The 55,907-nt window shown below is 68.6% G+C and carries 56 protein-coding genes (1 of these 56 running past the window's edge); 45 read left to right on the top strand and 11 right to left on the bottom strand.

Annotation, left to right across the window (positions count from 1 at the left end; all coding sequences use genetic code 11):
* Positions 1-1,050, bottom strand: the 5' portion of a protein-coding gene (gene moaA, locus QCD75_RS15980) for a GTP 3',8-cyclase MoaA (RefSeq protein WP_301230275.1). 87 nt of this gene lie to the left of the window's left edge; 1,050 of the gene's 1,137 nt are visible here — the first part of the coding sequence; its start codon is at positions 1,048-1,050; the stop codon falls past the left edge of the window.
* Positions 1,051-1,261: 211 nt separating this feature from the next.
* Here moaA and QCD75_RS15975 point away from each other — a divergent pair, with 211 nt between their 5' ends.
* The 7 genes from QCD75_RS15975 (at position 1,262) to QCD75_RS15945 (ending at position 7,036) form a co-directional block, all read left to right on the top strand.
* Entirely contained in the window at positions 1,262-2,881 is a 1,620-nt protein-coding gene (locus tag QCD75_RS15975; protein ID WP_301230285.1) for a molybdopterin-dependent oxidoreductase, read from the top strand.
* Positions 2,882-2,960: 79 nt separating this feature from the next.
* Positions 2,961-4,184: a molybdopterin molybdotransferase MoeA gene (locus tag QCD75_RS15970; RefSeq protein ID WP_301230274.1), complete on the top strand. Its 1,224-nt coding sequence runs from the start codon at positions 2,961-2,963 to the stop codon at positions 4,182-4,184.
* A complete protein-coding gene (gene moaC / locus QCD75_RS15965) occupies positions 4,172-4,675 on the top strand; it encodes a cyclic pyranopterin monophosphate synthase MoaC (protein WP_301230273.1) in 504 nt (167 codons plus the stop codon). The genes QCD75_RS15970 and moaC overlap by 13 nt, the downstream gene beginning before the upstream one ends.
* Complete coding sequence (locus QCD75_RS15960) at positions 4,672-5,184, top strand: MogA/MoaB family molybdenum cofactor biosynthesis protein (RefSeq protein ID WP_226761118.1); 513 nt, start codon at positions 4,672-4,674, stop codon at positions 5,182-5,184. The genes moaC and QCD75_RS15960 overlap by 4 nt, the downstream gene beginning before the upstream one ends.
* Positions 5,174-5,692, top strand: coding sequence for a molybdenum cofactor biosynthesis protein MoaE (locus tag QCD75_RS15955; protein ID WP_301230272.1), 519 nt, complete (start codon positions 5,174-5,176; stop codon positions 5,690-5,692). The genes QCD75_RS15960 and QCD75_RS15955 overlap by 11 nt, the downstream gene beginning before the upstream one ends.
* A gap of 97 nt (positions 5,693-5,789) precedes the next feature.
* Positions 5,790-6,548 (top strand): 4-hydroxy-tetrahydrodipicolinate reductase, encoded by a 759-nt coding sequence (gene dapB / locus QCD75_RS15950; protein WP_301230271.1) that lies wholly within the window; start codon positions 5,790-5,792, stop codon positions 6,546-6,548.
* A gap of 5 nt (positions 6,549-6,553) precedes the next feature.
* On the top strand, positions 6,554-7,036 hold the full coding sequence (locus QCD75_RS15945; protein WP_301230270.1) for a hypothetical protein: 483 nt from the start codon (positions 6,554-6,556) through the stop codon (positions 7,034-7,036).
* A 47-nt stretch (positions 7,037-7,083) separates the two neighbouring features.
* Here the strand turns inward: QCD75_RS15945 and QCD75_RS15940 are convergent, their stop codons facing one another.
* On the bottom strand, positions 7,084-8,319 hold the full coding sequence (locus QCD75_RS15940; RefSeq protein ID WP_301230269.1) for a heparan-alpha-glucosaminide N-acetyltransferase domain-containing protein: 1,236 nt from the start codon (positions 8,317-8,319) through the stop codon (positions 7,084-7,086).
* Between the two features lie 116 nt (positions 8,320-8,435).
* Here QCD75_RS15940 and QCD75_RS15935 point away from each other — a divergent pair, with 116 nt between their 5' ends.
* From QCD75_RS15935 to QCD75_RS15900, 8 genes are all read left to right on the top strand, one after another.
* Positions 8,436-8,777 carry a hypothetical protein gene (locus QCD75_RS15935; RefSeq protein ID WP_301230268.1) on the top strand — a complete coding sequence of 114 codons (342 nt, stop codon included), beginning with the start codon at positions 8,436-8,438 and terminating at the stop codon, positions 8,775-8,777.
* A 20-nt stretch (positions 8,778-8,797) separates the two neighbouring features.
* Positions 8,798-9,601, top strand: coding sequence for a carbon-nitrogen hydrolase family protein (locus QCD75_RS15930; protein ID WP_301230267.1), 804 nt, complete (start codon positions 8,798-8,800; stop codon positions 9,599-9,601).
* A 78-nt stretch (positions 9,602-9,679) separates the two neighbouring features.
* Entirely contained in the window at positions 9,680-10,588 is a 909-nt protein-coding gene (gene dapA, locus QCD75_RS15925; protein ID WP_301230266.1) for a 4-hydroxy-tetrahydrodipicolinate synthase, read from the top strand.
* A gap of 60 nt (positions 10,589-10,648) precedes the next feature.
* The gene (locus QCD75_RS15920) at positions 10,649-12,340 is read left to right on the top strand and encodes a ribonuclease J (RefSeq protein ID WP_024366762.1); all 1,692 of its coding nucleotides are present in this window, start codon (positions 10,649-10,651) and stop codon (positions 12,338-12,340) included.
* A gap of 169 nt (positions 12,341-12,509) precedes the next feature.
* Entirely contained in the window at positions 12,510-15,491 is a 2,982-nt protein-coding gene (locus tag QCD75_RS15915; RefSeq protein WP_301230265.1) for an FtsK/SpoIIIE family DNA translocase, read from the top strand.
* A 9-nt stretch (positions 15,492-15,500) separates the two neighbouring features.
* Positions 15,501-16,142 carry a CDP-diacylglycerol--glycerol-3-phosphate 3-phosphatidyltransferase gene (gene pgsA / locus QCD75_RS15910; protein ID WP_301230264.1) on the top strand — a complete coding sequence of 214 codons (642 nt, stop codon included), beginning with the start codon at positions 15,501-15,503 and terminating at the stop codon, positions 16,140-16,142.
* Complete coding sequence (locus tag QCD75_RS15905) at positions 16,139-16,651, top strand: CinA family protein (RefSeq protein ID WP_301230263.1); 513 nt, start codon at positions 16,139-16,141, stop codon at positions 16,649-16,651. Before pgsA ends, QCD75_RS15905 begins: the two co-directional genes overlap by 4 nt.
* Positions 16,652-16,791: 140 nt before the next feature.
* The gene (locus QCD75_RS15900) at positions 16,792-17,244 is read left to right on the top strand and encodes a helix-turn-helix domain-containing protein (protein WP_024366758.1); all 453 of its coding nucleotides are present in this window, start codon (positions 16,792-16,794) and stop codon (positions 17,242-17,244) included.
* Positions 17,245-17,383: 139 nt separating this feature from the next.
* Here QCD75_RS15900 and QCD75_RS15895 read toward each other — a convergent pair whose 3' ends face one another.
* On the bottom strand, positions 17,384-17,908 hold the full coding sequence (locus tag QCD75_RS15895) for a MarR family winged helix-turn-helix transcriptional regulator (protein WP_301230262.1): 525 nt from the start codon (positions 17,906-17,908) through the stop codon (positions 17,384-17,386).
* A 44-nt stretch (positions 17,909-17,952) separates the two neighbouring features.
* On the opposite strand from QCD75_RS15895, the gene QCD75_RS15890 reads away from it, so the two are divergent.
* From QCD75_RS15890 to dapF, 6 genes are all read left to right on the top strand, one after another.
* Positions 17,953-18,171: a DUF3046 domain-containing protein gene (locus QCD75_RS15890; protein ID WP_301230261.1), complete on the top strand. Its 219-nt coding sequence runs from the start codon at positions 17,953-17,955 to the stop codon at positions 18,169-18,171.
* 331 nt (positions 18,172-18,502) lie between these two features.
* A complete protein-coding gene (recA, locus tag QCD75_RS15885) occupies positions 18,503-19,555 on the top strand; it encodes a recombinase RecA (protein ID WP_069951200.1) in 1,053 nt (350 codons plus the stop codon).
* Between the two features lie 109 nt (positions 19,556-19,664).
* Positions 19,665-20,189 carry a regulatory protein RecX gene (locus QCD75_RS15880; protein ID WP_301230284.1) on the top strand — a complete coding sequence of 175 codons (525 nt, stop codon included), beginning with the start codon at positions 19,665-19,667 and terminating at the stop codon, positions 20,187-20,189.
* 38 nt (positions 20,190-20,227) lie between these two features.
* Positions 20,228-21,802: a tRNA (N6-isopentenyl adenosine(37)-C2)-methylthiotransferase MiaB gene (gene miaB / locus QCD75_RS15875; RefSeq protein ID WP_441005502.1), complete on the top strand. Its 1,575-nt coding sequence runs from the start codon at positions 20,228-20,230 to the stop codon at positions 21,800-21,802.
* Between the two features lie 39 nt (positions 21,803-21,841).
* The gene (gene miaA / locus QCD75_RS15870; RefSeq protein WP_301230282.1) at positions 21,842-22,804 is read left to right on the top strand and encodes a tRNA (adenosine(37)-N6)-dimethylallyltransferase MiaA; all 963 of its coding nucleotides are present in this window, start codon (positions 21,842-21,844) and stop codon (positions 22,802-22,804) included.
* A gap of 31 nt (positions 22,805-22,835) precedes the next feature.
* Positions 22,836-23,792: a diaminopimelate epimerase gene (gene dapF / locus QCD75_RS15865; protein ID WP_301230260.1), complete on the top strand. Its 957-nt coding sequence runs from the start codon at positions 22,836-22,838 to the stop codon at positions 23,790-23,792.
* Here dapF and QCD75_RS15860 read toward each other — a convergent pair.
* Positions 23,773-24,387, bottom strand: coding sequence for a class I SAM-dependent methyltransferase (locus QCD75_RS15860; protein ID WP_301230259.1), 615 nt, complete (start codon positions 24,385-24,387; stop codon positions 23,773-23,775). The genes dapF and QCD75_RS15860 overlap by 20 nt on opposite strands.
* A 458-nt stretch (positions 24,388-24,845) precedes the next feature.
* Between QCD75_RS15860 and hflX the strand changes: the two genes are divergently transcribed.
* Entirely contained in the window at positions 24,846-26,414 is a 1,569-nt protein-coding gene (gene hflX / locus QCD75_RS15855; RefSeq protein ID WP_301230258.1) for a GTPase HflX, read from the top strand.
* Positions 26,407-28,533, top strand: a complete 2,127-nt coding sequence (locus QCD75_RS15850) for an ATP-dependent DNA helicase (protein ID WP_301230257.1) — start codon at positions 26,407-26,409, stop codon at positions 28,531-28,533. Before hflX ends, QCD75_RS15850 begins: the two co-directional genes overlap by 8 nt.
* Before the next feature lie 149 nt (positions 28,534-28,682).
* Here QCD75_RS15850 and lexA read toward each other — a convergent pair whose 3' ends face one another.
* Positions 28,683-29,432 (bottom strand): transcriptional repressor LexA, encoded by a 750-nt coding sequence (lexA, locus tag QCD75_RS15845; RefSeq protein ID WP_301230256.1) that lies wholly within the window; start codon positions 29,430-29,432, stop codon positions 28,683-28,685.
* A gap of 341 nt (positions 29,433-29,773) precedes the next feature.
* Here lexA and QCD75_RS15840 point away from each other — a divergent pair, with 341 nt between their 5' ends.
* The 8 genes from QCD75_RS15840 (at position 29,774) to QCD75_RS15805 (ending at position 36,113) form a co-directional block, all read left to right on the top strand.
* A complete protein-coding gene (locus QCD75_RS15840) occupies positions 29,774-30,220 on the top strand; it encodes a LysM peptidoglycan-binding domain-containing protein (protein WP_301230255.1) in 447 nt (148 codons plus the stop codon).
* Between the two features lie 56 nt (positions 30,221-30,276).
* The gene (locus tag QCD75_RS15835; protein WP_301230254.1) at positions 30,277-31,395 is read left to right on the top strand and encodes a histidinol-phosphate transaminase; all 1,119 of its coding nucleotides are present in this window, start codon (positions 30,277-30,279) and stop codon (positions 31,393-31,395) included.
* Positions 31,396-31,461: 66 nt separating this feature from the next.
* Entirely contained in the window at positions 31,462-32,088 is a 627-nt protein-coding gene (gene hisB / locus QCD75_RS15830) for an imidazoleglycerol-phosphate dehydratase HisB (RefSeq protein WP_301230253.1), read from the top strand.
* Entirely contained in the window at positions 32,085-32,855 is a 771-nt protein-coding gene (hisH, locus tag QCD75_RS15825; RefSeq protein WP_301230252.1) for an imidazole glycerol phosphate synthase subunit HisH, read from the top strand. Before hisB ends, hisH begins: the two co-directional genes overlap by 4 nt.
* A complete protein-coding gene (locus tag QCD75_RS15820) occupies positions 32,856-33,017 on the top strand; it encodes a hypothetical protein (protein WP_226761165.1) in 162 nt (53 codons plus the stop codon).
* Between the two features lie 53 nt (positions 33,018-33,070).
* Positions 33,071-33,817, top strand: a complete 747-nt coding sequence (priA, locus tag QCD75_RS15815) for a bifunctional 1-(5-phosphoribosyl)-5-((5-phosphoribosylamino)methylideneamino)imidazole-4-carboxamide isomerase/phosphoribosylanthranilate isomerase PriA (protein ID WP_301230251.1) — start codon at positions 33,071-33,073, stop codon at positions 33,815-33,817.
* Positions 33,818-33,829: 12 nt separating this feature from the next.
* Positions 33,830-34,729, top strand: coding sequence for an SseB family protein (locus tag QCD75_RS15810; protein WP_301230250.1), 900 nt, complete (start codon positions 33,830-33,832; stop codon positions 34,727-34,729).
* A gap of 61 nt (positions 34,730-34,790) precedes the next feature.
* A complete protein-coding gene (locus QCD75_RS15805; protein WP_301230249.1) occupies positions 34,791-36,113 on the top strand; it encodes an MFS transporter in 1,323 nt (440 codons plus the stop codon).
* A 158-nt stretch (positions 36,114-36,271) separates the two neighbouring features.
* On the opposite strand, the gene QCD75_RS15800 is transcribed toward QCD75_RS15805, so the two are convergent.
* Positions 36,272-36,658, bottom strand: a complete 387-nt coding sequence (locus tag QCD75_RS15800) for a DUF1844 domain-containing protein (protein ID WP_226761144.1) — start codon at positions 36,656-36,658, stop codon at positions 36,272-36,274.
* A 451-nt stretch (positions 36,659-37,109) separates the two neighbouring features.
* On the opposite strand from QCD75_RS15800, the gene infC reads away from it, so the two are divergent.
* The 4 genes from infC to QCD75_RS15780 all read left to right on the top strand — a co-directional run bounded on the left by infC (position 37,110) and on the right by QCD75_RS15780 (position 40,110).
* Positions 37,110-38,225: a translation initiation factor IF-3 gene (gene infC / locus QCD75_RS15795; RefSeq protein WP_441005501.1), complete on the top strand. Its 1,116-nt coding sequence runs from the start codon at positions 37,110-37,112 to the stop codon at positions 38,223-38,225.
* 115 nt (positions 38,226-38,340) lie between these two features.
* Positions 38,341-38,535: a 50S ribosomal protein L35 gene (gene rpmI / locus QCD75_RS15790; RefSeq protein ID WP_009358635.1), complete on the top strand. Its 195-nt coding sequence runs from the start codon at positions 38,341-38,343 to the stop codon at positions 38,533-38,535.
* A 118-nt stretch (positions 38,536-38,653) separates the two neighbouring features.
* The gene (rplT, locus tag QCD75_RS15785; RefSeq protein ID WP_301230241.1) at positions 38,654-39,133 is read left to right on the top strand and encodes a 50S ribosomal protein L20; all 480 of its coding nucleotides are present in this window, start codon (positions 38,654-38,656) and stop codon (positions 39,131-39,133) included.
* Positions 39,134-39,198: 65 nt separating this feature from the next.
* Positions 39,199-40,110 (top strand): TrmH family RNA methyltransferase, encoded by a 912-nt coding sequence (locus QCD75_RS15780; RefSeq protein WP_301230240.1) that lies wholly within the window; start codon positions 39,199-39,201, stop codon positions 40,108-40,110.
* Between the two features lie 152 nt (positions 40,111-40,262).
* On the opposite strand, the gene QCD75_RS15775 is transcribed toward QCD75_RS15780, so the two are convergent.
* Positions 40,263-40,529, bottom strand: a complete 267-nt coding sequence (locus tag QCD75_RS15775; RefSeq protein ID WP_301230239.1) for a GlsB/YeaQ/YmgE family stress response membrane protein — start codon at positions 40,527-40,529, stop codon at positions 40,263-40,265.
* A gap of 305 nt (positions 40,530-40,834) precedes the next feature.
* Between QCD75_RS15775 and QCD75_RS15770 the strand changes: the two genes are divergently transcribed.
* A complete protein-coding gene (locus QCD75_RS15770) occupies positions 40,835-41,755 on the top strand; it encodes a cation diffusion facilitator family transporter (RefSeq protein WP_301230238.1) in 921 nt (306 codons plus the stop codon).
* Between the two features lie 78 nt (positions 41,756-41,833).
* Here the strand turns inward: QCD75_RS15770 and QCD75_RS15765 are convergent, their stop codons facing one another.
* Positions 41,834-43,042 carry an MFS transporter gene (locus QCD75_RS15765; RefSeq protein WP_301230236.1) on the bottom strand — a complete coding sequence of 403 codons (1,209 nt, stop codon included), beginning with the start codon at positions 43,040-43,042 and terminating at the stop codon, positions 41,834-41,836.
* Positions 43,043-43,736: 694 nt separating this feature from the next.
* Between QCD75_RS15765 and QCD75_RS15760 the strand changes: the two genes are divergently transcribed.
* The 5 genes from QCD75_RS15760 (at position 43,737) to QCD75_RS15740 (ending at position 47,754) form a co-directional block, all read left to right on the top strand.
* Positions 43,737-44,285 (top strand): SRPBCC family protein, encoded by a 549-nt coding sequence (locus tag QCD75_RS15760; RefSeq protein ID WP_301230234.1) that lies wholly within the window; start codon positions 43,737-43,739, stop codon positions 44,283-44,285.
* Positions 44,286-44,365: 80 nt separating this feature from the next.
* Positions 44,366-44,821 (top strand): (deoxy)nucleoside triphosphate pyrophosphohydrolase, encoded by a 456-nt coding sequence (locus QCD75_RS15755; protein ID WP_301230232.1) that lies wholly within the window; start codon positions 44,366-44,368, stop codon positions 44,819-44,821.
* A gap of 88 nt (positions 44,822-44,909) precedes the next feature.
* Positions 44,910-46,067: a Re/Si-specific NAD(P)(+) transhydrogenase subunit alpha gene (locus QCD75_RS15750; protein WP_301230230.1), complete on the top strand. Its 1,158-nt coding sequence runs from the start codon at positions 44,910-44,912 to the stop codon at positions 46,065-46,067.
* On the top strand, positions 46,067-46,384 hold the full coding sequence (locus tag QCD75_RS15745; protein ID WP_301230280.1) for an NAD(P) transhydrogenase subunit alpha: 318 nt from the start codon (positions 46,067-46,069) through the stop codon (positions 46,382-46,384). The genes QCD75_RS15750 and QCD75_RS15745 overlap by 1 nt, the downstream gene beginning before the upstream one ends.
* Positions 46,381-47,754: an NAD(P)(+) transhydrogenase (Re/Si-specific) subunit beta gene (locus QCD75_RS15740; RefSeq protein WP_301230228.1), complete on the top strand. Its 1,374-nt coding sequence runs from the start codon at positions 46,381-46,383 to the stop codon at positions 47,752-47,754. The genes QCD75_RS15745 and QCD75_RS15740 overlap by 4 nt, the downstream gene beginning before the upstream one ends.
* Positions 47,755-47,817: 63 nt before the next feature.
* Here the strand turns inward: QCD75_RS15740 and QCD75_RS15735 are convergent, their stop codons facing one another.
* Positions 47,818-49,002 (bottom strand): Rv2578c family radical SAM protein, encoded by a 1,185-nt coding sequence (locus QCD75_RS15735; protein WP_301230226.1) that lies wholly within the window; start codon positions 49,000-49,002, stop codon positions 47,818-47,820.
* A gap of 99 nt (positions 49,003-49,101) precedes the next feature.
* Here QCD75_RS15735 and pcp point away from each other — a divergent pair, with 99 nt between their 5' ends.
* Complete coding sequence (gene pcp, locus QCD75_RS15730; protein WP_301230224.1) at positions 49,102-49,743, top strand: pyroglutamyl-peptidase I; 642 nt, start codon at positions 49,102-49,104, stop codon at positions 49,741-49,743.
* A gap of 16 nt (positions 49,744-49,759) precedes the next feature.
* Here pcp and QCD75_RS15725 read toward each other — a convergent pair whose 3' ends face one another.
* Both QCD75_RS15725 and QCD75_RS15720 read right to left on the bottom strand, forming a co-directional pair.
* On the bottom strand, positions 49,760-50,398 hold the full coding sequence (locus QCD75_RS15725) for an SIMPL domain-containing protein (protein ID WP_301230222.1): 639 nt from the start codon (positions 50,396-50,398) through the stop codon (positions 49,760-49,762).
* A 1-nt stretch (position 50,399) separates the two neighbouring features.
* Positions 50,400-50,963 (bottom strand): hypothetical protein, encoded by a 564-nt coding sequence (locus tag QCD75_RS15720; protein ID WP_441005500.1) that lies wholly within the window; start codon positions 50,961-50,963, stop codon positions 50,400-50,402.
* A gap of 259 nt (positions 50,964-51,222) precedes the next feature.
* Here QCD75_RS15720 and pheS point away from each other — a divergent pair, with 259 nt between their 5' ends.
* From pheS to QCD75_RS15705, 3 genes are all read left to right on the top strand, one after another.
* Positions 51,223-52,284, top strand: a complete 1,062-nt coding sequence (pheS, locus tag QCD75_RS15715) for a phenylalanine--tRNA ligase subunit alpha (RefSeq protein WP_301230220.1) — start codon at positions 51,223-51,225, stop codon at positions 52,282-52,284.
* A gap of 2 nt (positions 52,285-52,286) precedes the next feature.
* Entirely contained in the window at positions 52,287-54,830 is a 2,544-nt protein-coding gene (pheT, locus tag QCD75_RS15710) for a phenylalanine--tRNA ligase subunit beta (RefSeq protein WP_301230218.1), read from the top strand.
* A gap of 218 nt (positions 54,831-55,048) precedes the next feature.
* Positions 55,049-55,567, top strand: coding sequence for a 4'-phosphopantetheinyl transferase family protein (locus QCD75_RS15705; RefSeq protein WP_301230216.1), 519 nt, complete (start codon positions 55,049-55,051; stop codon positions 55,565-55,567).
* Positions 55,568-55,907: the final 340 nt, after the last annotated feature.

The following is a 55,907-nucleotide window of genomic DNA, read 5'->3' as shown; positions in this document are numbered from 1 at the left end:
CTTGATCCACATGGCGTCCTGCCAGCGCTCGGCGAGCTGTTCGTCGCTGGCGCCCTCGCGGAGCAGCCCCAGCAGGTCAACTTCCTCACGGGAGAACAGGCAGCTCATAATCTTGCCCTCGGCGGTAATGCGGGTGCGGCGGCAGTCGGAGCAGAACGGCTCGGTCACGGATGCGATGATCCCCACGGTTCCCAGCACCGGGCCGGTTGCCTCGGCGGTGCCGGGCACCCGGGCCCGGACCTCGAAGCGTTCCGCCGGGGCGCCGTCGCGGTCCCGCGGATCAGCGCTGAGGACATAGTTGACGGAGAGCAGTTCGCGGATTTCCGCGGCGGTGATCATGTTCCGGCGGGTCCAGCCGTGGTCGGCGTCGAGCGGCATCTGCTCGATGAAGCGCAGCTCGTAGCCGCGGTCCAGCGCCCAGGCCAGCAGCGCCGGGGACTCGACGTCGTTGATGCCGCGCATCAGCACCGCGTTGAGTTTTACAGGCCCCAGTCCGGCGGCCCAGGCGGCGTCCACGCCGGCCAGGACCTTGTTCAGGAACGGGCGGCGGGTCAGCTGGGTGAACGTTTCCTCGTGGAGCGAGTCCAGTGAGACGTTGATCCGGGACAGCCCGGCAGCCTTGAGTCCGGCGGCTTTCTTGTCCAGCCCGACGGCGTTTGTGGTCATGGAGATCGGGAGGTCAGGGTGGGCCTGGCGGAGCGCGGAAATGATGTCCAGCAGGTCGGCCCGGACCAGCGGTTCGCCGCCGGTCAGCCGCAGCTCGCGCACACCGAGCATGTCGACGCCGATCCGCACGATCCGGACAATTTCCGCCGCCGACATAACAGCCTGTTTTGAGAGCCACTCCAGGCCCTCGGCCGGCATGCAGTAGGTGCAGCGCAGATTGCATTTGTCGGTCAGGGACAGCCGCATGTCCGTGGCGCGGCGGCCGTAGCGGTCGACGAGTCCGGCGGGCATTCCGGCGGGACGTCCGGGAAGCTGCGCGCCGGCGGTGCCCGCGCCGGGGCCGTCATCCGCGCGGGGCTGGGGCATACCAAGCTGAACACTCATAATGTCAGGCTACGCCACCTCGGCACCGGCATCACAGCTGGTGGGTCCGGTGGATTCCTGCGACTGGTTGCCGGTGGGATCCTGCCGGGGTCCCGACGCGCTTTGGCCTGACGCCGGGCCGGCACGAACCTATGCTGGAGAAGTGAACACCACGCAGCACGGGCAGCCGGGCGCACTCCCCACCCCCGGCCCGCAGATCCCCGGGCCGGGAATGACGGACCGGCAGGCGGCCGGCTGGGCCGCGGTGGCCGGCATCGTCGCCGTCGGAACGGGGGTTGCCCTTGGGGAACTCGCGGCAGGACTCGTGAGCCCCTCGCTCTCTCCGGTGACGGCTGTCGGCGGCGCCGTGATCGATGCGGTCCCGCCGGGCGTCAAGGAGTGGGCCATTGCGCTCTTCGGCACCGCGGACAAGGTTGCCTTGCTCGGTGGCATGGGGCTCCTCATCGCAGCGCTGGCAGCCCTGTCCGGAATTGTGGAGCTGCGGCGCCGCTTCGCCGGGGTCGCCATCATTGCGGTCTTCGGCGCGGTGGGGCTGGTGGCCGTGCTGGGCCGGGCCGAACTGACGGCGAACGCGGTCCCGGTCCCGCTGCTGGCCGCCGCTGTGGGCATGGTGCTGCTGCGGTGGCTGGTCGGCCGGCTGGGGGAGTGGCGCACCGACGCCGGGCTGCCGTCTGCCGAAACGCCGTCCGCCGCGACCACCGACGCCGGGCTGCCGCCCGCCGAAACGCAGCCTGCCGGACCCGGCCCTACGGCGCAGCCTCCCTCCCGCCGCCGCTTCTTCCAGTCGCTCGGCGGAACGGCCGCCGTCGCCGTGGTGGCCGGCCTGCTGGCCACGACGTTCCGGGGAGCCGCCGCCGCCGTCAGTGAACTGCGAAGCAAGCTGGCGCTCCCCGCGCCGGAGTCACCGGCACCCCCGATCCCGGCCGGCGCCGAGGTCCGGCTGGACGGTGTGGGCCCGCTGGTGACCCCGAACAAGGATTTCTACCGGATCGACACCGCATTGCGCGTCCCGGTGGTGGACCCGGCCCAGTGGACCCTGAAAGTCACCGGCCTCGTGGAGAATGAGGTCTCCCTGGACTTCGCCGCACTGCTGGCCAAACCCCTGATCGAACGGCACGTCACCATCGCCTGCGTCTCCAACGAGGTCGGCGGGGACCTGATCGGCAACGCCCGCTGGCTCGGCTGGCCGGTCCGGGAACTGCTCGCCCTCGCCGGCCCGAAGGACGGCGCGGACATGGTCCTGTCCCGCAGCGCGGACGGCTGGACCGCCGGCACCCCGTTGGAGGTCCTGACCGACAACCGGGACGCGCTCCTGGCCATCGGCATGAACGGTGAACCGTTGCCGCTGGAACACGGCTTCCCGGTCCGGCTCATTGTTCCCGGACTCTACGGCTACGTTTCGGCGACCAAGTGGGTTACCGAGCTTAAGGTGACGCGTTTCGCCGATGACGTCGGGTACTGGACGCCCCGCGGCTGGAGCGAGCGCGGTCCGGTCAAGACCTCCTCCCGGATCGATGTGCCGCGGGACGGCCGCTCCGTCAGCGCCGGGACCGTGGCCTTCGGCGGGGTCGCCTGGGCCCAGCACACCGGGATCGGGCGGGTGGAGCTCAGGATCAACCGCGGGGCGTGGCAGCCGGCGGAGCTCGCCCCCGGGATCTCAAAAGACACCTGGTACCAGTGGAAGCTGGCCGTACCGCTGTCCTCCGGCCAGTACGAGGTCCAGGTCCGTGCCACGGACCTCGACGGCGTCGCGCAGGTGGAGGACCGCGCGCCGGTGGCGCCCAGCGGGGCCACCGGCTTTCACACGGTTAGAGTTGACGTGAAGTCCTAACGGTTCCGGCGCGCACGCCGGACCCGGGAGCCGGGCCGGCGAGGCAAGTCAAAGGCCCAAGACGAGGGGTCACCAACATATGCACCGCACCCAGACACGGCACGTCACCGTGGAAGAGCACCGCGAATCCGTCCGCCGGCTCCTGGCGCCGCTCCGCACCCCGGACCGGATCGAACGGCTCCCGCTCCTCGCAGCGCTGGGCCGCGGGCTCGCGGCGGACATCGCGGCTCCGCTGGATCTCCCACCCTTCGCGAATTCGCAGATGGACGGCTTCGCCATCCGCAGCGCCGACGTGCCCGACGGCGGCACCGACCTGCGCGTCGTTGACCCGGTTGCGGCCGGGGCCGCCCCGGCCGAACTGGCCCCCGGGACGGCCGCCCCGATCATGACCGGCGCCATGATCCCGCCCGGCGCTGACGCTGTGGTGCCGATCGAACAGGCCATCCCCGCAGTCTTCCCCGCGCCCGGGGTGCCGGCCACGGTCCGGCTGCCCGCCGTCCCGGCGCGGAACTTTGTCCGTGACGTGGGCAGCGACATTCGGACCGGCGAGTTGGCACTCGCCGCCGGAACCTTCCTCGGCCCCGGCCAGTTGGGGCTCCTGGCCGGGCTGGGATTCACCGAGGTGCCCGTCTACCGTGCGCTGCGGATCCTGCTGGTCACCACCGGGGACGAGGTCGTGGAGCCGGGCAGCCCGCTGGGCCCCGGCAAAATCTTCGACTCCAACGCCACGTTGCTCGAATCCTCCATGCGCCAGGCCGGACTCCACGTCACCCGGACCGGGATCTCCACGGACCGTCCGGAGGAACTCGCTGGACTGCTGCGCCGGCATGCAGCGGACGTGGACCTGATCGTCACCACCGGCGGGGTCAGCAAAGGCGCGTACGAGGTGGTCCGGCAGGCGATGGAGGGCCACGACGTCGACTTCTTCGGCGTCGCCATGCAGCCCGGCGGCCCGCAGGGCATCGGCACCTTCGACGGCGTCCCCGTCCTCGGCTTCCCGGGGAACCCGGTGAGCTGCCTCGTCTCCTTCGAAATGTTCCTCCGGCCCGCGCTCGGGGACCTCTTCGGCTCGCCCGCACCCCGTCCCGCGGTCAGGGCACGGCTGGCCGCGGCACTGACATCCCCGGTAGGCAAGCACCAGGTCCGGCGCGGCACCGTCCTTCCCGACGGCACCGTCCGGCTCGAAGGCGGCGCCGGCTCGCACCTCGTCAGTGCCCTGGCGCACTCCAACGCCCTGATCCAGGTGCCGGAAGGAATTGCGGCGCTCGCCGAGGGTGCCGAGGTGGAAGTATGGATGTTGTGAATGAAGCAGACCCCGCAACGGGGAACCCAGGCCTGACCCACCTCCGCCAGGACGGCACGGCCCAGATGGTCGACGTGTCCAACAAGGCGGCGAGCACCCGCGAGGCCACAGCCACCGCCACCGTCCGCAGCACCCCCGAGGTCCTGGCCCTGCTGGGTGCGGGAGACCTGCCCAAGGGTGATGCCCTCGCCGTCGCCCGGGTCGCCGGCATCATGGCCGCGAAGAAGACCTCGGACCTGATCCCGCTGTGCCACCCGCTGCCGATCGCCAAGGTCACCGTGGACTTCGAACTCGACGCCGACTCGGTCACCGTGTTCGCCACGGTCAAGACCCTCGGGGTCACCGGCGTCGAAATGGAAGCGCTGACTGCCGCCTCCGTGGCCGCGCTCAGCGTGTACGACATGATCAAGGCCGTGGACAAACACGCGGTGCTGACCGATATCAAGGTGCTGGCCAAAAGCGGCGGCAAGAGCGGGGACTGGACACGATGAGCATGCCCGAACCACACCGGCACGGTGAAGCCACCGGCCGGAAGGCCGGCGTCGTGATCGCCTCCACCCGTGCCGCGGCCGGCATCTATGAGGACCTGACCGGCCCGGTCATTATCGACTGGCTCACCGAACACGGCTTCGAGGCCTACCCGGCCCTGGTGGTCCCGGACGGCGAGGCCGTGGGCGCCGCCCTGCGTGCGCTCCTGACCCAGGCGCCGGCTGTCATCATCACCAGCGGCGGCACCGGCCTGAGTCCCACGGACGCCACCCCGGAGCAGACGCTGCCCCTGCTGGACCGCGAAATCCCGGGCATCATGGAGGGCATCCGCTCCGCCGGGATGGCCAAGACCCCGACTGCGATGCTCAGCCGGGGCCACGCCGGCGCCGCCGGCCAGACCTTCATCGTCAATCTCCCCGGATCCCCGAAGGGTGTCATGGATGGGCTCAGCGTGTTGGACCCGATCCTCGGACACCTGTGCGACCAGCTGGAAGGCAGCCATGGCCACTGAATCAACTTTTGATGTGGTGTCCGCGGTGCTCAGCGCCGAACCCATCTCCGTGGACCAGGCCATCGCCGCCGTCGAATCGGACACCGCCGGCGCGGTGGTCAGCTTCAGCGGTGTGGTCCGCAACCACGACGGCGGCAAACCCGTCCGCCGGCTCAGCTACAGCGCGCACCCGACGGCCCACCAGGTGATGGCCGACGTCGTCGCGCAGCTCGTCGCCGAACAGCCGGCCGCCAGGAAATCCGCCGGACAGGCGGCGGGAGACGCCGGCGGGACAGTCGTCGGCGCCGCCACCCTGCCGGCCCAGCCGGTGCGGATCTGGGTGGCGCACCGGATCGGGATGCTGGAGATCGGCGACCCCGCGCTGGTCTGCGCCGTCTCTGCCGCGCACCGGGGCCAGGCCTTCGCCGTGTGCTCGGAACTGGTGGACCGGATCAAGGCGCAGGTTCCGATCTGGAAGGAACAGTTCTTCACCGACGGCACGGTCGAATGGGTCGGCGCGGGGGCGTAGTCCCGTCACGAGGCGGCAGCGGGGCCCGCGCGGCAGGGCCCGTCATGCAGGGCCGCCGGTTCAGGCGGGCACCAGACCCGGCGGTAGGGTTGATGGCATGATCGAACAACTCGCAGTCGCCGTGCTGGGCGCGAACGGGCGCATGGGCGCCGAGGCGGTGAAGGCTGTCGAAGCCGCCGCGGACTTGAAGCTTGTCGCCGCCCTAGGCCGGAAGGATTCCCTGGATGCCCTCGTCGACGCCGGTGCCCGGATCGTGGTGGACCTGACGGTCCCCGGGAGCACCGAAGCGAACGTCCGGTTCGCCGTCGAACACGGCATGCACGCCGTGGTGGGCACCACCGGCTGGGATGCCGGGAGGTTGGGCCGGCTCGAGGAGCTCCTCGCCGGCCAGTCCGGCGTCGGTGTCCTGATCGCCCCGAACTTCGCGCTCGGATCCGTCCTCGCCTCCGCGTTCGCCGCCAAGGCCTCGCGCTACTTCGAATCGGTCGAAATCATCGAACTGCACCACCCGGAGAAGGTGGACGCCCCGTCCGGTACCGCCGTGCGCACCGCACAGCTGATCTCCGCTGAGCGCCAAGCCGCCGGCCTCCCCGCCAGCCCCGACGCCACCACAAGCGGGCGCCCCGGCGCGCGCGGCTGCGACGTCGACGGCGTCCGCGTCCACAGCGTCCGGCTCCGCGGCCTCGTGGCGCACCAGGAGGTCCTGCTGGGCGGCCCGGGGGAGCAGCTGACCCTCCGGCACGACTCCTTCGACCGGGCCTCGTTTATGCCCGGCGTGCTGCTGGGGGTGCGCAACATTGCGTCCCACCCGGGCCTCACCGTGGGCCTGGACGGCTACCTGGACCTGGGGCTCTGAACGCCGTGGCAAACGCCCTGACCGCTTTCAAAGCCAACCGCACCAAGATCTGGGTCGGCGCGGTCACCCTGCTGCTGGTGTTCTACCTCGTGGTGTCTTTCCAGCGCGCGGTCCTGCTGATGACGGACGCCAACCCGGTGGCCAAAGCCCTCGGTGTGGCGTATCTGCTGCTGCCGCTGATCGGCGCCTGGGCCCTCGTCCGCGAACTGCTCTTCGGCGCCCGGACCGAGCGGCTGGCAAAGATCCTGGAAGCCGAAGGCGGCCTGCCGGAGGATAATCTGCCGCGCACGCCCGCCGGGCGGATCATCCGTGAGGCCGCGGACCGCGAATTCGAGAAATACCGTGTTGAGACGGAAGCTGCGCCGGAGGACTGGCGTTCCTGGTTCCGGCTCAGCTGCGCCTACGACGCCGCGGGTGACCGCAAGCGGGCGCGCGCCTCGATGCGCGACGCCGTCCGGCTGTACCGGACGGGATCCCGCCAGGCCTGAGCCGCGGTCGTCGGACCTGAGGCGCGGCCAACGGGTGTGAGCCGCGGTCAGCGGATGCGGGCCGGCTGGTACCGGCCGAGCTGGTTCGCGGCATGCGCCACCCACTCCAGCGGCCCGCGCCACACCAGGGCCGCGAACACGGCGCCAAGGGCCAGGATCGCCCCGGCCTGCGCCCAGTAGATTCCCTCGAGCGTCCACCCGGACGGCAGCGGCTGGCCGTACAGCGCGGCCATCACGCACAAGTGGGCCGTGTAGAAGCTCAGGGTCATGGCACCGGCGCCCCGCAGCGGCAGCAGGAAGTCCCACCCGCCGCCCTGGACCAGCCGGCCCAGCAGCAGGCAGGCCCCGACGACGGCGGCCGCCACCCCCGAGGTGTGCAGCAGATCCAGGGTGGTGCCCGAATGCGGGGCGCTGGAGGCGAGCCACCAGGCTGAGCCGGTCTGGTCCACTCCGGCCAGGTTGACCTGCAGGAGGCTCTCCAGCGGATACGAGGGATCGAGCAGGGACGCCTGCAGCGCCGCCCGGCCGCCCCAGTCCTCCATCATCACCACACCCAGCCACTTGGCCAGCACCGCGACGACCGTTCCCGCCGCCAGCAGCAGCGCCGGGACGGCCGCCGACGTGAGGGCCAGCCGGCCGATCGCGAGGCCGATCAGCAGGTAGGCAATCCACTGCAGGACAGGGTAGTAGCCGGTCAGGAAAAGATCGCCGAGCAGCACCGCGGGCGTGGAGAGGTCCCCCCACTGGGGGTTGTGCCCCAGCTGCAGGGTCGGCACGGCGGCGAGGAGCCAGGGCCGCAGCAGGAAGGCGAGCGCCGGGGCCGCCAGCACCCAGCCGAGGGCAAGTACCAGCAGGCGTTTGACGTCCAACCCGAGGAACGGCAGCACGCAAAGGAACAGCACGGCGTAGTGGACCAGGATGATGGCGATGTTCACTTCCAGCCCCCCGATGGCGAGCCCGACGGCGCCCACCACGAGGGCGCGGAGGGCGATTCCCCGGCGGGCCGCCCACAGCTGCGGCCCCTGGAGCGGCTGCTGTTTGCCGGTTGAAAGCGCCAGCCCGATTCCGGCGAGCACGGCGAACAGCGCCGAGGCGCGGCCGGAAAACACCAGCCCCACCCAGGTGGGTGTGAGCTGGGCGTTGGACTCGAAGGTGGGGAACACATGGGTGGCCATCATGCCCAGCAGGGCCAGTCCGCGGGCGGCATCGATGCCTGAGAGCCGCGTCCCGGCCGCCTTGCGTACGGCGGGCCGGGAAGTGGAGGCTGTTCCGCGCGGCGTCATCTTTTGATCGTCTCATGACCGGCACGGGTGATCCCGGGCAACGGGGCGGATCCGGAGGTGTTCACAGGAGCCGCACAGGCCTTGTATTCGAATATATGTTCGAATACGATGTCGTTATGAACAATCCATCAGAACCCGTTCAGCCGGACGCAACGCCCGGCGTCTTGAAGGCCATGAGTCCCGGCGTCGTGGACTTCCTGTTCCGCCAGCTCGTTGCCGGCGAACCCGCGGAGGACGTCCAGTGGCAGCAGGAGGGCGCTGCCCTGTCGGTGCAGCCGCCCGGCGCCGAGCTGGCCCGCCGGCTCGCCGAAACCGACCTTGAAGCGCTCACGCCCGGTGAACTGTTCCACTATGTCCGGGCGGCGCAGCGGCTCGCGGCGTGGGCCGAAGGGCTTCGGGAGGATGCCGTGGGCCGCTACTGCGCTACACCTTCCGGCAGGACTGCCCCGGCCGCGTGAGCGGTGCCTAGGATGGCAGGGTGACTACAGCGCTGACGCTTGCCGCCATCCAGTACACGGCCCTCGAGGGAGGCCTTGCCGCCAATGTCCCGGAACATATCCGGCTGATCGAGGACGCCGACGACCACGGTGCCCGGCTGGTGGTCTTTCCCGAGCTTTCCCTCACCGGTTACCGGCTGGACGGGCTGGCGGATCCGGACTGGTGGGTGACCGCCGGGGACGCCCGGCTGGACGGCCTGCGCGAAATTTGCCGGCGGACCGGGATTACCGCGGTTGTCGGCGCCCCGTTCAAGGAAGCGGACGGCACGCCCAGACTCGCCTCGCTGGCCCTGCACCCCGGCGGCCAGCTGGAAACCGGTTTCAAGGTCCGGCTCCACGGCCCGGAGCAACAGTCCTTCAGCGCCGGGGACCGGACGGCCGTCCTGGACCTCGACGGCTGGAAGGTCGCCCTGGCCATCTGCCTGGACGCCGGCCACCCGGCCCATGGCCGCGGGGCGGCGGCGGCCGGCGCGGACATCTACGCCGTCTCGGCCCTTTATACCGCCGGCGAGGCCAGCCGGCTGGCCCGGCACCTCGTCGCGCGGGCCAGGGACAACGGGATGTTCAGCCTGCTGGCCAACCTCGGCGGTACTACCGGGCTCGGGGCCTCGGCCGGCGGGAGCGGCTTCTGGGGCCCGGACGGAGGCGTGATCCGGCAGGCCGCGGGAACGGGGACAGAAGTGCTGACCGCCACCCTGCAGCACACCGTCCTGGACCACCACGTCCGGGAACGCGATGGCCTCCACCGCCGGGCTCCCGCATCCCCCCGGCAGGCCTCCGGGTGAGGCCCGCAGGCCGGGTTTGATCTTCATCACGTCGCCCCCATTGTCACATCACGCCGGGGACAGGGTAACGTTTTTCATATGGCTGACTCTGATACTCGCTCGTACACGTTCGGAACCCTCGTGACCGCCATGGTCACACCTTTCACTTCCGACGGTGAGGTCGACTACCAGCAGAACGCCGAACTGGCCAACAAGCTCGTCGACGACGGCAACGATGCCCTCGTTATTTCCGGCACCACGGGGGAGACCTCCACCCTGGAAGACGACGAGAAGGAAAAGCTTTTCCGGGTCATCGTGGAGGCCGTGGGGGACCGGGCCAAGGTCATCGCGGGGACCGGCACGAACCACACCTCGCACTCGATCGAAATGGCCAAGCGCGCCGCGAAAGCCGGAGCGCACGGCCAGCTGATTGTCACCCCGTATTACAACAAGCCGAGCCAGGCCGGCATCCAGGCCCACATTGAAGCCGTCGCCGACGCCGCCGATCTGCCCGTCATGGTCTACGACATCCCCGGCCGTTCCTGCGTGCCGATCCTGCCCGAAACCATGATCCGGCTCGCGGACCACCGGAACATTGTGGCGCTCAAGGATGCCAAGGCCGATTTTGCCGCCGTCACCCGTGTCCTTGCAAACACCGACCTTGACGTCTACTCCGGCGACGACGGGCTGACCCTGCCGTGGATGTCAGCCGGCGCTGTCGGGCTCGTCAGCGTCTCCGCGCACGTCGCGACGCGGCAGTTCCGCGCCATGATCGACGCCGCACTTGCGGGCGACTTCGCCACCGCCCGCACCATACATTTCGAACTGGACCCTCTGGTCCGTGCAGTGATGACCCATATCCAGGGTGCTGTTGCTGCGAAGCAAGTTCTTAAGTGGCAGGGAGTCCTGCCCAACTCGGTTGTCCGTTTGCCCCTCGTGGAGCCGGACGAAGCTGAGATCGAAACCATCCGCGAGGATTTGGCGGAAGCCGGAATGGTCTTTTCCTGATCAGGTGTTCATTCTGATGAGTAGAGACCAGGCCGGTACCCGCCTGGAAAGTAGTGCATTATGACCCAAACCGCCCTTCCCGGCCTTGTCACGCCGCCGAAACTGCTCAAGGACACCCTGCGGATTGTTCCGCTCGGTGGCCTGGGGGAGATCGGCCGCAACATGACCGTCTTCGAAATCGACGGCAAGCTGCTCATCGTCGACTGCGGCGTCCTCTTCCCGGAGGAAACCCAGCCCGGCGTCGACCTGATCCTGCCCGATTTCTCATACATCAAGGACCGCCTCCAGGACATCGTCGCCGTCGTCCTGACCCACGGCCACGAGGACCACATCGGCGCCATCCCGTACCTGCTGCGCCTGCGGGCCGACATTCCCCTGGTGGGCTCCCGGCTGACGCTGGCCCTCATCGAGGCGAAGCTGCTGGAACACCGGATCAAGCCGGTCACGCAGACCGTCACCGAGGGCCAGGTGCAGAAGTTCGGCCCGTTCGAATGCGAATTCGTCGCCGTCAACCACTCCATCCCTGACGCCCTGGCCGTGTTCCTGCGAACCTCCGGCGGTACCGTGCTGCACACCGGCGACTTCAAGATGGACCAGCTGCCGCTGGACGGCCGGATCACCGACCTCCGCCACTTCGCCAAACTGGGCGAAGAAGGCGTGGACCTGTTCATGTCGGACTCCACCAACGCCGACGTGCCGGGCTTCACCACCGCCGAGAAGGAAATCGGCCCCACCCTGGACCGGCTCTTCGGCCAGGCATCCAAGCGCCTGATCGTCGCGTCCTTCTCCTCGCACGTGCACCGCGTCCAGCAGGTCCTGGACGCCGCCGCCAACCACAACCGCAAGGTGGCCTTCGTCGGCCGCTCGATGGTCCGCAACATGGCGATCGCCGAGAAGCTCGGCTACCTCGACGTGCCCCCGGGCATCCTGGTCGACATCAAGAACATCGACAACCTGCCGGACAACCGCGTGGTGCTGATGTCCACCGGTTCCCAGGGCGAGCCGATGGCGGCCCTGTCCCGCATGGCCAACGGTGACCACCGCGTCGTCGTCGGCCAGGGCGACACCGTCATCCTCGCCTCCAGCCTGATCCCGGGCAACGAGAACGCCGTATTCCGCATCATCAACGGCCTGCTCAAGCTCGGCGCCGACGTCATCCACAAGGGCAACGCCAAGGTGCACGTCTCCGGCCACGCCGCTGCCGGCGAGCTGCTGTACTGCTACAACATCCTGGAGCCGCTCAACGCGATGCCGGTGCACGGTGAAACCCGCCACCTGATCGCCAACGGCAAGATCGCCCTGGACTCCGGTGTCCCCGAGGAAAGCATCCTCCTCGCGGACAACGGCACCGTCATCGACCTCCGCGACCACCAGGCGGACATCGTCGGCCAGGTCGAGGTCGGTTTCGTCTACGTCGACGGTTCCAGCGTTGGCGAAGTCACGGAAGCGGACCTGAAGGACCGCCAGACGCTCGGCGATGAAGGCTTCATCTCCATCATCACGGTGATCCACCGCGCCACCGGCAAGGTGGTCTCCGGCCCCGAGATCCATGCCCGCGGCGTGGCCGAGGACGACTCCGTGTTCGACGAGATCATCCCGAAGATCAACGCCGCCCTGGAAGAAGCCGTGCTCAACCGCTCGGACCACACCACGCACCAGCTGCAGCAGGTTGTCCGCCGGGTTGTCGGCACCTGGGTCAACCGAAAGCTTCGCCGCAAGCCCCTGATCATCCCGGTGGTCCTGGAGGCGTAAGCCCCGGCGGCGCCAGCGCCCCGCAGCTCAACGGCCGTCCCGGCCTGCCGCAGGCTCCAGCTTGCGGCGGACCGGGAGGGCCGTTCTTGCGTGCCCGGCCCGCAACATGATCCCCGCGGAAGCCCGGAAATCCGCGGTTTTCGGCCCGGCGTCAGGTACCGTAGCGGGTATGGCGACACGTACTTCCTCCGCGCCTAGAGGAAACCCCAGCGGTAAATCAGGCAGCCCTTCGGCCCGGGGCTCCGGCCCGGCTGCGTCAAAAACCAGCAAGCCCTCCGGAACCACGGCCGCCGCGCGCACTCGCCAGCTGGCCGCCGTCGAACCCAAACAGCCCTGGCCGGTCCGGGTTGTGGCCGGCGCCTGGCTGGGCGTTGCCCACGTCGTCGGGGCGGGAATCCGCCGGATCGGCTACGACGTCAGCGACCTCGCCCCCGGGGACCGCCGCGACGGCGCAGCCCTGTTCAACCTAGCGCTCGGGGTCTTTGTCGCCACCTTCGCCTGGTGGGGCTTCCAGGGCTGGTTCCCGGACACGGTCTACGCCGTCATCAACGGCACCTTCGGCTGGATGTCGCTGCTGCTGCCGCTGATGCTGATTGTCTGCGCCTTCCGGCTGTTCCGCCAGCCCGCCGACGGCCGCGGCAACAACCGGATCGGGATCGGCTTCCTGATCATGACCTTCGCCGGCTCCGGCCTGGCCCACATCATCGGCGGGAAACCCACCGTCGCGGAGGGGTTCGACGGACTGCGCCACGCCGGCGGCATGCTCGGCTACCTCGCCGCGGCCCCGCTGGCCGCCATCCACCCCGCAGTCCCGGTGGCCGTTTACAGCCTGCTCGCCTTCACGTCGCTGCTGATCGTCACCGCCACGCCGTTCGGTGCCATCCCCGGCCGGCTGCGCGCCGCCTACGAGCACCTCATGGGCATCGACCTGCAGGACGACGACGGCGAGGGCACGGGCCAGGGCCACGACCGCAGCTACCTCTACGAAAACGACACCCCCGCCCCGGCGAAGAAGAAACGCCGCCGCCTCTTCGGCAAGGACCACGACGAGGAGGCCGGACTCGAAGGCTACGTCGGCGACGAGGCCTTCGAACGGGCCCTCATCGCCGATGAGGAAGCCGAAGCCGCCCGATCCGCCGGTGGCGGTAAAACCGGCTCCAAGTCCGTTGCACCGGGGGTGCGCCGCCCCACCCAGGCCGAGATCGCCGTCGAGAAAATCAAGGCAGCCCAGGGGCTGGGAACCGCCGCCGGAGCGGCGGGGGAGAACGCCACCGAGGCGATCCCGCTCGTCACCCCGGGCATGATCGCTGCAGGCTCACTGAACCCGGCCGCGCCCGCACCCGGCTCGGCCGCCGTGGCAGCCGCCGCGAAGGTCCCCTCCAAACCGGTCGTGCCGGCACCCCTGCCCACCCCGATTCCGCAGCGCACCGAACAGCTCTCGCTGGCCGGCGACGTGACGTACACGCTGCCGCCGTCAGACGTCCTGACCCCGGGCTCCATCCCCAAGGAACGCACCGAAGCCAACGATGCGATTGTCGCCTCGCTGACCGAAACCCTGAACCAGTTCAACGTCGAGGCCCAGGTCACCGGGTTTAGCCGCGGCCCCACCGTGACCCGCTACGAGATCGAGCTCTCCCCGGGCACCAAGGTGGAACGCGTCACCGCCCTGTCCAAGAACATCTCCTATGCCGTCGCCAGCTCGGACGTCCGCATCCTGAGCCCGATCCCGGGCCGGTCCGCGATCGGCATCGAGATCCCCAACACCGACCGCGAGACCGTGTCCCTCGGCGATGTGCTCCGCAGCCAGAACGCTCGCCGGACCGAGCACCCCATGGTGATCGGCGTCGGCAAGGACGTCGAGGGCGGCTACGTCGTCGCGAACCTCGCCAAGATGCCCCACCTTCTCGTGGCGGGCGCCACCGGTGCCGGCAAGTCGGCGTTCGTGAACGCCATGATCACCTCCATCCTGATGCGCGCCACCCCCGACGAGGTCCGCATGGTCATGGTGGACCCCAAGCGGGTGGAACTCACCGCCTACGAGGGCGTCCCGCACCTCATCACCCCGATCATCACCAACCCCAAGAAGGCAGCCGAGGCCCTGCAATGGGTGGTCCGCGAGATGGACGCCCGCTACGACGACCTCGCCAACTACGGTTTCAAGCACATCGACGACTTCAACAAGGCCGTCCGCGCGGGCAAGGTCCACCCGCCCGAGGGGTCCAAACGGGTCATCCGGCCGTACCCGTACCTGCTGGTGATCGTCGACGAACTCGCCGACCTGATGATGGTCGCCCCGCGCGACGTCGAGGACTCGATTGTCCGCATCACCCAGCTGGCCCGTGCCGCCGGCATCCACCTCGTGCTCGCCACCCAGCGGCCCTCCGTCGACGTGGTCACCGGCCTGATCAAAGCCAACGTGCCGTCGAGGATGGCGTTCGCGACCTCCTCGGTGACCGACTCCCGCGTGGTCCTGGACCAGCCGGGCGCAGAGAAGCTGATCGGCCAGGGCGACGCGCTGTTCCTGCCCATGGGCGCGTCGAAGGCCATGCGTGTCCAGGGCGCCTGGGTCACCGAATCGGAAATCCACAAGGTGGTCGAGCACGTCAAGGGCCAGCTCAAGGCCGTGTACCGCGACGACGTCGCCCCCGAGGCGCCGAAGAAGCAGATCGACGACGACATCGGGGACGATCTCGAGGTCCTGCTGCAGGCGACCGAGCTCGTCGTCACGACCCAGTTCGGCTCCACCTCGATGCTTCAGCGCAAGCTCCGCGTCGGCTTCGCGAAGGCCGGCCGGCTGATGGACCTGCTCGAATCCCGCGGCGTGGTGGGCCCCTCCGAGGGCTCCAAGGCCCGCGATGTCCTGGTCAAGCCCGATGACCTGGCGACGGTTCTCGCGGCCATGAAGGGCATGGAGGTGCCCGCCATCACCGATTCCCAGACCGCTGCGCTGAGCGAGAACGCCAACGCGAACATTGGCCAGGGCGGCTACGCGGAGGACCTCGTCGCCGCGGACCTGGACCGGCGCGGCCAGAACACCCGGTACTACGACGGCGCAGACGGCGCAGACGGCGCCGGCGGCGCCAACGGGGGCTCCGGCCCGGATGAGGACGACGGGGGCTCCGAGGACGCCTGGTCGCTCACCGGAAGGTAGCCTAGGAAGGTGACTAGCGCCGAAGCAAACAAGGCCGGATCCGCCCCCGGAATCTGGAACCTGCCCAACATCCTGACGATGCTGCGGATTGTGATGGTGCCGTTCTTCGTCTGGTTCCTCCTGCTCGACGCACCCGGGCTGGTCGCGCAGAACGGCGTCTGGCGCTGGGTTGCCGCGGCAACCTTCGCCGTCGCCATCTACACCGACAAGCTCGACGGCGACATCGCCCGCAGCCGCGGCCTCATCACCGACTTCGGCAAGATCGCCGACCCGATCGCGGACAAGCTGTTGATCGGCTCGGCCCTCGTGATGCTCTCGCTGCTGGGGGAGCTGCCCTGGTGGGTCACCATCCTGATCCTGGTCCGTGAATGGGGCGTCACGGCCCTGCGCTTCTTCGTCATCCGCTACGGCGTCATCCCGGCCTCGCGCGGCGGCAAACTCAAGACCGTCATCCAGACCGTGGCCATCTTCCTGTACATCCTCCCGCTGGCCTCAATCGCACCGTGGCTGGGGATCGTGGCCTTTGCGGTCATGATGGTGGCCCTCGCGATCACGGTCTGGACCGGCGGCGAATATGTCATCGAGGCCCTCAAGCTGCGCGCCAGCGGCATCAGGGCACAGCAACAGAAGATCCAGGAGGGCAAGCCATGACCAATCCCCACCACCCGATCAACCTGCATCACCTGGCCGAAGAGGCCGTCACCGGGGCGATCGGCCGCGGCCTGACCGTTGCCACCGCCGAATCCCTTACCGCCGGCATGCTCGCCGCCGTGCTTGCGGACACGCCCGGCGCGTCCGGGATGCTCCAGGGCGGCGTTGTGTCCTACCAGAACACCGTCAAGACAGAGGTGCTGGGAGTGCCCCGGGAACTGCTGGACAGCGTCGGCGCCGTCGACGGCCGGGTCGCCGAGGCCATGGCGGACGGTGCCCGCAGGATCTGCGGGGCCGACATCGGCGTCTCCACGACCGGCGTCGCCGGCCCCGAGCCGCACGGCGGCAAGGATGTCGGCTCCGTCTACATCGGCGTCGCCACCGCGGAAGGCTCGACGTCGTTCGGGTACAGCTTCGAGGGCAACCGCCCGGAGATCCGCGGCCAGGCCTGCGCCGCGGCCCTGGAACGCCTCCTGGAAGCTCTGGCGGCCCCAGGCTACCGGGCGTAAAGTTTCCGGGAACAAAACTTGATTCCTAATAGTTGTTACATTGTGTCGCTTCCGAATAAGGGAGGCGCCTAGGATGAAAGCATCATCAGTGTCCGCTCTGACCGGCGGGCTCGACATAAAGAGGGAGCAAGGCGATACAGATGGTAAAGCAGCCCGTATCCGTTAACGGCGTTGTCCGCTGGAAGGATGTGGGCCTCGCCGATCAGGCTAAGAGCGAACAGAAGGAGCGCAAGATGGTTGTACTTCGTCACGAAATCGGTGATGTACTCCGCGATGTCCGCCAACGCCAAGGCCGTACCCTCCGCGAAGTCTCGCACAGCGCCCGCGTGTCCCTGGGCTACCTGAGTGAAGTGGAACGCGGCCAGAAGGAAGCCTCCTCGGAGCTGCTCTCCTCGATCTGCTCGGCCCTCGATGTTCCGCTCTCCATCATGCTCCGCGAGGTCAGCGACCGCGTCGCCGTCGCGGAGGGTGTTGCGGTTCCGGACACCGTCCCGCAGGAATTTGCACAGCGCTACGGCCGCGACCTGGACCGTGAGCTCAACTCGGACCTCAACGACGAGTTGGCCAAGGGCCTTCTTTCCGGGGCGCGTTAGCCCCCACACCCACCACTCGACAAAAGACCCCGGCCGGTGTGCCGGGGTCTTTTGCGTGTACTCTCCCTGCCTGCCCGGGGTTTGCCCGCGCCCGGCCTGTGCGTCCCCGGCCCGGGGCGGGCGGGGAGGAACAGGCCCGCTAGTGGGGTTCTTCGCGGGGGAAACCGTCCCGCTCGTAGGTGGCGTTGAGTTTGGCGATGTAGCGGGACAGGGTCTGCAGGTCCTCCGGCGGCCACTCGCCAAGCCGTTCGCGGAACACCTCGCGCCGTGCGTCCTGCACCTCATGCATCCGTTCCTCGCCCATGGGCGTCAGGCGGATTATCTGCGCGCGTCCGTCTAACGGATCAGCTTCCTTGGCGACCAGGCCGAGTCGTTCCAGGAAAGCGATCTGCCGGCTCACTGAGGGCTTCCCGACGCCGATGCTGGAGGCCAGCTCGGTCAGCCGGATGGCACCCTGCTTGCGGATCACCGTGAGCAGGCCGTAGGCCGCCGGTTCCATGTCCGGATGAACCTGCCGGGACAGGTGGTGGGAGATGGACCGGGCGCGCCGCCAGAGCAGGCTCAACTGGTGCTCGACGGCGGTCAGTGCCGCTTCGGTGGAATCGTCCGCGCCGCCGGGGACGCCAGGGCCGGTACTGCCGGGGCCTTCGGCGGGGTTGCTCATGGCAACCATTCTAGAGTCCTCCCGCACCGTGAGAGACTCTAGGGGTGCGAATCAGTGACTTTTGGCGCCTCATGGACGACGAATTCGGGGCAGGCTACTCCCGGGTCCTCAGTAGCTCCCTGGTCCTCGCGGGGGTCGGCAGCCGGACCGCCGACCAGGCCCTGAGTGCCGGGGTCCCGCCCCGGCAGGTGTGGCTGGCGCTGTGCGAGGTCCAGGATGTGCCGCCCGAGCGGCGGCTGGGCCGCGACGTCAAACCCCGCTGACCGGCGCCCGGCCAGCCGGCGCGGGCCCGCGGCCCCAAGGGCCCGGCGCCGAATCCCGGCCCGAACGCCCCTCCTCCAATTCCCGGCCCGAAGCCCCGGCTCCAGCGCCACCCGGCGGCAGCGGCTGACACGCCGTGCGATTGTTCGAATATCTGTTCGGGTAGGACTATGCTTTTTTCAGAGTGTTTTCCACATATACGGGGCCGGCAGGCAACTCTGTCGGTGGGTGCCAGTAGCTTCAGTAATGAACTGATCACCAACCTGATCAAGAACACTAAACACAGGGCCGGAACGGCCCCGCCACAGCGAGAAAGTATTAGAGGTGTGAACCATGGCCGCAGCCCCGGATCGCCAGAAGGCGCTCGACGCAGCGCTTGCCCAGATTGACAAGCAGTTCGGCAAAGGCTCGGTCATGCGCCTGGGTGACGAAGTCCGCGCACCCATCGAGGTCATTCCGACCGGCTCCATCGCGCTGGACATTGCCCTGGGAATTGGCGGGCTGCCCCGCGGTCGCGTCGTGGAAATCTATGGACCGGAATCCTCCGGTAAGACCACGGTGGCGCTGCACGCCGTCGCCAGTGCCCAGCGCCTGGGCGGCATCGCTGCCTTCATTGACGCCGAGCACGCCCTGGATCCGGAATACGCCGCCAGGCTCGGCGTCGACACCGACGCCCTCCTGGTCTCCCAGCCGGACACCGGCGAGCAGGCCCTGGAAATCATGGACATGCTGATCGGTTCCGGCTCCCTGGACGTCATTGTCATTGACTCCGTTGCCGCCCTCGTTCCCCGCGCGGAAATCGAAGGCGACATGGGCGACAGCCACGTCGGCCTGCAGGCGCGCCTGATGAGCCAGGCGCTCCGTAAGATCACCGGCCGCCTGAGCCAGACCAAGACCACGGCTATCTTCATCAACCAGCTGCGCGAGAAGATCGGTGTCTTCTTCGGCTCCCCGGAAACCACCACCGGCGGCAAGGCCCTGAAGTTCTACGCCTCCATCCGCATCGACGTCCGCCGGATCCAGACCCTCAAGGAGGGCGCGGACTCCGTCGGCAACCGCACCAAGGCCAAAATCGTCAAGAACAAGATGGCCCCGCCCTTCAAGATCGCCGAGTTCGACATCATTTACGGCCAGGGCATCTCCCGCGAGGGCGGCATCATCGACATGGGTGTGGAGCACGGCATCATCAAGAAGTCCGGGTCCTGGTTCACCTATGACGGTGACCAGCTGGGCCAGGGCATGGAGAACTCCCGCCGCTTCCTGCGCGACAACCCCGAACTGGCTGCCGAGCTGGAGCGGCTCATCAAGGAAAAGCTTGGCGTCGGAGTCAAGGCCCCGGCCGAGACCGCAGCAGAACCGAAGCTGAAGGCCGTTGACGGCTTCTAACGGCCGACGGCGCCAAGGGGCAGGATTCCCATCGCGGAATCCTGCCCCCAGCTTTGCCGACGCAGACCCGCCCGGGGACGGTGCCGGCCGCGCGGATCCCTCCGCCGGCCTGGACCGCGATGCGGACCCGGCGGCCGTCGCGCGCGCCATTGTCCTGCGGCAGCTGACGAACTCGCCCAAGAGCCGTCTGCAGCTGTCCCGCAAACTGGCCGAGCGCAACGTCCCGGACGACGTCGCGGAAGCCGTGCTGGACCGCTTCGAAGAAGTGAAACTCGTTGACGACGCTGACTTCGCCGAGATGTGGGTGCGGTCCCGTTCCCAGAGCCGCAAACTCGCCAAGGGCGCCCTCCGGCGCGAACTCGCCGAGAAGGGCATCGACGCCGAAACGGCGGCCTCCGCCCTGGAACAGCTCAGCGACGAAGACGAGGAAACCGCGGCCCGCGAGCTCCTCCGGCGCAAACTCCGCGGCGCCACCGGCTTCGGTGACCGTGCCGAGCGGGACAAAACCACACGACGGCTGGCCTCCATGCTCGCCCGCAAGGGGTACCAGCCCGCACAGGCCTTCCGGATCGTCGGCGAAGTCCTCGACGCCGCCGTGACCGGTGCCGACGCCGGTGACGAACCGGAATTCTGAGGAACCCGCGGTACCGTGCGACCCGGTACCCTTAACAGGTGAGTTTGACCATTCCCTCCCCAGCAGCCGGCACCACCCCTTCCACGGACACCTTGTCGACACCCGGCGCCGGGTCACCGGCTGCCGCGCCGCAGCCGCGCACCTACCAGGTGCGGACATTCGGCTGCCAGATGAACGTGCACGATTCAGAGCGTATGTCCGGGATGCTTGAAGCCGCCGGCTATGTGCCCGCCGCCGGGGAACTGGCCGACGTTGTGGTCTTCAACACCTGCGCGGTGCGGGAAAACGCCGACAACAAGCTCTACGGCAACCTCGGCATGCTGGCCCCGGTCAAGGCCGCCAACCCGGGAATGCAGATCGCCGTCGGGGGCTGCCTGGCGCAGAAGGACCGCGACACCATCCTGAAGAAGGCACCCTGGGTGGATGCCGTCTTCGGCACCCACAACGTCGGCGCCCTGCCGGCCCTGCTCGAACGCGCCCGCCACAACAACGAGGCGCAACTCGAAATCCTCGAGTCCCTCGACGTCTTCCCCTCCACCCTGCCCACTAAACGGGACTCGGTCTATGCCGGCTGGGTGTCCATCTCCGTCGGCTGCAACAACACGTGCACCTTCTGCATCGTCCCTGCCCTGCGCGGCAAGGAAAAGGACCGCCGCCCCGGCGACATCCTGGCCGAGATCCAGGCCCTCGTCGACGACGGCGCGATCGAAGTAACCCTGCTGGGCCAGAACGTGAACTCCTACGGCGTTGAATTCGGCGACCGGCAGGCCTTCTCCAAACTCCTGCGCGCCTGCGGCGACATCCCCGGCCTGGAACGCGTCCGCTTCACGAGCCCGCACCCCGCCGCCTTCACCGACGACGTCATCGACGCCATGGCCGAGACCCCCAACGTCATGCCGCAGCTGCACATGCCCCTGCAGTCCGGCTCGGACAAGATCCTCAAGGACATGAAGCGGTCCTACCGCTCGACGAAGTTCCTGGGCATCCTGGACAAGGTCCGCGAGAAAATCCCGCACGCCGCGATCTCCACGGACATCATCGTCGGATTCCCCGGCGAAACCGAGGAGGACTTCCAGGCCACCCTCGACGTCGTGGAGAAGTCCCGCTTCGCCACCGCCTTCACCTTCCAGTACTCCAAGCGGCCCGGCACGCCCGCCGCCGAACTCCCGGACCAGCTCCCCAAAGCCGTGGTGCAGGAACGCTTCGAACGCCTCACCGCCCTGCAGGACCGGATCGCCGCCGAGGAGAACGCCCGCCAGCTCGGCCGGCGCGTGGAGGTCATGGTGACGGCCCAGTCCGGGCGCAAGTCCGAGGAAACCCACCGCCTGTCCGGCCGCTCCCGCGACCAGCGACTGGTCCACTTCTCCGTTCCGGCCGGCGCCCGGACGCCCCGCCCCGGCGACCTCGTCACCGTAACCATCACCGAAGCCGCCGCCTTCCACCTCGTCGCCGACCCGGCCTCGGCGGACGACTACAGTCTTCGCCGCTCCCGGGCGGGCGACGCCTGGGACAGGTCGCAGGCGGACTCCTGCGGCGCACCCGTTCCGGGATCCGCACCCGGCACCACGGGCGTGTCCCTGGGCATGCCCACCCTTCCCGTCCGCGGCCGCTAGCCCGTGGCGGACCCGCAGGCCACGCCGGAAGGGGCTGCACTGGCGGAAGGGGCTGCGCCGGCAACGCCGGCAGCGGCCCCACCAGCACCGCCGGTGGTCGCCGTCGTCGGGCCAACCGGCTCCGGCAAGTCCGATCTCGCCGTCTCGCTGGCGCTGGAGCTCGGTGGCGAGGTCATCAACGCCGACTCCATGCAGTTCTACCGGGGCATGGACATCGGTACGGCCAAAATTACCGATGACGAACGCAGGGGAGTGCCGCACCACCTCCTGGACATCCTGGACGTCACCGAGGAAGCGAGCGTCTCGGACTTCCAGCAGCAGGCCCGGGCGCTCATCGCCGACATCCACGCCCGCGGCAAACGCGCCATCCTGGCCGGCGGCTCCGGGCTCTACGTCCGCGCCGCCCTGGACATATTGGAATTCCCCGGCACGGATCCAGCCATCCGGCGCCGGCTTGAGGCGGAACTGGAAACCACCGGAGCGGCGCCGCTGCGGGAGCGGCTGGAAGCAGTGGACCCGGTCTCCGCCGGCCGGCTCGGGGACGCCCGGCGGATCATCCGCGCCCTCGAGGTGTTCGAACTCACCGGCCGGCCCTTCAGCTCCTTCATGCCCACCCGCGAGTACGCCCAGCCCGCCGTGCAGATCGGGCTCGAGGTGGACCGGGAGCAACTCCGGGAGCGGCTCGCCCGCCGGGTGCACACCATGGTGGACAGCGGGCTGCTCGACGAGGTCCGGGAGCTCGACGCCGCCGGACTCCGCCGTGGGCGGACCGCCCCGCGCGCCCTCGGCTACGCCCAGTTCCTCAAGGTCCTCGACGGCGAATCCGTCGCGGCGCAGGCTGCGGAGGAAACCGTCGTCGCGACCCGGCAATTTGCCCGCCGCCAGCTCACCTGGTTCCGCGCCGACCCCCGCATCCACTGGCTCGACTGGCGGGATCCGGAACTCGTGCCCAAGGCCGCCGCGCTCTGCAGCCCCGGCGCTCACGGCCCCGACACGGCGTAGGCCCACCGCACCGGAACGGTAACCTTGGAGCATGGACGCAACCCTGGCCGAGGCCGCTGACCGCAATCCCACCGGCGACACCGCAGCCCTCAGCGGGCTCAAGTTTTCCAAAGGCCACGGCACGGGCAACGACTTCGTGCTCCTTGCCGACCCCAACGGCACCCTGGCGGTGACCCCGGAGCAGGTCGCGGCACTCTGTGACAGGCACCGCGGAATCGGCGGCGACGGGCTGATCCGCGCCGTCCCGTCCCGGCTGATCGCCGAAGGCCAGGAGCTGCTCGTCCGGAACCCGGACGCTGAATGGTTCATGGACTACCGCAACGGCGACGGCTCACTGTCCGAGATGTGCGGCAACGGCGTCCGCGTCTTTGTGCACTTCCTGATCACCGAAGGCCTCGTGGAGCTGCCCGCCGGCGAATCACTGACCATCGGCACCCGGGCCGGCGCGAAGACGATAGTCCGCACCGCCGCCGGGTACGCCGTCGACATGGGCCCCTGGAAGTTCATCTTTCCGGGCGAGGCCACCGCCCGGGCCATGGATTCGGTGGTCAGCGCGGCGGGACTGGAGGTCGCGCGGCCCGCCCTGTCCGTGAGCATGGGCAATCCGCACACGGTCGTGGCGCTGGCGGAACTGGCCGAGCTGGAGGCCACGCAGCTCTTCACCGCACCCCACGTGGATCCCACCCCGGCTCACGGCACCAACGTGGAGTTCGTCGTGCCGTCCGAGCCGCTGGTCCATGACGGCGTCGGCACCATCACGATGCGCGTTCATGAGCGCGGAGTCGGGGAGACGCAGTCCTGCGGCACCGGCGCCTGTGCCGCCGCCGTCGCGATCCGCCACTGGGCCGGCCAGGGGGCCCCGGACGTCTGGAACGTCCACGTCCCGGGCGGCGTCGTCGGGGTGAAGTTCTTCCTCGGTGCAGAGGGCCACGAGCATGTCGAGCTCAGCGGCCCCGCCGTGATCGTCGCTAGTGGGACGCTTTCCTGACCCGAAGGATGCGGAACGACTTTGAGGTGCTCTCGCGCGTGACCGTGAAGCTGCTGTCGAGCTCCGCTGCGAGCCAGCGCTGAAGGGAATCCGAGCCCAGGTTCTTCTGCACCACCAGCCACGCGGAACCGCCCGGCGCCAGCCGCGGCAGCCACAGGAGCAGCAGGGCATGCAGCTCGTCCTTGCCGATCCTGATGGGCGGGTTGGACCAGATGGTGTCGAAGCGGAGCCCCGGGTCGACGGCGTCGGGCGTGCTGGCCGCGACATTGCCCAGCCCCAGGGCGGCAGCGTTTTCGTTGGTCAGGGCCACGCACCGCTCGTTGACGTCCACCGCGTAGACCTTCGCGTGCGGTGCCCGCAGGGCCATTGTCAGGGCGATCGGGCCCCAGCCGCAGCCGATGTCCAGCAGCGTCCCCTGCGGCGCCGGGGCGGGTGCCTCGGCGAGCAGCACGGCCGTGCCCTTGTCGATGCCGTCCGGGCTGAAGATGCCCGAGGACGTCTGCAGGTGCCGGGTCTCACCGGCAAGCTCCACGGTCAGTGGCTTGCGGGTGAACGGCCCGGCAGGCTGGGCGCTGAAATAATGTGCAGACTCCATAACTGCCCAGATTAGTTGGCCCCCGGCCCGTAGGCGAAACCGCGGCCGCGGGCCTGAGCCAGCCATGCAGTCTGCTAGTGTTAAATACATGTTCTTGAACTTCAAGTAGCCGGCACGGGTTAAATCCCGTCCCCGCAGCGACGCAGGTAGTTACCTTCCGCTCAGTGCGCCAACCCCCTCGATGATCCCGCCAGGGACCACCTGTTGGCGCCCGATCCACTTGGGGTTCGGGCAGTGCCCTCCGGGCGCAGCCGAGCGGCAGGCATTCCTCCTCAAGGCCACGCCTGTTCCCTCCCCATTCTCACCGCTCCATCGCGGAGCCCATCCTGCCCCGGCACCGCTGCCGCAGGCACCCCAGGAGACCCGGTTTGACCAATAGTCGTCAGCCCAGCGCGAATACCGCCCCACACAGCACCGATCGGCACTATTCTGAAACTGCCGAACCTCTAAAGGAGACCATGACCAGTCAGCCCAACACCGGACCCGATTCAGCAGCCCAGGACATGAGTCCTGCGGAAATCCAGGCTGTCATCGACCGGATCCTCTCCAAGGACACCCCTGCCCGGAAAGCAGCCCCGGCTGCCGGTGCACCCTCGTCGGTGCTCGGCAAAGCGCAGGCGATCTCCCGGCTGGATGAGGAACACAGCAACTATGACGGCGACCAGCAGGACCTCGCGGAACGGCACGCCCTGCGGCGTACCGCCGGGCTGTCCACCGAGCTCGAAGACGTCACCGAAGTCGAATACCGGCAACTGCGCCTCGAGCGCGTTGTGCTGGCCGGCCTCTGGACCGAAGGCACTCTCGCCGACGCCGAGAACTCGCTCCGCGAACTCGCCGCCCTCGCCGAAACCGCCGGATCGGAGGTCCTCGACGGGATCGTCCAGCGCCGCGCCAAGCCCGACCCCGGAACCTTCCTGGGCTCCGGCAAGGCCCAGGAGCTCAAGGACATCGTGATGTCCACCGGCGCGGACACCGTCGTCGTCGACGCCGAGCTGGCCCCGTCCCAGCGCCGCAGCCTGGAAGACATCGTCAAGGTCAAGGTCATCGACCGCACGGCCCTGATCCTGGACATCTTCGCCCAGCACGCCAAGAGCCGCGAGGGCAAAGCCCAGGTGGAACTGGCCCAGCTCGAGTACCTCCTCCCGCGCCTGCGCGGCTGGGGCGACTCGATGTCCCGCCAGGCCGGCGGCCAGGTCGGCGGCGCCGGTGCCGGCATGGGTTCGCGTGGCCCCGGTGAAACCAAGATCGAACTGGACCGCCGCCGGATCCGCACCCGGATGGCCAAGCTGCGCCGCGAAATCGCCTCAATGAAGCCGGCCCGGGAGACCAAACGCGCCAACCGCCGTCGTAATGCCGTGCCCTCCGTAGCGATCGCCGGGTACACCAACGCCGGCAAGTCCTCGCTGCTGAACCGGCTGACCGACGCCGGCGTCCTGGTGGAGAACGCCCTGTTCGCCACCCTGGACCCGACCGTACGCAAGGCCGAAACCTCGGACGGACTGGGCTACACCCTCGCCGACACCGTGGGCTTTGTCCGTTCGCTGCCCACCCAGCTCGTGGAGGCATTCCGCTCCACCCTGGAAGAGGTTGCCGACGCGGACCTGATCCTGCACGTCGTGGATGTCTCCCACCCCGACCCGGAGGGCCAGATCGCCGCCGTCCGCAAGGTCTTCAGCGAAGTCGACGCACGCAAGGTTCCGGAAATCATTGTCCTGAACAAGGCCGACGCCGCCGACCCCTTCGTGATCGAACGGCTCAAGCAGCGCGAACCGCGCCACGTGGTGGTGTCGGCCCGCACCGGGGAAGGCATCCCGGAACTGCTCAAGGCCATCAGCGAAGGCATCCCGCGGCCCAGCGTGAAGCTGGAACTGATGATCCCATACAACCGCGGGGACCTGCTCAGCAAGCTGCACGAGACCGACGCCGAGATCCTCAGCCTCGACCACGAGGAAGCGGGCACCCGCGCCGTCGTGATGGTGCGCGAGGGATTCGCCGCTGAACTGGATTCGTTCATCAGCAATGACTGAGGCAGCGGTGACCGGGACGGAGGCGAACAGCCCCGCCGGGGACGACCCGGACGCCGGGAAACGCGCCCCGGGAAAAGGCGGCCGGACGGGCGAGGAGTTCGTCATCGAACTCCTCGACCGTGCCGTGTCCGGCATGGGCGGCCAGAGCCGCGACGGCCAGCACGAAATGGCCCGGCAGGTGGCGCACGCGATTGACAGCGGTGACCACCTGCTGGTCCAGGCCGGAACCGGAACCGGCAAATCCCTTGCGTACCTGATCCCGCTGATCGCCCATTCGCTCGTCAGTGACAAGCCCACCCTGGTCTCCACCGCCACCCTCGCCCTGCAGACCCAGATCGTCGGCCGGGACCTGCCCCGGCTGCTGAAGACCATCACTCCGGCGCTTGATCGGCCTGTCAAGATTGCCCTCGTCAAGGGCCGCTCCAACTATGTCTGCCGCCACAAGCTCGACGGCGGCTTCCCGTCGGAAGAACCCTCGGAGGGGCAGCTCTTCTCGCTCGGAGAGGACACCTCCGTGCCGCATTTCGCCGCGGCGATGGGCGGCCCGTCGTCCCAGCTCGGCAAGGAAGTCGTCCGGCTGCGCGAATGGGCCGAGGACACCGTCACGGGGGACCGGGACGAACTCCTGCCCGGAGTGACGGACCGTGCCTGGCGGCAGGTCTCCGTCACCTCCATGGAGTGCCTCGGCGCGCAGAAATGCCCGCTGGCGGCCGAATGCTTCAGCGAACTGGCCCGGCAAAATGCCGCCGACGCCGACGTCGTCGTCACCAACCACGCCATGCTGGCCGTCAGCGCCTTCGAGGGCCTTGCTGTGCTGCCGGAATACGACGTCGTGGTGGTCGATGAAGCCCACGAGCTGCAGGACCGCGTGACCGGCGCCGTGTCCGGCCAGCTCTCCGTCGCGATGGTCCATGCGGCCGCGTCCGGGGCCCGGAAAAACACCGGCATCACCGTGGACGCCCTGAACAACGCCGCGTCCAACCTCGAACTTGCCATTGAAGGGGTCCCCAGCGGACTCATGCCCAACGGACTCAACAGCGAACAGCTGGACTGCGTCGACCAGCTGCGGGACGCCTGCCGCGCGGCACTCTCCGACTCCAAGGGCGACAGCGCCAACACGGTCGACGGCGGCCGGCAGCTCGCGCGCTCACGCCTGATGGTGATCCTGGAACTCTGCGAACGGCTGCTTGCCGCCCGGGAAAACCGCGAAGTGGTCTGGTTCTCCCGCAACAGCACCTTCGACCCGCAGCAGGGCTACTCCCAGCCCGACGAGTCCGCCCCGGCCCTGATCAACATCGCCCCGCTCAGCGTCGCCGGACGGCTCCGCGAGGGCCTGTTCGCGGACCACACCGTCATCCTGACCTCGGCGACGCTGGCGATCGGCTCCGCCTTCGAACCCGCCGCCGGCGGCCTTGGCCTGGTCGGGCCCGGCGCCCCCAGCTGGACCGGAGTCGACGTCGGCTCCCCCTTCGAATACCCCAAGCAGGGCATCCTGTATGTCGCCAAGCACCTGCCCAAGCCCGGCCGCGGCACGTCCCCGGAAGCCCTCGACGAGCTGGAGAAGCTGATCCGGGCCTCCGGCGGCGGAGCCCTGTGCCTGTTCTCCTCCCGGCGCGCCGCCGAGGACGCCGCCGAGGCCATGCGGCCCCGGCTGGACATGAGCATCCTCTGCCAGGGGGATTCGACCATGACCGCGCTCGTGAAACAGTTCGCCGACGAACCGGACACCTGCCTGTTCGGCACCATGTCCCTGTGGCAGGGTGTGGACGTGCCGGGGATCTCGTGCCGCCTCGTTGTGATCGACCGGATACCGTTCCCGCGGCCCGACGATCCCCTCATGACGGCCCGGTCCCGGGCAGTGGCCCAGGCCGGCGGCAACGGCTTCATGAGTGTTTCCGCGACCCACGCCGCCATCCGCCTGGCCCAGGGTGCCGGCCGCCTGATCCGCACCACGACGGACCGGGGGGTGGTTGCAGTGCTGGACTCGAGGCTGTCCACCGAGCGCTACGGGGGATTCCTCCGCGCCGCACTGCCGCCGTTCTGGCCCACCACCGACCCCGCGATCGCCCTGGCGGCCCTGGCGCGTCTCTCGAAGGAATCCGGGCAGCCCGCCCCTTAACTGCGCAGCCGGTAATCCCGCAGCCGGCCGGGAACCCGCACCAGGGGCTGTGCCGTCCCCGGCACCCGGGCAGCAACGCGGAAAGGGCCCCGTCCGATGCCGGCGGGGCCCTTGCGCACAGCTTCGTGGGGTGCTGCCCCCGTTACCCCCTACAGGGAGCGCAGCACCGAGACGACCTTGCCCATGATGACGGCGTGATCGCCGAGGATGGGCTCGTACTGGGTGTTCTGCGGCAGCAGCCAGGTGTGCCCGTCGCGCTGGCGGAACGTCTTGACCGTCGCCTCGTCGTCCAGCAGCGCGGCGACAATGTCGCCGTTGAGGGCGTCGCCCTGCCGGCGGACAACCACCCAGTCACCGTCACAAATGGCGGCGTCGATCATCGAATCGCCCGCAACCCTGAGCATAAAGAGCTCGCCGTGGCCCACCAGCTGGCGTGGCAGGGGCATAACGTCCTCGACGACCTGGTCGGCGAGGATCGGGCCGCCGGCGGCGATGCGGCCCACGAGCGGAACCATGGCCGTATCGGTGGCACTGGCCAGGTCCGACACGGACAGCCCGCCGATTGTGCGCAGGCCGCTGGACTTCTCGACCCCGGAAACCTTTGTGGTTCCCTCATCGAGGGTCAACGGCATCAGCACCTCCATGGCGCGGGGGCGCTTGGGGTCACGCCGCAGATAGCCGAGTTTTTCGAGCTGTGAGAGCTGGTGGGTGACGCTGGAGAGGCTGGCCAGTCCGACCGTGTCGCCGATCTCGCGCATGGACGGCGGGTAGCCGTTGTCCGTCACGGAGCGCTGGATCGTTTCCAGAATCTTCTTCTGCCGGACCGTGAGGCTCTTGGGTGGCCGGGCTGCCTGCGGGCTCCGCTGCGTGGCCCTGCCGCCAGTGGCTTGTGCTGCCATGTTCGCCAACGCCTTTCCGTTCCGCCCGGCCGCCGTGGCTGCAGCTGCCGGGAACTTCCGGCCTGAAATGTCAGACCCTGCTGATCAACTGCAGAAGTGGTTGTTCTTTGACTCAAACGTAGGCCAGCCGCACAGCATTTTCAAACATTTGTTCTAGCGAGTCTCGACAATGTTCGTCAATAAGTGCTAAAACTAAACAGGCAAGGTTCGAATATGTGTTCTAGTCGAACACCACTCGGACACAGCACGGCGTTCGGTTCTTTGTTCGAAGGTTTGGCCGGTTGGCGGCGCGTATGTGGAGTACGCCGGGCGGCACAGTATGGTCCAGGAGGGCTCAGTTCATGTCAGCATCAAGCGCGTTTCACGACACTTTCGGCCGCGACGCATTCGGCAACTACGGCCGGCCCGACGGCGGCGCTGCCGCCAGCGGGCACAGCCCAGCGGGCCGCGGAACTCAGGCACGGCCGGCCAAGGCTGCGCCGCTCAGGCTTACCCGGCGGGGACGCTTCGTCTTCATCGGGGTGCCGCTGATCCTGCTGGCGGCACTTATCCTCTCGTTCAGCGGCTTCTTCAATGCACCCGCCAAGGCTGCCGAGTCCGCCGCCGGACTGTCGCTGACCCCGACGGTCAGCGTTACGGTGCAGCCCGGTGAATCCCTCTGGGCCATCGCCGCGACCGTGGCACCGGAACGGGATCCCCGCGACGTCGTCGCCGACATCATCCAGCTAAACAACCTGGAAGCCGCCCCGGTCGTGCCCGGCCAGGCACTCTTCATCCCGTCCAAGTAAGGCGGTCCAGCCGTCACAGTTTCAGGGCCCGCAGCGATCTCACTTAAACTAGTGAAGTGACTGACCAGTTAGAGCGCCTGAACCGACTTCCCCTCCGGACGAATCTGCGCGGCCTGACGCCGTACGGAGCCCCGCAGCTGGACGTCCCCATCCTGCTCAACGTCAACGAGAACACCCATGGTGTCCCCGCCGACGTGCGCGCCGCCATCACCGAGGCCGTCACGATCGCCGCGGCCGGCCTGAACCGCTATCCGGACCGGGAATTCACGGAGCTGCGCGGGGCCCTGGCGGAATACCTCGGACACGGGCTGGGTGCAGAGAACATCTGGGCCGCGAACGGCTCCAACGAGGTTCTCCAGCAGATCCTCCAGGCTTTCGGCGGCCCCGGCCGGACCGCGCTGGGCTTCCCTCCCACGTACTCCATGTACCCGCTGCTTGCCGCCGGCACGGACACCGGGTACCTTGCCGGCGTCCGCACCGACGACTACGGCCTGAGCGCCGAGTCCGCCGCCCGCCAGGTCCGCGAACTCCAGCCGAACATCGTCTTCCTTTGCTCCCCGAACAACCCCACCGGAACCGGGCTTGGCCTGGACGTCGTGGAGGCCGTCTATGCGGCCGGTGAAGCCAGCCAGACCATCGTGATCGTCGACGAGGCGTACCACGAGTTCGCCCATGACGGCACGCCCAGCGCCCTAACCCTGCTGCCCGGCCGGGAACGGCTGATCGTCTCGCGGACCATGAGCAAGGCCTTCGCCCTGGCCGGAGCACGCATCGGCTACATGGCGGCGGCGCCCGAGGTGACGGACGCGCTGCGCCTGGTCCGGCTCCCGTACCACCTCTCGGCCATCACCCAGGCGACCGCCCTGGCGGCCCTGCACCACCGGGTGGCGCTGATGGCCGACGTTGAGGACATCAAAATCCAGCGGGACAGGATCGTGTCTGAACTGCAGCGGATGGGACTCAAGCCTGCCGCCTCCGACTCCAACTACGTCTTCTTCGGCGGCCTCGACAACCCGCACGAGATCTGGCAGGGCCTGCTCGATGCCGGTGTGCTCATCCGGGACGTTGGCATACCGGGGCACCTGCGCGTGACTGCCGGGACTGAGACGGAAACCACAGCCTTCCTCGAAGCCCTCGAACGGATCCTGGCCGGCCGCGCAGTGCAGCCCGCCTAGACTTAACCCAGGACATCCACCCTGCCCTGTTCGCCGGGCACCGTCGTCATCCAAAAGGACACCCACATGAGCAACACCGGATCAACCGCTGCCGAGGGCCGGACCGCACGCATGGAACGGACCACCAGCGAGTCATCCGTGCTGGTCGAAATCAACCTGGACGGCACCGGCGTCTCGGACATCAGCACCTCGGTCCCGTTCTACGACCACATGCTGACGGCGCTGAGCAAGCACTCCCTGATCGATATGACGGTCAAGGCCACCGGCGACACTTACGTTGACGTGCACCACACGGTCGAGGACGTTGCCATCACCTTCGGCGAGGTCCTGCGCACCGCGCTTGGGAACAAGGCCGGGATCCGCCGCTTCGGTGAGGCCACGGTTCCCCTCGACGAGGCCCTCGCGCACGCCGTCGTCGACGTCTCCGGCCGCCCCTACCTTGTCCACGGGGGAGAGCCTGCAGGCCAGGAGTACCACCTGATCGGCGGACACTTCACCGGTTCCCTGACCCGCCACGTCTTCGAAGCGATCACCCTGCACGCCGGAATCTGCCTGCACATGAACGTCACCGCCGGCAGGGATCCGCACCACATCGTCGAGGCCCAGTTCAAGGCGTTCGCGCGCGCCCTGCGCGCCGCCGTCGAACCGGACCCCCGGGTCAAGGGCATCCCCTCCACCAAGGGTGCCCTGTGACCGGCAAGGTGCTCAGGGACGGCGCGATTGTCAACCCCGACGCCGGCAGGAAGCCTGCGTCTCCGGACGGCAAGCCGACCGTCACGGTCCTCGACTACGGTTCCGGCAACGTCCGGTCCGCTGTCCGCGCCCTCGAACGTGCCGGCGCCGAGGTGATCCTCAGCGCCAGGCCGGAGGACGTGCTCAACGCCGACGGCCTCGTGGTCCCCGGCGTCGGGGCGTTCGAAACGGTGATGCGCGAACTCAAAGCCGTTGACGCCATCCGCATGATCGGCCGCCGTGTCGCCGGCGGCCGTCCCGTTCTCGCCATCTGCGTGGGCCTCCAGGTCCTTTTCGAGGCCGGCGTCGAACATGGAACCGAAGCCGAAGGCATGGGGGAGTGGCCCGGCAAGGTCGAACTCCTCCCCGCCGACGTCGTGCCGCACATGGGCTGGAACACCGTGACCGTGCCGGAGGGCTCCCGGCTCTTCGCCGGGGTCGAGGACGAGCGCTTCTACTTCGTCCACTCCTACGGTGTCCAGCACTGGGACTTCGACGTGATCCAGCCGCGGATGACGGCGCCACTCGTCACCTGGTCCGAGCACGGCGCCCCCTTCATCGCGGCCGTCGAAAACGGTCCGTTGTGCGCCACGCAGTTCCACCCCGAGAAGTCCGGCGACGCCGGGGCCCGCCTGCTGCGCAACTGGGTGGAAAGCCTGCGCGGCGGCTCCCGGACCCCGGAAGCCCTCACCCCGGAAGCCCTCACCCCGGAAGCCGGGACCGCCTAGATGGTGTGGTCCGTAGTGCTGATGGGGCTCGCCGGCCTGCTGGTCGGCGGGGGCCTGTCGTTCCGCCAGCAGAAAAGCCCCCGCTGGGTCCAGATCGTGTTCTACGTCCTGGCCGGGATGGCGCTGCTCGCCGCTTACCTCCTGACGCTGCCTGCCGCCTGACCCGCCACGGCGACCCCAACCCCCTCCCGTCCCTGAAGAGCTGAGGATCCACCATGACCACCGAAACCCCGCTGCCCGTGCTGGAACTGCTGCCCGCCGTCGACGTCGTCAACGGCCAGGCCGTCCGTCTTGTCCAGGGCGAAGCCGGCAGCGAAACGAGCTACGGCACACCCCTGGAAGCCGCCCTTAACTGGCAGCAGCAGGGCGCGGAATGGGTGCACCTCGTCGACCTCGACGCAGCCTTCGGCCGGGGCTCCAACGCTGAACTGCTCCGCGAGGTGGTCGGCCGCCTCGACATCAAGGTGGAGCTCTCCGGCGGCCTGCGCGACGACGAGTCGCTCGAGAACGCCCTTGCCCTCGGCGTCGCCCGCGTCAACCTGGGCACCGCGGCACTGGAGAACCCCGAGTGGACCGCCCGGGTGATCGAGCGCTTCGGCGACAAAATCGCCGTCGGGCTCGACGTCCGCGGCACGACGCTCGCCGGACGCGGCTGGACCAAGGAGGGCGGCGACCTGTGGGACGTCCTCGGACGCCTCGAAGAGGCCGGCTGCGCCCGCTACGTCGTCACCGACGTCACCAAGGACGGCACCCTCCAGGGACCCAACGTGGAACTGCTGCGCCAGATGGTGGAGAAGACCGGCAAGCCCGTGGTCGCCTCCGGCGGGATCTCCAGCCTGGACGACCTCCTGGTGCTGCGCTCCCTCGTGCCGCTCGGCGTCGAGGGCGCCATCGTCGGCAAAGCCCTCTACAACGGCAACTTCACGCTGCCCGAGGCCCTCGACGCCGCCGGCCGCCGCTAGCAGGCCCGCAGCATGGAGCACCAGCCGGCCGGTCACGGCGCCGCTGACGGCCCGGCCCCCGCACGCCACCTGCCCGGCCACATCGCGGCGGCCCTCGCCGGCGCGGGCGGGGCGGCCGACTCGGCCGGCCGGCCCTGGGCCGGGCGCAGCCTCAGCGGCGACGGCGCCAGGATCCACACTTTCGAGGACGACGACGGCGCGGCCGACGCCGGATACCTCGCCGCGCTGGCGGCCCTCGCAGCCGGCGACAGCGACGAGGCCGCGGTGGTGGCCTCGCTGGCCACGGCGCGGGTCTTTGTGCCGATCCTGGCCACACTCGCCGAAGAAGGCGAAGGCGCCGGCGGGCTGCACGCCGACAAACAGGCCGATATGGCCCTCGTGACACTAAAGGCCCCGGACGGCCGGACGGCGATGCCCGTCTTCACCTCCGCCGCGTCGCTCGCGGCCTGGCACCCGGAGGCCCGCCCGGTGGCCGTCTACGCTGCCCGCGCGGCACTCTCCGCGGTCGCTGAGGGCGCGGAACTCCTCGTGCTCGACCCGGGCTCCCCGGTCACCTTCGTCGTGCGCCGGCCCGCGGTTTGGGCCCTCGCGCAGCAGCGGGACTGGACGCCGTCGTACGCTGATCCCGAGCTCGCCCGCAGCCTCGGTGAGGCCGCGGCTGGCTTTCCCGCCGTCCGGCGTGTTGAAATTCATCCAGGGGGTGGCGTTGCCTCGGTTGCCGCCGATGGACGGCAACTCCGGGGCGGGGGCTCCGGCCCGGAACTCCGGGTGCTGCTCTACCTTGAAGACGGGCTCGACGCCGCCGGCGTCCAGTCCCTGGTGTCCGGTCTCAACGATGCCTGGGCACGGAATGAAGTATTTGCTGAGCGCGTCGACTCGATCGAGGTCAAATTGCAGCGCGCAGCACCGTAGCTGACGGCCAGCGGGGGAGATCCTGGTGCTGCCGGTGGCAGGATCAAAAAGGATGTAGTCCGTGAATTTCGCGCTTTACCGGGAGCTGCTGGCCGTGCGGCCGATCAGGCGGCTCCTGCTGGTGGGCATGGTTGCCCGCATACCGCACTCCGCGGCCGGGGTCCTGCTGACCCTGCACATCGTCCTGACCCTCGGCCAGGGCTACGCCGCCGCCGGGGCCGCTGCGGCCGTGATGACAATCGGCATTGCCGTCGGGGCGCCCTGGCGCGGCCGGCGCGTCGATACCGTGGGCCTCCGGCTTGCCCTCATCCCGTCAGTCATTTCAGAGACTGTCATCTGGTCGGTCGTACCGCACGTGTCCTACGAGGTACTGCTGCCGCTCGTCTTTGTCGGCGGGCTGCTGACGCTGCCGATCTTCAGCGTGGTGCGCCAGTCCCTCGGCGTCCTCGCCACGGGGGAGCAGCGCCGCACTGCCTTTGCCCTCGACGCCATCTCCACCGAACTGGTTTTTATGATCGGGCCCGCCGCCGGCGCACTTGTGGCCACCGCCGGATTCTCGGTCCTGGGACTGACCATCGTCGGCATTGCCACCTCCGTGTCCGGGCTCGCCCTGATGTGGTTCAACCCGCCGACCCGCAGCGCCGAGTCCGACGCCGAACCCGACGTTGTGTTCGAGTCCAGCCAGCAGGAAGCCGCCGAGGTCGCCGTCGTCGCTGCTGCCCCGGCCCACTTGAACGAAGCCGCCGCCGAGTTCGCCCCGCTCGCCGCTGCCGGGGAACGGCGCCAGGAACGGGCCGGCCTGCGGCACAAGGTCATTCACAACTTCGCCTGGTGCACCGCCGCCGTGGCCGCCGTCTTCGCCGTGGCAGCCGGTGCGGGCATGGTGCTCAGCGGCACCGACGTCGGAATCGTTGCCGCGCTCGAAACCGGCGGCCACCAGGCCGAGATCGGGCTGGTGTTCCTCTTCTGGTGTGCGGCCTCGGTGGTCGGCGGACTGATCTACGGCGCCATGCACCGGCCAATCTCGCCCGTCCTGCTGCTGCTTGGCATGTCGGCGCTGACCATCCCGATGGCCTTCGCGCAGGACACCTGGACGCTCAGCCTGCTCTCGCTCCTGCCCGGCCTGTTATGCGCGCCGGTGCTGTCGGCAGCCTCGGAGCGGGTCGCCGAACTTGTCGAGGAGCGCCGCCGCGGTGAGGCCATGGGCTGGTACGGCTCGGCCCTCACCGGCGGCGTCGCCCTCGGCGCACCGCTCGCCGGGGTCTTCATCGATGGCATCGGCCCCTCGTCGGGCTTCGTGGCCGTAGGGGTCGGCGGTGTGCTGCTGTGCCTTCTGGGACTCGTGCTGCAGCACCGCCGCCGGCGCCGGCTCGCCGCCGCCTGAGTGGCGTTGGTGTCTGAGGCGGCGTTGCCGTCTGAGGGGGTGCCGCTGCGACGCCGCCGGCACCCGCACGGCTTACGCCGCCGGCACCCGCACGGCTTACGCCGCCGGCACCCGCTCGGCTTACGCCGCCTGCGTTGTGGCTGGTTAGCCGGTGATTCCTAGTTGACCGGACCGGTGTACTTCTCGCCCGGGCCCTTGCCCGGCGCGTCCGGAATGATGGATTCCTCGCGGAAGGCGAGCTGCAGGGACCGCAGGCCGTCGCGCAAGGGTCCGGCGTGCTGGGAACCGATCTCGGGCGCTGCCGCGGTGACCAGGCCGGCGAGGGCCGTGATCAGCTTGCGGGCCTCGTCGAGGTCCTTGAGCTCTTCGGCGTTCTCTTCGGCGGCAAGGCCAAGCTTCACGGCGGCGGCACTCATAAGGTGCACGGCAGCGGTGGTGATGACCTCGATCGCGGGCACCTCGGAGATGTCGCGGATCTGCTGTGAGACGTCGCCCTGGGCGCTGGCTGGCTCGTAAACGTGTGAATTGCTATCTGAAGTGCTCATGCTGGTAAGCTTGTCACAGACCGACTGATAGTCGTTATTTCACAGTTGTTGTCCTGGGAGTTATGTCACCGCAGTTGTCCTGCGGCGATTTGGCTTCCGGAGCCCGTCCGCAATCGGCATGCCCGTCATGCAGGTGCGCCGGACGGGATTTCTTCTGTAGAATCGACTTCAGTTTGCAAGCGGAGTTCTCTCCCACCCGCGTCAGCCGCTCTCCTTCGGGAAGCTTCGCAAGAAGCAAGGTTGCCGGGTACCTGGTCGGGCATTCTGCCCGGGCGTCAGCCCGGCGGGATGCATGCCGCCTCACCTGAGGCAGGCAGTACCGATCTTCGAGGCCTTCGATTGCTCCGGCAATTGGGGGCCTTCTCTTTTTGCCGGTGGAATACCCCCTCACGAACACAGGAGCTTTAACATTAGCGAGCCAAGAATCAATGAGCGTATCCGCGTCCCCGAGGTGCGGCTGGTCGGCCCTGCAGGCGAGCAAGTAGGCGTTGTCCGTATTGAGGATGCCCTGCGTTTGGCTGCCGAGTCCGATCTTGATCTCGTTGAAGTTGCACCGCAGGCCAAGCCTCCGGTGTGCAAGCTGATGGACTTCGGCAAGTACAAGTACGAAGCCGCCGTCAAGGCACGTGAAGCCCGGAAGAACCAGACCAACACGGTCCTGAAGGAAATCCGCTTCCGCCTGAAAATCGACACCCACGACTACGAGACGAAGCGCGGCCACGCGCTCCGTTTCCTCGGCGCCGGTGACAAGGTCAAGGCCATGATCCAGTTCCGCGGCCGTGAGCAGCAGCGCCCCGAGATGGGCATCCGCCTGCTCCAGCGCTTTGCCGACGACGTCTCCGAAGTTGGCGTGGTGGAATCCAGCCCGCGCATCGATGGCCGCAACATGGTCATGGTGGTCGGTCCCCTGAAGAACAAGGCAGAAGCCAAGGCTGAGGCCCGCCGCGCATCGCAGCGTGCGGAAGCCAAGGCTGAGAATGAAGCCAAGGCTACGGGCGGCGGCCGTGTTGACACGTCCGGTCCCGAGGCGCCCCTGACGCAGTCGCTTGCCGATCTGCTGCCGGAGGGCTATCAGGTCCGGACTGAGGCACCCGAGGCTGAGGCTCCGGCAACGGAGGCCCCCGCAGCGGAAGCCCCCGCGGCGGAGGCAGCTGCGGCTGTCGAGGCTCCGGCCGAGACAACTGCGGTCGAAGAAGCCGTGGTTGCGGAGGCCCCGGCCGCCAAGGCCGCGGAAGCACCGGCTGCGAAGGCTCCGGTCCAGGAATCGCCGAAGCAGGAGGCCCCCAGGGCTCCCAAGACCGCCCCGAAGCGTGAGGCCCCGAAGGCTGCTGAGGCTCCGAAGGCCGCCGCCAGGCCGGCAGCAGCCAAGGCGCCCGCCGCGCCCAAGGCCGCCGCTAAGGCTCCGGAATCCGCCAAGGTTCCCGAGGCCGAGACGGCCGCTCCGGCGGCAGCGCCGAAGCCGGTTGCTGCCCCGAAGCCGGTTCCGCGTCCCGCGGCGCCGAAGCCTGCCGCACGGCCGGCTGCCCCGAAGGCCGCCGCCAAGCCGGGCACCAAGAAGACCAACTAGCTCAGGGCTGCCGGACAGCAATGTCCGGCAGCAAGAAACCAGCACGCCGCCCGCAGGGGCGGCTGCACGAAAGACTGCAGACCCTGTCTGCGGATACGTAAGGAGATCGGTTCCCATGCCGAAGATGAAGACCCACAGTGGTGCTAAGAAGCGCTTCAAGCTGACCGGCAGCGGCAAGCTGCGCCGCCAGCAGGCCAACCGCCGCCACTACCTCGAGCACAAGTCCTCCAGGCTGACCCGCCGCCTCGCCGGCGACAAGATCGTCTTCAAGGGCGACGCCAAGGTCATCCGGAAGATGCTCGGCATCTAAGTTCCAAGTTCTCTGATTGTTGCCACCTGGCAGCAGTCAACTACCAAAAAGGCTTCTCAGGCCAGCCGGTTGTTCCGGCAGTAGATGCTTGGGATCAGTAATTCTAAGGAGTACGCACGTGGCACGTGTGAAGAGGGCGGTCAACGCCCACAAGAAGCGCCGGGTTATCCTTGAACGCGCAAAGGGCTACCGTGGACAGCGCTCACGCCTGTACCGCAAGGCCAAAGAGCAGCTGCTGCACTCGTTTGTGTACAGCTACGGCGACCGCAAGAAGAAAAAGGGCGACTTCCGCCGCCTGTGGATCCAGCGCATCAACGCTGCATCCCGCGCCAATGGCCTGACTTACAACCGTCTGATCCAGGGCCTCAAGGCCGCTGAGGTCGAGGTTGACCGCCGGATGCTGGCCGAGCTTGCCGTTTCTGACGCCAACGCCTTCGCCGCGCTGGTCCAGATCGCCAAGGATGCCCTGCCCGCCGACACGTCCGCTCCGGCCGTCCAGGCTGAGGCTGCACCGGCCGAGAAGAGGCCGGCTGCCAAGAAGGCCGCCGCGAAGAAGCCGGCTGCCAAGAAGGCCGCCGCTGCTGAGGCTGCAGAGTAGTACCTGAAGCAGTCCACGGACTGCGTCGTTCAAGAACCGGCTGCAAAAGCTACTAAGGTTCTTGTATGAACGAAACCGGGCGCCCGCAAGATTTTCCACTTTCCAACCCCCGAGCTGATCGGGTGAGGAAGGTGGCACAACTTGCCGGGCGCCCGGCCCGTTTAAAACGCAGCGAGTTCCTGGCGGAGGGCCCGCAGGCTGTCCGTGAGGCGCTGGCCCTGCACCAGAAACGGATTGCCGCGGGGGAGCCGGGCATCGTCTATGAGGTCTACGCGAGCGAGGCCTGCCTCGACCGGCACCCTGACCTGGAAACACTTGCGGAGGGCACCACCGCCTACCTCGCCACCGACGAAGTGCTGGCCGCCATGGCGGACACCGTGACCCCGCAGGGCATTCTCGCGGTCTGCGGGTTTCTGGATGTCAGCCTGGAGCAGGTGCTCGACGCCGGCCCGCGGCTGGTTGCCGTGCTGTGCGAGGTCCGTGACCCCGGCAACGCCGGCACGGTGCTGCGGGCAGCCGACGCGGCCGGCGCGGACGCCGTCATCCTGACCGCATCCAGCGTCGACATCTACAACCCCAAGGCCGTGCGCTCGACGGCGGGATCCCTCTTCCACCTGCCGGTGGTGCTCGGCGCTGACATCAGGGAGCTGGTGGCCCGGTGCAAGGAACGTGGCATCGGTGTCCTCGCGGCGGACGGCCAGGGCCAGCTGGACCTGGACCGGCTGCAGGACCAGAACGCGGCCCGCCGGCTGGGAGCGCCGGCCGGGGACTCCGAGTATGCGCTGGAGAGCCCGACCGCGTGGCTTTTCGGCAACGAGGCCCAGGGCCTGTCCGAGGAAGAACTGGCCCTGGCCGACCACCGTGTGGCCGTGCCGGTCTATGGTGCCGCCGAGAGCCTCAACCTCGGGACCGCGGCGACCGTCTGCCTGTACGCCAGCGCCCGCTCACAGCAGGACCGCGGAAACCCGCCTAGCTAGCTTCGCACCGGCCCGCTAGCTTCTCATCCGGCCCGCAGTGGGTCCCGGCACCAGGGCAAGAAAATACGGCGGGGTCCACCGAAAGGTGGGCCCCGCCGTCGTTGTTGCCACGATCCCTGCACCAGCGGGTGCAGGGCCGGTGGCCGGCGTCGTTACGTGGTCTTGTTGCGTCCTGTGATGGCGCCGTAGACAAGGGCTACCACAAGGCCGCCGACGATGGCCAGGAGCCAGGAACCGAGATTCCAGAATTCCATCTTGCCGCCGCCGAACAGCAGGTCGCCGATCCAGCCGCCGACCACTGCCCCGACTACGCCGAGCACGAGGCTGGTGACCCAGCCGCCGCCGACCCTGCCAGGCATGAGGGCCTTAACGATTGCACCTACTATGAGTCCGAGAATGATCCAGCCAAGAAAGCCCATTACTCCTCCTACATATTCGTCGGCATCCAAATGGTGAATCCCGATTATGGCTTCAAGCTAACATAGGCCGGATGGCTTGTCAGCAGGAGCACCCCCAATCGTTACCTGCACCGTGACCTGCGCCGTGACCTGCAGAGTTTGCGTGCCGGCCCGGCCGCCCCGCCGGTGACAGTACGTTGCCCTGCCCTGGGCGGTACGGGGCTGGTGCGGTGCTTGGACCGGGCCATAACGGGTACGGTATTCCTTGTGGGCGCGGGCACCGGCCGGAGTCCACCACCCGGTCGAACCCCTAAGGAGAAGCTCTCTTGGCTGCAAATGGCGGTACCAAGGCGATTGTTGCGGCGCTGGCTGCCAACTTGACCATCGCCGTCCTGAAGTTCGTCGCGTATTTCCTGACGTTTTCCTCATCAATGCTGGCCGAAGCGATCCACTCGCTCGCGGATTCCGGCAACCAGCTCCTGCTGCTGGTGGGCGGCAAGCGCGCCAATCGGGCGGCAAGCCCGGAGCATCCCTTCGGCTACGGGCGCGAGCGCTACATCTACGCGTTCATCGTCTCCATCGTCCTGTTCAGCGTGGGCGGCCTCTTTGCCCTGTATGAGGCGTGGGGAAAGCTCCAGCACCCGCACGCCATCGAGGGCGCGTTCTGGTGGGTTCCGCTGGCCGTGCTCCTCGGCGCCATCATGGCCGAGTCGTTCTCATTCCGGACCGCGATCATCGAATCCAACCTCATCCGCGGCCAGCAAAGCTGGATCAAGTTCATCCGCAGCGCCAAGCAGCCGGAGCTCCCCGTGATCCTCCTTGAGGACTTCGGCGCCCTCCTGGGCCTGGTCTTCGCGCTCTTCGGCGTGAGCCTGACGCTCCTCACCGGGAACGGCATCTGGGATGCCCTGGGTACCGCGATGATCGGCTTCCTGCTGGTCGCCATCGCCGCCGTCCTGGCCATTGAAACGAAGTCCCTGCTGCTGGGCGAATCCGCCACGAAGGACGATGTCGCCAAGATCCGGGCGGCCATCGAGTCCGACGGCACCTCGATCATCCACCTCAAGACCCTGCACCTCGGCCCGGAGGAACTCCTGGTCGCCGCCAAAATCAGCATCGGCCGGTCCGATACGGGCCAGGAAATCGCCAAGGCGATCGACGGCGCCGAAACGCGGATCCGCGAGGCCGTTCCGATTGCACGGGTCATTTACCTTGAACCGGACGTACAGCGCGTCAGCACGCCGTAACCGGACCCGGGTCTGACCGGCTCGGGGTCAGGCAGGCGAAGGGCTGAGGAGCCGCTGGTCCGGTAACCGCATTGCGGGCTACCGGACCAGCGGCCTCCTGCGTTCCACCAGCCCGCTGATCAGGGCGACGCCGAGGCCCAGGATGGCCAGTACCGCCCCGACGAGGGCGGGTGCGACGTAGCCCCAGCCCCAGGCGATCACGAGTCCGCCGAGGAAGGCCCCCAAAGCGTTGGCGACGTTCAGGGCCGCATGGTTGAGCGAGGACGCCAGCGAGGGGGCATCCGGGGACGCATCCAGCAACCGGGTCTGCAACGCCGGGACCAGCAATGACCCGGCGCCGCCGACGACGAAGACCATCACGTAGGCGGACCACGGCCAGTGCACGGCGACGGCGTAGACCACGAGCGCCACGGCGATGCCGGGCAGCACCCAGTAGATGGTTCCCATCACGGACTTGTCCGCGATGCGGCCGCCGACGATGTTGCCGGCCACCATGCCCAGCCCGTACAGCGCGACAACCAGGGGCAGCCACGCTGCGGGAATGCCGGCCACGGAGGTCATGGTGTGCGCGATGTAGGTATAGGTGGCGAAGAAGCCGCCGAAGCCCACGATGCCGATGAGGATCGCCAGCCAGACCTGCATCCGTTTGAGGGCGCCCAGTTCGCGGCGGAAGCTCGCATCGGCGTGCGGCTTCTGGTATGGCAGGAACTTCCAGAGCATCACCAGGGTGAGAATGCCGATCACGCCCACCAGCAGGAACAGCAGCCGCCAGCCGTACGTCTGGCCCAGCCAGGTGCCGAAGGGGACGCCGATGACGTTGGAGACGGTCAGGCCGGCCATGACCATCGAAATGGCCCAGCCGCGCTTGGTCGGCGCGACCAGTGACGCCGCGATCACGGCGGCAACCCCGAAGAAGGCCCCGTGGGGCAGCCCGGCGGCGAAACGCGACACGAGCATGGTGCCGTAGTCCGGGGCGATGAAGGACGACAGGTTCGCGATGCTGAAGAACAGCATGAGCCCCAGGGCGAGGTACTTCCGCGGCATCTTGGCACCGACGGCGGCCAGCAGCGGGGCTCCTACCACGACGCCGAGCGCATAGGCCGAGATCAGGTGGCCGGCCTCCGGGGTGCTGATGTTGAGCCCGGTCTCCACCTCCTTGAGCAGGCCCATCATGGTGAACTCCGTGGTGCCGATGCCGAATCCGCCCATGGCAAGGGAAACGATGGCAAGGGCGAGGTGGCGGGAACCGGTCCTGGGCGTCGCCGGGGCTTGTGTGGTGGTTGTCATTCGTCTGCTTTTCGGTGACGTTCCCGGCTGGAGCCAGGAGAATGCGGCAAGTTAAATCGGATTTGTAGTCTGATTTGTCTAACGGGGCGGGCACGCTCGGTATTCCGGGTCCTCGCCGAAGGCGGCCACTTCCATTCTCCCCTACGCCGGCGCCGCACTCATCCCGCCCGGAGCGGCAGACGGGCCGTTGGACCCTTACCGGCTTCCTTCGAATCGGGATAAGCATGGAAATACCGCGGCGGTGCAATGATGCCGTTGAAGCCGGGGTAGGCGGCCCTGGCGTGGCGTCTTAGCTTGCCAGGGCCGCCGCATCCGCAGGGCGGGTAACTCGTGCCGGACCGGCCGCGGGCGTCCGGGCGCTGCCGGCACGGGTCACCTTCCCCGGATGATGCCCGGGCCCCCAGTGCGGCCAGACAATGGTCTTACCGCCAGTGGCAGGAATGCCTGCCGCACCCCCTTCGCAAAGGAGCCTCCAATGCCGAGAACACGCCCAATCCTGGCTGCATCGGTCGCCCTCGGGGCAGCCGCCGCAATGCCCGCGGGCCGCGGTCAACTCCCTGCGGGACGAAGCAGCTAGCGTCCAGGCCGCGGTCAGTGACCTCCAGACGGCGGCCAAGTGCCGGGAACCGGAATTTTCCGGTGACGCGCCGTTGCGTTGACATGATCAAAAGCACAGTACTGGCCCGAGGTTGCCGTGAAATCCTTTGAGGCCGAGACCCTGATCCATGCGCGGAACTCCACGGTATGGGAAATCATCACGGACGGGGGTAACTTCACCGTCTGGGACTCCGGCATTACCCGCCTCGACGGCGAACTGCGCCACGGCGGAACCATTAGGGTCCGGACCCGCACCGGCGGGAACCGCACCTTCCGGCTACGCGTCCGGCAGATGCCGGGAGAGGTGATGACCTGGACCGGAGGCCTGCCCCTTGGCCTGTTGAAGGGCGTTCGCACGTTCACACTCACACCCCACGGCGGGATGACGCACCTGCACGTCCGGGAGGAGTTCACCGGCCCGCTGCTGGGCCTGCTTCGGAAGGCCCTCCCCGATGTGGAGCGGGCACTCGCCGAGTACGTTCGAGCCGTCAGGAAACGCGCCGAACTCCTCGGCAGACACGAAGCCAGGCTCCACGCCTTGTCGGGCAGCATCCCCAGGCCAGCAGGCGGCTGCTTTCCGGGCGCCACTGCGTTCGGCGGCAACAGTGCAGCGGGCAGGACAACCGGTTCGAAGGCCGCGGGGTAGATGTGGATTCCGCGCGGTAAATTGCCGGCAGACCGGCACCGCACCGGAATCTGCCCTGGACCCTGTCTAGACTTGGGGGCGTGACTGGACTTATTAGCGTTGCAGGCGGCGCCGTATTGGATTCGCTGGCCGAGCCCGGCCGGCTCCTTGTGGCGCGGCGGACGGCGCCCCCGCAGTTCGCCGGCATGTGGGAGTTCCCCGGCGGCAAGGTCGAGTCCGGCGAGACGGCCGAGCAGGCCCTGCACCGGGAGCTGCTCGAAGAGCTTGGCGTGACGGTCCGGCTGGGCGCCGAACTGGCCGGCGGCTCCGCCGACGGCTGGCCGCTAAACGAACGTGCCGCGATGCGGGTGTGGTTCGCTGAAGTGCTCGACGGGGTTCCCCGCCCCCTGCAGGACCACGATGAGCTGCGCTGGATCAACATCCGGAACCGCGACGAGGTGCTGGCTCTGCCGTGGATCCCCGCTGACCTCCCTATTGTCGAGGCGCTGCTGGACAGGCTTCAGGTGGCCGATTCCACCGCCGTGGCCGCGCACTGAGACTGGGGGTTGGGGCCCGCCGCGGCCCTACCCCTCGCCAAAGCGTGAAGCATGTGACTACGCTGAAGCGAACCGAGAGGAGTAGCCCGTGCAGGTTGGTGTCAGGCGGGAGCAGCGTGCAGGGGAACGGCGGGTTGCCGCCACACCGGAGACGGTGCAGCAACTGACGGCCCTCGGCCTGGAAGTGACGGTGGAGCGCCGTGCCGGCACTGCGGCAGGGTACGCGGACGCCGCCTACACCGCGGCGGGAGCGTCGATCGTTCCGGAACTGGCCGCCCAGTCCCTGGATGTCCTGCTGCACGTCCGGCCGCTCGAACCGGAGACCGCTGCGGGACTCCGGCCCGGCACCGTCACCATAGGGTTCGCCTCGCCCGCGTCGGAATTGCCAACCGTGGCCGCCCTGGCCGCCGCGGGTGTGACCGCCTTCGCCCTGGAGCTGGTTCCGCGCATCTCCCGGGCCCAGTCCATGGACGCGCTCAGTTCGCAATCGCTGGTCTCCGGCTATCGCGCGGTTCTGGAAGCGGCCCTTCGCTACCCGCGGTTCTTCCCGCTCTACATGACGGCCGCCGGTACGATCCCGCCGGCCCGGGTGCTCATCCTGGGGGCCGGCGTCGCCGGCCTGCAAGCGATCGGCACCGCGAAGCGGCTGGGGGCCAGGGTCTCCGCCAACGACATCCGGGCGGCCTCCGCCGACGAAGTCGCCTCGATGGGTGGCACCTTCATCCACCTGGACCTCGACACTCCAACTGCGGACACGGCCGCTGAGGGCAGCGGCGGCTACGCCCGTGAGCTTGGCGAGGACCGGGCCAAGCGCCAGCGCGCCCTGCTGGCCCCGCACGTGGCGGCGGCGGATGTCCTCATCACCACCGCGGCGATTCCCGGCCGGGCGGCCCCCTTGCTGGTGACCACGGAGATGGTGGCCGGCATGCGGGCCGGGTCGGTCGTCGTTGACCTCGCGGCGGAATCCGGCGGAAACGTCGAAGGAGTCATCGCGGGCAGGGACCTCCAGATCCCGGTGGCCGGCGGCTCCGTCACCCTGGTTGGCCTGCAGGACGCCGCCTCGGCGATGCCCTCCGATGCCTCCCGGCTGTTCGCCAAGAACGTCGCGAACCTGCTGGCCCTGATGACCGCCGACGGCAAGGTGGTCCCGGATTTCGACGACGAGGTTGTCGCCGGCGCCTGCCTGACCCACGGCGGCTCCGTCGTGCATGCCGCCACCGCCGAAGCCATGGAGGCCCGCAGATGATTGACCCGATCACCCTGTTGACGGTGGTGGTCCTCGCCGTCTTCGTAGGATTCGAAGTCGTCTCCAAGGTGACGAGCAAGCTGCACACCCCGCTGATGTCCGGTGCCAACGCCATCCACGGCATCATCCTCGTGGGGGCCATCATCGTGGCTGGCCAGGCGGACGATCCCGGGCTGCTCACCATCGCCCTGATCGCAGTGGTGCTGGCGACCGCCAACCTGGTCGGCGGATTCGTCGTCACGGACCGGATGCTGGAGATGTTCGGCAGCCGGAAGCCCGCCCGGCCGGGTGCCGGCGCGGGGGAGGACCGCACATGAGTGTCCTCGGCCCCGGATGGACCTCCCTGTCCTACCTCGTGGCCGCGGTCTGCTTCATCCTCGCACTGAAGGGCCTGAGCTCTCCCCGGACCGCCCGGCGCGGCAATGCCATCGGGGCGTCGGGCGCCCTCGTGGCCGTGGTCACGGTATTCCTTTCCGCGAAGCTGGAGAACATCCCGCTGATCCTCGCCGCGATCGCCGTCGGCTCCGCGGTGGCTGTCCCGGTGGCCCGGCGGGTGCAGATGACCCAGATGCCGCAATTGGTGGCCCTGTTCAACGGGGTGGGAGGCGGGGCCGCCGCGCTGGTCGCCGTGCTGGAACTCGGCCACAGCGAGGACCCCTGGGTGCGGCTCGCCGTGGTCTTTACGATGCTGGTCGGCGCCGTGTCCTTTGCGGGCTCGGCCGTGACGGTGGGCAAGCTCCAGGAGCTGATCAGCACCCGCCCCCTGCTGTTCCCCGGGATGCCGGCGGTGATGGGCGTCGTGGTGCTGGGGGCGGCCGCCGCCGGCGGCCTCGTCGTCGTGACCGGTTCAGGAGGCTGGGCTGTGGCACTGCTGGCGCTGGGCCTGGTGGCAGGCCTGCTGCTGGTGCTTCCCGTCGGCGGGGCCGACGTGCCGATCGTGATCTCATTGCTCAACGCCTTCACCGGCCTCGCGGTCGCCGCCTCCGGCATTGTGCTGGGCAACGTGCTCCTGCTGGTTGCCGGCACGCTGGTCGGCGCCAGCGGCGCCATCCTGACCAAGGTGATGGCCTCTGCCATGGGCCGCGGCGTAACGGGCATCATGTTCGGCGCCTTCCGGGGAGGCTCGACGGCGGGATCAACGGTGCAGAGCGACCGGCCGGTGCGGTCTTCCTCGGCCGAGGACGTCGCAGTCCAGCTGGGCTACGCGCAGCGGGTGGTGATTGTCCCCGGATACGGGCTGGCCGTGGCCCAGGGACAGCACACGATCGCCGAGCTCGCCCTTGCGCTGGCGGCCCGCGGCGTCGAGGTGGTCTTCGCCATCCACCCGGTGGCCGGGCGGATGCCTGGCCACATGAACGTGCTGCTCGCGGAGGCGAACGTACCGTATGAGTCGCTGAAGGAGCTCGAGGAAGCCAACCCGGAGTTCCCGAACACGGACATAGCCCTCATTGTGGGCGCCAATGATGTGGTCAATCCTGCCGCCAAGTCCACACCCGGTGCGCCGATCTACGGAATGCCAATCCTGGAAGTGGCCCTGGCCGGTCAGGTGGTGTTCCTAAAGCGCTCCATGCGGCCGGGATTCGCCGGGATCGAGAACGAGCTGCTGTTCGATCCGAAGACCACCCTCCTGTTTGGCGACGCCAAGGAATCACTCACCCGCGTCCTGGGCGCCGTCAAGGCCCTTTAGCCATGTGGCCCTCTGGAACAGGTGGCTCTCTGGAACAGGTGGCTCTCTTGAAAAGGTGCCCCTCTAGAACAGCGTGGGCTGCGCGGCCGCGGCCGGATCCCGCTGGCCGCCGGGGAAGGCTGACGCCTCGGGGATGCTGCCGGCCGGGTACTGCGCTTCCTCGTCCCGTGGATCACCGCTGCCGGGATCGTCGCCAAGGTCACGGTGGCTGAAGCCCTGGGAGCCGGAGAACCCGTGCCGGGCCTTGAAGTACCGGATGCGCCCGGACAACCAGTCGCGGTATTCCTTGGACGCGTAGGAGCCGGTGCCGTAGAGCCGCCGGTACTTCCCGGCCAGCTGCGGATGTTCCTTGGCAATCCACTGCATGAACCATTCCCGGGTTCCGGGCTTGAGGTAGAGGGCCCCTGCGGTCACGCCGGTGGCCCCCGCCGCGGCAAGGGAACCGAACAGGGAATCCAGGGCTTCGTCGCTGTCGGAAAGCCACGGCAGGATGGGCATGGCCATCACCCCGCAGGGCAGCCCGGCCTCCCGGAGCCGGGTAATTAGCTTCAGGCGTGCCCGGGGACCGGGTGTGCCGGGCTCCACCGCTTCGGAGAGACGCTCGTCAGTCATCGCCAGCGAGATGCCGACGCCGACGGGAACCTGGGCTGCGGCGTGCTTCAGCAGCGGGATGTCCCGGGCCAGCAGGGTGCCCTTGGTCAGGATCGACAGGGGAGTGCCGGAATCTGCCAGCGCCCCGATGATGCCCGGCATCAGCTGGTAGCGGCCCTCGGCCCGCTGGTAGGGATCTGTGTTGGTGCCCAGGGCAACGTGCTGCCGCCCCCACGAGGGCTTGGCCAGTTCCCGGCGCAGGACCTCCGCGGCGTTGATTTTCACCACCACCTGGCTGTCGAAGTCCAGCCCGGCGTCGAAGTCGAGATAGGTATGGCTCTTCCGGGCGAAGCAGTAGACGCAGGCGTGGCTGCAGCCGCGGTAGGGGTTGATGGTCCATTCGAACGGCATCCGCGAACCGGCGGCCACTTTGTTGAGCACCGATTTGGCGGTGACCTCATGGAAAGTGACCCCGGCAAACTCGGGGGTGGTCACGGACCGCACCAGCCCGATCAGGGGCAGCAACGGGTCGGTGGACGTGACGGCCGGGTTCCCGGTGCCTCCGTTCCCTGCTCCGGGGCCTGTGCCGCCAGCTGCGGCAGCTATGCGGGCATTGTCTCCGGGCGCCGGTTCGAGTGCTTGTGCGTCCCATCTCATCGCTCTATTCGAATGTATGTTCGAGTTTAAGTCAAGGACCAGGTCCGCATCCTGACACGGCCCAGGCCTGCAGTCCGGCCGCCTTGCTAGGCTGGGGCGATGATTCTCCTGACAGGGTTCGAGCCTTTCGGCGGCGAAAGCACCAACCCTTCGTGGGCCGCCGCGCGTGCGGCCGCGGCCCTGCTCCGGTCCGAGGGACTCGAGGCGGAGGCTGTGGAGCTGCCCTGTGTCTTTGGCGAGGCGCTCCGCCTGCTCGAAGCGGCGCTGGAGCGTTACCACCCGGAGGTGGTGGTCTCCGCGGGCCAGGCCGGCGGCAGGTCCCGGATCTCGCTGGAACGGGTCGCGATCAACTGCGACGACGCGCGGATCCCGGACAACGCCGGCAACGCACCCGTGGACCAGCCCGTGGTCACCGGCGGCCCGGCGGCCTACTTCAGCACCCTGCCGGTGAAGGCAGCGCTCGCTGCCCTCCTGGCTGCGGGGATCCCCGCCGAGGTATCCCAGGCCGCCGGCACCTACGTCTGCAACCACCTCTTCTACGGGCTGATGCACGCCCTGCGGCTGCGGCCCGGCGTCCGGGGAGGCTTTGTCCACGTTCCTTTCGAGCCGAAGCAGCTGCCCCCGGGGAGCACCGATCCGTCCCTGCCGCTGGAACAGCTGACGGAAGCGCTCGCCGTCGTCGTCCGCAGCACCCTGGCGACGACGGCGGATCTGACGATCTCCGCCGGCGCCACACACTAGCGGGCGCCGGGCCGGCTCAGCCGAGCAGTTCCCAGACGACGTTGACTGCGGCGCTGACGCTCGATTCGCCGGCTTCCACAGTGAGCGACTCCACAGCGACGGCGCGCTGCATCCTGGCCACCGGGATCGGTGCCGGCTGGCCGGACAGCTGGGCGAGCGATACCACCTTGCCGAGGGAGCCGCCGGCGAGCGAGGCGAACTGCCCGGCCGCGGTGAGGGCGTCCTGCCAGGCGGCTTCGCGGGCGCGCGCGGTGACGGGGGCGGGATCAGCGAAGCCGAGCTCCAGCCCGTTGAGCCGGACATCGTTGCCGCCGGCCGCGACCGCGGCGGCGATGACCTCCGAGGATTTTCTGATCTCCCTGAGCCGGACGCTCAGCATGCTCGACGCCAGGTAGCCCGAGACGACCTGGCCCCGGCCCTCCTGCCAGTTCACCTCGGCACGGACGTTGAGCCCGGAGGTCGTGATGTCCGGGTCCGCCACGCCGTATCCGCGAAGCACCGCCGTGATGGCTGCGGAGACACGGCCCGCCTCGCCGTAGGCCGCGCCGACGTCCTCCCGGCGGCACTCGACGCCGATCGAGAGGGTCAGCAGGTCCGGTGCGCCTTCCGCGCTGCCGGATCCGCTGACTGAGATTGTCCTGGGGCTGTCGGTCATGTCATGCCTCGTTCCGCTCGGGGGCCGCCGGGCCCGTCCTGCTGGTGGCTGGATCTGCTGTGGAAATCTGCTGGGTGGATCTGCCGGGTAGATTTGCTGTTGAAATCCGCTGGGTGGATCTGCCGGGTAGATTTGCTGTTGAAATCAGCCGGCTGGAGCCGGTGTTCCGCGCCGGGTAGCCACCCGCCTGCAGCCCGGCGTGCCGTTCGAAGACATTGCCGGAGCCGACGTTGCCGGTCCGGACCAGGGACCAGCCTGCGGCGAGGAAATACAACGGCAGGAAAGGCAGGCCCAGGCACCAGGCGTACTGGCTGCTGTGGCGCTCCTCGTGCCCCAGCAGCGCGGGGTTGGCCAGGGCTTCCTCCGGTCCGGCACGGATCAGCACCACATTGCCGACCGTGAACGCGCCGGCAAAGGGCAGCCGCCAGCTGTACCCGGTGGCAATCAGCAGCCCCCGGGGTCCCCGAAGGACGTGCGTGCGCGCACAGCCGGCCAGCAACAAACCCAGCGGAGTTGTTGCATTCAGTACATTGGCCAGCTGCCGCAGCCGTTGTCCCGGCGTCATACCGCCATGCTAGCCGGGCGCCGGGCTGCGGGAAACGAAACCGGGCGGGAGGCCCCGCCCCGCGGAGCCGCGGCAGACGCCGCCCCGCGGAGCCGGCGCAGCGCCGTCGCGTTCTGGCACCGGAGTGCCTTCAACTAGACTGAAGGGGAGTGCCCGCCGGAGCGTTTTTGGCGAGCCCTGCCCTTTGCCAACGCACCGGTACCGCACCTGAATGTCCGATGCCCGTTGGCATAAACCGACTCGTAGCTAAGAACAGTAGATGACTGAAACTTTGCCGGGCGCCGGCGTCCCGAATCCCTTGGATGAAGCCGCCATCACCGCCGCCGTAGACCAGGCCGTTGCGGCCATTGCCGCCGCCTCCACGCTCGATGAACTCAAGGCCGCGCGCCTCGCGCACACCGGTGAGAAGTCCGCGTTGAGCCTCGCCAACCGTGAGATTGGCGGGCTGCCGAAGGACCAGAAGGCCGCCGCCGGAAAGCTTATGGGCTCCTCCCGCGGACGCGTCAACAAGGCGCTCGCGGACCGGACGGCCGAGCTCGAAGCCGAGAACGACGCCCGCATCCTGGTCGAGGAGACCGTTGACGTCACGGCGGCCCCGCGCCGCCGTCGTGCCGGTGCACGCCACCCGCTGTCCACCCTGCAGGAACGGGTCGCGGACATCTTTGTCGGCATGGGCTGGGAGATCGCCGAAGGCCCCGAGGTCGAGTCCGAGTGGTTCAACTTCGACGCGCTGAACTTCAAGCCCGACCACCCCGCCCGCGAAATGCAGGACACCTTCTTCGTGGAGCCGCCGGAGGCCCACCTGCTGATGCGCACCCACACCTCCCCGGTGCAGGTCCGTTCCATGCTGGAACGCGAAGTGCCCATCTACGTGCTGTGCCCCGGCAAGGTGTTCCGCACCGATGAGCTCGACGCGACGCACACGCCGGTGTTCCACCAGTTCGAGGGCCTGGCCATCGACAAGAAGCTCAGCATGGCGGACCTCCGCGGCACCCTGGAACACTTCGCGCGCCAGATGTTCGGCGACGAGGCCCAGATCCGGCTGCGCCCCAACTACTTCCCCTTCACCGAACCGTCCGCCGAGCTGGACATCTGGCACCCGGGCGCCAAGGGCGGCCCCAGCTGGATCGAATGGGGCGGCTGCGGCATGGTCAACCCCAACGTGCTCCGCGCGGCCGGCATCGACCCGGACATCTATTCAGGTTTTGCCTTCGGCATGGGCATCGAGCGCACGCTCATGTTCCGCAACGAGGTCGGCGACATGCGCGACATGATCGAAGGCGATGTACGTTTCAGCGAGCACTTCGGGATGGAGATCTAACCGTGCGTATCCCACTTTCCTGGCTGCGAGAATTCGCGCAGGTACCGGCCGGAGCCACGGCCGAAGACGTTATGGCCGACCTGGTCAAGGTCGGTTTTGAAGAAGAAGCAGTCCACCGGCCGACGGACGCCCTCCACGGCCCCATCGTGGTGGGCCAGGTCCTGAGCATCGTCAAGGAACCCCAGACCAACGGCAAGACCATCAACTGGTGCCAGGTCCGGGTCGTCCCCGAGGGCCAGCAGCAGAGCCTCACCGGCGAGGGCATCGACCCCTCCGGCGTCCAGGGCATCATCTGCGGCGCCCACAACTTCGTGGAAGGCGACAAGGTGGTGGTCACCCTTCCCGGTGCCGTGCTGCCCGGCGACTTCCACATTTCCGCGCGGAAAACCTACGGACACCTGTCCGCCGGGATGATCGCCTCCGTGCGGGAGCTCGGCATCGGCGAGGACCATGACGGCATCCTGGTGCTGTCCCGGATCGGACTGGACCCGGAAATCGGCGCCGACGCCATGGAGCTCCTGGATCTCTACGACGAGGCCGCCGAAATCAACGTCACCCCGGACCGCGGCTATGCGTTCTCCATCCGCGGGGTGGCCCGCGAATACGCGCACGCGACCGGAACCTCCTTCACCGACCCGGCGTCCAGGGTGCAGGCACCCGCAGCGCTGGCCGGGGGCTACGGCGTGAAGCTTAACGACGACGCGCCGATCTACGGCAAGCCGGGCTGCGACCGCTTCGTAGCCCGGACCGTCCGCGGGGTCGACGCCACGAAGCCGCCGCCGCCGTGGATGACCTCCCGGCTCCGGCTCGCCGGGATCCGCTCGATCTCGCTGCCGGTGGACATCTCCAATTACGTGATGCTCGAACTCGGCCAGCCCACCCACTGCTACGACCTGGACAAGCTGTCCGGCGACATCGTGGTCCGCCGCGCCGTCGCCGGCGAGAAACTCAGGACCCTCGATGAGAAGGAACGCTCGCTCGACGTCGAGGACCTCCTCATCACCGACGGTTCCGGTGCCATCGGCATCGCCGGCGTGATGGGCGGCGCCGCCACAGAGGTGTCCGACACCACGACAAGCGTCCTCGTTGAAGCGGCGCACTTCGACGAAGTGTCCATCGGACGCTCCCGCCGCCGGCACAAGCTGCCGTCCGAGGCCTCCAAGCGCTTTGAACGCGGCGTCGACTGGCAGGTTGCCGGGATCGCCGCCCAGCGGGTCGTTGACCTGCTGGTCGAACTCGCCGGGGGCACCGCCGATGAGGCGGGGACCGACGTCGGCACCGCACCGGACGCCGTGACCGTCGAGCTGCCCGCGGCCTTCGCCGCGGAACGGATCGGCATCGACTTCACCGAGGAACAGATCATCACCTCCCTCGAGGACCTCGGCGCCGTCGTCGCACCCGCCGGGAGCGGCTGGACGGTGACCGCCCCGAGCTGGCGCAACGACCTGGAAACCAAGGAAGACCTCACCGAGGAGATCGCGCGGCTCGTCGGCTACGACAAGATCCCGGCGTCCCTGCCGGTGGCGCCGCCGGGCCGCGGGCTCACCCGCGTCCAGCAGCAGCGCCGGCGCCTGGTCCAGGCTCTCGCGGCTTCCGGCCTCACCGAGGTCCTGGCGTACCCGTTCGTCTCGAAGGCCGCCAACGACACGTTCGGCGTGTCCACGGAAGGGTCGCCGCGCAGGGCCCTCAAGCTCGCCAACCCGATCAGCGAGGAGCAGGGTTACCTGCGCACTTCGATCCTGCCGGGCCTGATCGACGTCGCCAAGCGCAACCACTCGCGCGGTTTCCGCGACCTGGCCCTGTTCGAGGCCGGGCTTGTGTTCCTGCCGGGCGACACCCTCGGCACCGCCTCGATCCCGCCGCTGGGCATCAGGCCCAGCGATGAGGTGCTGGACGGCCTGTACGACGGCGTCCCGGACCAGCCGCTGTACCTCGCCGCCGTGCTGACGGGGCACGATTCTCCGGCCGCCGCCGGCCACACCCCCCGGGCGTGGGACTGGGCGGACGCCCTGGACATCGCCAGGATCGCCGGTGACGTGCTGGGCGTCGAAATTGTGGTCAGCCAGGGCCGGCACCAGGCCTTCCACCCCGGGCGGACCGCGCAACTGGCGCTCCGCACCGGCGAAGTCCTGGGCTATGCCGGCGAGCTTCACCCGAAGCTCCTGGCCGCCCACGACATGCCGGCCCGGTCCGTGGCACTGGAGTTCAACGCGGATGCCCTCTTCGAGGCCGCGGCGGACGTCATCGTCGCCCGGCACATCTCCACCTACCCGGTGGCCAGCCAGGACGTGGCCCTGGTGGTCCCGCAGGAGGTCCCGGCGGAAGACGTGCTTGCCGCCCTGCGCGAGGGCGCCGGGGCGTTGCTTGAGGACGTCGCACTCTTCGACGTGTACGCGGGCAAGGGCATCGAGGAGGGCAAGAAGTCGTTGGCCTTCAGCCTGCGCTTCCGCGCAGATGACCGCACCCTGACCGCCGACGAGGCATCGGCGGCCCGCGAGAGTGCCGTGGCCGTTGCCCACGAGCGCTTCGGAGCAGTCCAACGCTAAAGCCTAAGGGGCACAGAGGAACCCTCACCGTTTCCGGAGTCACCGTCCGGTCCGTTTGTCTTGCCGACATCGGACCGGACGGCGGGGCCTTCCTCGATGCTCCGGAGCGCGCGCGTGCCGCGGGCATCACGGATCCGCTCACCCGGCGGGACTTCCTGGCCGGCCGGACCGCGCTGCGCGGATTCGCTGCGGAGATCCTTGGCGGGCGTCCCGGTGAATTGACCGCCGACTATTCGTGCCCGGACTGCGGGACCGGGCCGGAGCTTGACCACGGGCGGCCCGGCTACCGGCTGGACGGGGCCCCCGCCGGCCTGAGCCTGAGCCTTTCGCGAAGCCGCGGTTGGGCTCTGCTGGCTGCCGGCGGCCCCCAGGGTCCCGGCGCCCTGGGTCCAAGTGCCCCGGGATTCGGGACCCAGGACAACGGTGCGACAGTCGGCATCGACCTGGAGCACAGTTCCGGTGTCGTGTTCCCCGGGTTTGACGACGTCGCCCTTACCCCCGCTGAGCGGCAGCTGCTCGCCGGGCTGGCTCCGGACCGGGCAGCCCCGTGGCGGACAGCCGCCTGGGCGCGCAAGGAAGCCCTGCTGAAGGCCCGCGGCATCGGACTGCGGGTGGACCCCGCCTCGGTTGAGGCCTTCGTGGAGCCCCCGGGCACCATCCTCGTCGATCTGGACACGGCCGCACTGGGCCTGCCCGCGGGCTTTGCCGCCGCACTGGCCCTCGTGGGAACGATCTAGGCGCCGCAACCACTCCGGAGGCCGGCGCTGATAAGGCGCTTTGCCCACCGACCCGGACACCCCGTCTTTTAGGGGCTGGCCAGGCTCCGGTTGTTCATCTGTTCCGGTGTCGGGCTGGCGCGCAGAGCCGATGTCGCTAGATTGTCGGAGGCTCCCTCTAATCTGAAAGTGTGGATAGCCGGACAGTATGGAGTGCGGAGAGCGGGGCGGCTTTTGAGGCCGTCGCGGCGTCGGCTGCTGCGCTTGCTGCCTTCACCGGCACCGGCGCGGACCGTTATTTTGATGCGTTCCGGGGGATCGATCCGTTGCGGGACCTGGCCGATGATTGCCTGGACGCTTT

It is taken from the genome of Arthrobacter sp. PsM3 (assembly GCF_030433895.1).
In the GTDB taxonomy this organism is placed as follows: domain Bacteria; phylum Actinomycetota; class Actinomycetes; order Actinomycetales; family Micrococcaceae; genus Arthrobacter.
This window is presented reverse-complemented; position numbering and strand designations above follow the sequence as displayed.

Coding starts and splice junctions, on each gene's coding strand:
- QCD75_RS15975 (WP_301230285.1), top strand. CDS start 1,262: ATGACGGACCGGCAGGCGGCCGGCTGGGCCGCGGTGGCCGGCATCGTC.
- QCD75_RS15970 (WP_301230274.1), top strand. CDS start 2,961: ATGCACCGCACCCAGACACGGCACGTCACCGTGGAAGAGCACCGCGAA.
- moaC (WP_301230273.1), top strand. CDS start 4,172: ATGGATGTTGTGAATGAAGCAGACCCCGCAACGGGGAACCCAGGCCTG.
- QCD75_RS15960 (WP_226761118.1), top strand. CDS start 4,672: ATGAGCATGCCCGAACCACACCGGCACGGTGAAGCCACCGGCCGGAAG.
- QCD75_RS15955 (WP_301230272.1), top strand. CDS start 5,174: ATGGCCACTGAATCAACTTTTGATGTGGTGTCCGCGGTGCTCAGCGCC.
- dapB (WP_301230271.1), top strand. CDS start 5,790: ATGATCGAACAACTCGCAGTCGCCGTGCTGGGCGCGAACGGGCGCATG.
- QCD75_RS15940 (WP_301230269.1), bottom strand. CDS start 8,319: ATGACGCCGCGCGGAACAGCCTCCACTTCCCGGCCCGCCGTACGCAAG.
- QCD75_RS15935 (WP_301230268.1), top strand. CDS start 8,436: ATGAACAATCCATCAGAACCCGTTCAGCCGGACGCAACGCCCGGCGTC.
- dapA (WP_301230266.1), top strand. CDS start 9,680: ATGGCTGACTCTGATACTCGCTCGTACACGTTCGGAACCCTCGTGACC.
- QCD75_RS15920 (WP_024366762.1), top strand. CDS start 10,649: ATGACCCAAACCGCCCTTCCCGGCCTTGTCACGCCGCCGAAACTGCTC.
- QCD75_RS15915 (WP_301230265.1), top strand. CDS start 12,510: ATGGCGACACGTACTTCCTCCGCGCCTAGAGGAAACCCCAGCGGTAAA.
- QCD75_RS15905 (WP_301230263.1), top strand. CDS start 16,139: ATGACCAATCCCCACCACCCGATCAACCTGCATCACCTGGCCGAAGAG.
- QCD75_RS15900 (WP_024366758.1), top strand. CDS start 16,792: ATGGTAAAGCAGCCCGTATCCGTTAACGGCGTTGTCCGCTGGAAGGAT.
- QCD75_RS15895 (WP_301230262.1), bottom strand. CDS start 17,908: ATGAGCAACCCCGCCGAAGGCCCCGGCAGTACCGGCCCTGGCGTCCCC.
- recA (WP_069951200.1), top strand. CDS start 18,503: ATGGCCGCAGCCCCGGATCGCCAGAAGGCGCTCGACGCAGCGCTTGCC.
- dapF (WP_301230260.1), top strand. CDS start 22,836: ATGGACGCAACCCTGGCCGAGGCCGCTGACCGCAATCCCACCGGCGAC.
- QCD75_RS15860 (WP_301230259.1), bottom strand. CDS start 24,387: ATGGAGTCTGCACATTATTTCAGCGCCCAGCCTGCCGGGCCGTTCACC.
- hflX (WP_301230258.1), top strand. CDS start 24,846: ATGACCAGTCAGCCCAACACCGGACCCGATTCAGCAGCCCAGGACATG.
- QCD75_RS15850 (WP_301230257.1), top strand. CDS start 26,407: ATGACTGAGGCAGCGGTGACCGGGACGGAGGCGAACAGCCCCGCCGGG.
- lexA (WP_301230256.1), bottom strand. CDS start 29,432: ATGGCAGCACAAGCCACTGGCGGCAGGGCCACGCAGCGGAGCCCGCAG.
- QCD75_RS15840 (WP_301230255.1), top strand. CDS start 29,774: ATGTCAGCATCAAGCGCGTTTCACGACACTTTCGGCCGCGACGCATTC.
- hisB (WP_301230253.1), top strand. CDS start 31,462: ATGAGCAACACCGGATCAACCGCTGCCGAGGGCCGGACCGCACGCATG.
- QCD75_RS15820 (WP_226761165.1), top strand. CDS start 32,856: ATGGTGTGGTCCGTAGTGCTGATGGGGCTCGCCGGCCTGCTGGTCGGC.
- priA (WP_301230251.1), top strand. CDS start 33,071: ATGACCACCGAAACCCCGCTGCCCGTGCTGGAACTGCTGCCCGCCGTC.
- QCD75_RS15810 (WP_301230250.1), top strand. CDS start 33,830: ATGGAGCACCAGCCGGCCGGTCACGGCGCCGCTGACGGCCCGGCCCCC.
- QCD75_RS15800 (WP_226761144.1), bottom strand. CDS start 36,658: ATGAGCACTTCAGATAGCAATTCACACGTTTACGAGCCAGCCAGCGCC.
- rpmI (WP_009358635.1), top strand. CDS start 38,341: ATGCCGAAGATGAAGACCCACAGTGGTGCTAAGAAGCGCTTCAAGCTG.
- QCD75_RS15780 (WP_301230240.1), top strand. CDS start 39,199: ATGAACGAAACCGGGCGCCCGCAAGATTTTCCACTTTCCAACCCCCGA.
- QCD75_RS15775 (WP_301230239.1), bottom strand. CDS start 40,529: ATGGGCTTTCTTGGCTGGATCATTCTCGGACTCATAGTAGGTGCAATC.
- QCD75_RS15765 (WP_301230236.1), bottom strand. CDS start 43,042: ATGACAACCACCACACAAGCCCCGGCGACGCCCAGGACCGGTTCCCGC.
- QCD75_RS15740 (WP_301230228.1), top strand. CDS start 46,381: ATGAGTGTCCTCGGCCCCGGATGGACCTCCCTGTCCTACCTCGTGGCC.
- QCD75_RS15735 (WP_301230226.1), bottom strand. CDS start 49,002: ATGAGATGGGACGCACAAGCACTCGAACCGGCGCCCGGAGACAATGCC.
- pcp (WP_301230224.1), top strand. CDS start 49,102: ATGATTCTCCTGACAGGGTTCGAGCCTTTCGGCGGCGAAAGCACCAAC.
- QCD75_RS15725 (WP_301230222.1), bottom strand. CDS start 50,398: ATGACCGACAGCCCCAGGACAATCTCAGTCAGCGGATCCGGCAGCGCG.
- QCD75_RS15720 (WP_441005500.1), bottom strand. CDS start 50,963: ATGACGCCGGGACAACGGCTGCGGCAGCTGGCCAATGTACTGAATGCA.
- pheS (WP_301230220.1), top strand. CDS start 51,223: ATGACTGAAACTTTGCCGGGCGCCGGCGTCCCGAATCCCTTGGATGAA.